This window comes from Paenibacillus sp. NPDC057886 (assembly GCF_042796655.1).
Classification (GTDB): Bacteria; Bacillota; Bacilli; order Paenibacillales; family Paenibacillaceae; genus Paenibacillus.
On the sequence record NZ_JBHVMZ010000003.1, the window covers coordinates 1 to 57,671 of the forward strand.

The 57,671-nt window shown below is 44.2% G+C and carries 50 protein-coding genes and 3 pseudogenes (1 of these 53 running past the window's edge); 44 read left to right on the forward strand and 9 right to left on the reverse strand.

Annotated elements, in window-relative coordinates:
* Positions 1–277 precede the first annotated feature (277 nt).
* Positions 278–3,757 carry a glycoside hydrolase family 2 TIM barrel-domain containing protein gene (locus ACFVQB_RS10730; RefSeq protein WP_379438144.1) on the forward strand — a complete coding sequence of 1,160 codons (3,480 nt, stop codon included), beginning with the start codon at positions 278–280 and terminating at the stop codon, positions 3,755–3,757.
* A 241-nt stretch (positions 3,758–3,998) separates the two neighbouring features.
* Complete coding sequence (locus tag ACFVQB_RS10735) at positions 3,999–4,814, forward strand: putative phage abortive infection protein (protein ID WP_379438147.1); 816 nt, start codon at positions 3,999–4,001, stop codon at positions 4,812–4,814.
* A 22-nt stretch (positions 4,815–4,836) separates the two neighbouring features.
* Here the strand turns inward: ACFVQB_RS10735 and ACFVQB_RS10740 are convergent, their stop codons facing one another.
* Positions 4,837–6,396 carry a stalk domain-containing protein gene (locus ACFVQB_RS10740; protein WP_379438150.1) on the reverse strand — a complete coding sequence of 520 codons (1,560 nt, stop codon included), beginning with the start codon at positions 6,394–6,396 and terminating at the stop codon, positions 4,837–4,839.
* A 198-nt stretch (positions 6,397–6,594) separates the two neighbouring features.
* On the opposite strand from ACFVQB_RS10740, the gene ACFVQB_RS10745 reads away from it, so the two are divergent.
* The 14 genes and pseudogenes from ACFVQB_RS10745 (at position 6,595) to ACFVQB_RS10810 (ending at position 20,698) form a co-directional block, all read left to right on the forward strand.
* Entirely contained in the window at positions 6,595–6,843 is a 249-nt protein-coding gene (locus ACFVQB_RS10745; protein ID WP_379438152.1) for a hypothetical protein, read from the forward strand.
* Between the two features lie 738 nt (positions 6,844–7,581).
* Positions 7,582–8,295 carry a DUF4183 domain-containing protein gene (locus tag ACFVQB_RS10750; protein ID WP_379439612.1) on the forward strand — a complete coding sequence of 238 codons (714 nt, stop codon included), beginning with the start codon at positions 7,582–7,584 and terminating at the stop codon, positions 8,293–8,295.
* A gap of 82 nt (positions 8,296–8,377) precedes the next feature.
* Positions 8,378–8,662 carry a DUF4183 domain-containing protein gene (locus ACFVQB_RS10755; protein WP_379438155.1) on the forward strand — a complete coding sequence of 95 codons (285 nt, stop codon included), beginning with the start codon at positions 8,378–8,380 and terminating at the stop codon, positions 8,660–8,662.
* Between the two features lie 253 nt (positions 8,663–8,915).
* The gene (locus tag ACFVQB_RS10760) at positions 8,916–10,115 is read left to right on the forward strand and encodes a WXG100 family type VII secretion target (RefSeq protein WP_379438158.1); all 1,200 of its coding nucleotides are present in this window, start codon (positions 8,916–8,918) and stop codon (positions 10,113–10,115) included.
* The gene (locus tag ACFVQB_RS10765; RefSeq protein ID WP_379438161.1) at positions 10,112–10,597 is read left to right on the forward strand and encodes a hypothetical protein; all 486 of its coding nucleotides are present in this window, start codon (positions 10,112–10,114) and stop codon (positions 10,595–10,597) included. Before ACFVQB_RS10760 ends, ACFVQB_RS10765 begins: the two co-directional genes overlap by 4 nt.
* A 231-nt stretch (positions 10,598–10,828) precedes the next feature.
* A pseudogene (locus ACFVQB_RS10770) lies at positions 10,829–11,304 on the forward strand (NgoFVII family restriction endonuclease); the annotation flags it as partial.
* Between the two features lie 317 nt (positions 11,305–11,621).
* Positions 11,622–11,966, forward strand: a complete 345-nt coding sequence (locus ACFVQB_RS10775; protein WP_379439643.1) for a helix-turn-helix domain-containing protein — start codon at positions 11,622–11,624, stop codon at positions 11,964–11,966.
* 160 nt (positions 11,967–12,126) lie between these two features.
* Positions 12,127–15,135: a type I restriction endonuclease gene (locus ACFVQB_RS10780; RefSeq protein WP_379438164.1), complete on the forward strand. Its 3,009-nt coding sequence runs from the start codon at positions 12,127–12,129 to the stop codon at positions 15,133–15,135.
* Between the two features lie 127 nt (positions 15,136–15,262).
* Positions 15,263–16,831: an HsdM family class I SAM-dependent methyltransferase gene (locus tag ACFVQB_RS10785; protein ID WP_379438166.1), complete on the forward strand. Its 1,569-nt coding sequence runs from the start codon at positions 15,263–15,265 to the stop codon at positions 16,829–16,831.
* Positions 16,821–18,032 (forward strand): restriction endonuclease subunit S, encoded by a 1,212-nt coding sequence (locus ACFVQB_RS10790; RefSeq protein ID WP_379438168.1) that lies wholly within the window; start codon positions 16,821–16,823, stop codon positions 18,030–18,032. The genes ACFVQB_RS10785 and ACFVQB_RS10790 overlap by 11 nt, the downstream gene beginning before the upstream one ends.
* Before the next feature lie 418 nt (positions 18,033–18,450).
* A pseudogene (locus ACFVQB_RS10795) lies at positions 18,451–18,840 on the forward strand (hypothetical protein); the annotation flags it as partial.
* Positions 18,841–19,024: 184 nt separating this feature from the next.
* Entirely contained in the window at positions 19,025–19,345 is a 321-nt protein-coding gene (locus tag ACFVQB_RS10800) for a hypothetical protein (protein WP_379438170.1), read from the forward strand.
* Between the two features lie 53 nt (positions 19,346–19,398).
* Positions 19,399–19,911: a hypothetical protein gene (locus tag ACFVQB_RS10805; protein WP_379438172.1), complete on the forward strand. Its 513-nt coding sequence runs from the start codon at positions 19,399–19,401 to the stop codon at positions 19,909–19,911.
* A 52-nt stretch (positions 19,912–19,963) separates the two neighbouring features.
* Complete coding sequence (locus ACFVQB_RS10810; protein ID WP_379438175.1) at positions 19,964–20,698, forward strand: restriction endonuclease; 735 nt, start codon at positions 19,964–19,966, stop codon at positions 20,696–20,698.
* A 76-nt stretch (positions 20,699–20,774) separates the two neighbouring features.
* Here the strand turns inward: ACFVQB_RS10810 and ACFVQB_RS10815 are convergent, their stop codons facing one another.
* Positions 20,775–21,128, reverse strand: a complete 354-nt coding sequence (locus ACFVQB_RS10815) for a helix-turn-helix domain-containing protein (RefSeq protein ID WP_379438178.1) — start codon at positions 21,126–21,128, stop codon at positions 20,775–20,777.
* Positions 21,129–21,271: 143 nt separating this feature from the next.
* Between ACFVQB_RS10815 and ACFVQB_RS10820 the strand changes: the two genes are divergently transcribed.
* The 5 genes from ACFVQB_RS10820 (at position 21,272) to ACFVQB_RS10840 (ending at position 24,926) form a co-directional block, all read left to right on the forward strand.
* The gene (locus tag ACFVQB_RS10820) at positions 21,272–21,787 is read left to right on the forward strand and encodes a hypothetical protein (protein ID WP_379438181.1); all 516 of its coding nucleotides are present in this window, start codon (positions 21,272–21,274) and stop codon (positions 21,785–21,787) included.
* A 181-nt stretch (positions 21,788–21,968) separates the two neighbouring features.
* Positions 21,969–23,093, forward strand: coding sequence for a WXG100 family type VII secretion target (locus ACFVQB_RS10825; RefSeq protein ID WP_379438184.1), 1,125 nt, complete (start codon positions 21,969–21,971; stop codon positions 23,091–23,093).
* Positions 23,090–23,728: a hypothetical protein gene (locus tag ACFVQB_RS10830; RefSeq protein ID WP_379438186.1), complete on the forward strand. Its 639-nt coding sequence runs from the start codon at positions 23,090–23,092 to the stop codon at positions 23,726–23,728. The genes ACFVQB_RS10825 and ACFVQB_RS10830 overlap by 4 nt, the downstream gene beginning before the upstream one ends.
* 147 nt (positions 23,729–23,875) lie before the next feature.
* The gene (locus ACFVQB_RS10835; protein WP_379438189.1) at positions 23,876–24,373 is read left to right on the forward strand and encodes a hypothetical protein; all 498 of its coding nucleotides are present in this window, start codon (positions 23,876–23,878) and stop codon (positions 24,371–24,373) included.
* 226 nt (positions 24,374–24,599) lie between these two features.
* On the forward strand, positions 24,600–24,926 hold the full coding sequence (locus ACFVQB_RS10840) for a phosphoribosyl-ATP pyrophosphohydrolase (RefSeq protein WP_379438192.1): 327 nt from the start codon (positions 24,600–24,602) through the stop codon (positions 24,924–24,926).
* 102 nt (positions 24,927–25,028) lie between these two features.
* On the opposite strand, the gene ACFVQB_RS10845 is transcribed toward ACFVQB_RS10840, so the two are convergent.
* A complete protein-coding gene (locus tag ACFVQB_RS10845) occupies positions 25,029–25,493 on the reverse strand; it encodes a hypothetical protein (RefSeq protein ID WP_379438195.1) in 465 nt (154 codons plus the stop codon).
* A 135-nt stretch (positions 25,494–25,628) separates the two neighbouring features.
* Between ACFVQB_RS10845 and ACFVQB_RS10850 the strand changes: the two genes are divergently transcribed.
* The 4 genes from ACFVQB_RS10850 (at position 25,629) to ACFVQB_RS10865 (ending at position 29,206) form a co-directional block, all read left to right on the forward strand.
* The gene (locus ACFVQB_RS10850; RefSeq protein ID WP_379438198.1) at positions 25,629–26,369 is read left to right on the forward strand and encodes a hypothetical protein; all 741 of its coding nucleotides are present in this window, start codon (positions 25,629–25,631) and stop codon (positions 26,367–26,369) included.
* Between the two features lie 26 nt (positions 26,370–26,395).
* Positions 26,396–27,169 (forward strand): hypothetical protein, encoded by a 774-nt coding sequence (locus ACFVQB_RS10855; protein ID WP_379438201.1) that lies wholly within the window; start codon positions 26,396–26,398, stop codon positions 27,167–27,169.
* A gap of 158 nt (positions 27,170–27,327) precedes the next feature.
* The gene (locus ACFVQB_RS10860; RefSeq protein ID WP_379438204.1) at positions 27,328–28,626 is read left to right on the forward strand and encodes a galactokinase; all 1,299 of its coding nucleotides are present in this window, start codon (positions 27,328–27,330) and stop codon (positions 28,624–28,626) included.
* A 298-nt stretch (positions 28,627–28,924) separates the two neighbouring features.
* Positions 28,925–29,206: a hypothetical protein gene (locus tag ACFVQB_RS10865; protein WP_379438207.1), complete on the forward strand. Its 282-nt coding sequence runs from the start codon at positions 28,925–28,927 to the stop codon at positions 29,204–29,206.
* Between the two features lie 381 nt (positions 29,207–29,587).
* Here the strand turns inward: ACFVQB_RS10865 and ACFVQB_RS10870 are convergent, their stop codons facing one another.
* Positions 29,588–29,836, reverse strand: a complete 249-nt coding sequence (locus ACFVQB_RS10870) for a DUF1433 domain-containing protein (RefSeq protein ID WP_379438209.1) — start codon at positions 29,834–29,836, stop codon at positions 29,588–29,590.
* 160 nt (positions 29,837–29,996) lie between these two features.
* Between ACFVQB_RS10870 and ACFVQB_RS10875 the strand changes: the two genes are divergently transcribed.
* Entirely contained in the window at positions 29,997–31,352 is a 1,356-nt protein-coding gene (locus ACFVQB_RS10875) for a Tle-like phospholipase domain-containing protein (RefSeq protein ID WP_379438212.1), read from the forward strand.
* Between the two features lie 40 nt (positions 31,353–31,392).
* Positions 31,393–31,689: a WXG100 family type VII secretion target gene (locus ACFVQB_RS10880; RefSeq protein WP_379438215.1), complete on the forward strand. Its 297-nt coding sequence runs from the start codon at positions 31,393–31,395 to the stop codon at positions 31,687–31,689.
* A 113-nt stretch (positions 31,690–31,802) separates the two neighbouring features.
* On the opposite strand, the gene ACFVQB_RS10885 is transcribed toward ACFVQB_RS10880, so the two are convergent.
* The 4 genes from ACFVQB_RS10885 to ACFVQB_RS10900 form a co-directional block, all read right to left on the reverse strand.
* Positions 31,803–32,336, reverse strand: coding sequence for a hypothetical protein (locus ACFVQB_RS10885; RefSeq protein ID WP_379438217.1), 534 nt, complete (start codon positions 32,334–32,336; stop codon positions 31,803–31,805).
* A gap of 1,252 nt (positions 32,337–33,588) precedes the next feature.
* Positions 33,589–34,752: a Ger(x)C family spore germination protein gene (locus ACFVQB_RS10890; RefSeq protein WP_379438220.1), complete on the reverse strand. Its 1,164-nt coding sequence runs from the start codon at positions 34,750–34,752 to the stop codon at positions 33,589–33,591.
* The gene (locus ACFVQB_RS10895) at positions 34,749–36,254 is read right to left on the reverse strand and encodes a spore germination protein (RefSeq protein ID WP_379438223.1); all 1,506 of its coding nucleotides are present in this window, start codon (positions 36,252–36,254) and stop codon (positions 34,749–34,751) included. Before ACFVQB_RS10895 ends, ACFVQB_RS10890 begins: the two co-directional genes overlap by 4 nt.
* Positions 36,211–37,347, reverse strand: coding sequence for a GerAB/ArcD/ProY family transporter (locus ACFVQB_RS10900; RefSeq protein ID WP_379438226.1), 1,137 nt, complete (start codon positions 37,345–37,347; stop codon positions 36,211–36,213). Before ACFVQB_RS10900 ends, ACFVQB_RS10895 begins: the two co-directional genes overlap by 44 nt.
* 137 nt (positions 37,348–37,484) lie before the next feature.
* Between ACFVQB_RS10900 and ACFVQB_RS10905 the strand changes: the two genes are divergently transcribed.
* The 7 genes from ACFVQB_RS10905 to ACFVQB_RS10935 all read left to right on the forward strand — a co-directional run bounded on the left by ACFVQB_RS10905 (position 37,485) and on the right by ACFVQB_RS10935 (position 46,366).
* Positions 37,485–38,435, forward strand: coding sequence for an NAD(P)-dependent oxidoreductase (locus ACFVQB_RS10905; protein WP_379438228.1), 951 nt, complete (start codon positions 37,485–37,487; stop codon positions 38,433–38,435).
* A 250-nt stretch (positions 38,436–38,685) separates the two neighbouring features.
* A complete protein-coding gene (locus tag ACFVQB_RS10910) occupies positions 38,686–39,414 on the forward strand; it encodes a nuclease-related domain-containing protein (protein WP_379438231.1) in 729 nt (242 codons plus the stop codon).
* A gap of 296 nt (positions 39,415–39,710) precedes the next feature.
* On the forward strand, positions 39,711–41,489 hold the full coding sequence (locus tag ACFVQB_RS10915) for a cache domain-containing sensor histidine kinase (RefSeq protein WP_379438234.1): 1,779 nt from the start codon (positions 39,711–39,713) through the stop codon (positions 41,487–41,489).
* A gap of 46 nt (positions 41,490–41,535) precedes the next feature.
* On the forward strand, positions 41,536–42,612 hold the full coding sequence (locus ACFVQB_RS10920; protein ID WP_379438236.1) for a response regulator transcription factor: 1,077 nt from the start codon (positions 41,536–41,538) through the stop codon (positions 42,610–42,612).
* A 185-nt stretch (positions 42,613–42,797) separates the two neighbouring features.
* Entirely contained in the window at positions 42,798–43,769 is a 972-nt protein-coding gene (locus ACFVQB_RS10925; protein WP_379438244.1) for an ABC transporter permease, read from the forward strand.
* 15 nt (positions 43,770–43,784) lie between these two features.
* Positions 43,785–44,654: a carbohydrate ABC transporter permease gene (locus tag ACFVQB_RS10930; protein WP_062321002.1), complete on the forward strand. Its 870-nt coding sequence runs from the start codon at positions 43,785–43,787 to the stop codon at positions 44,652–44,654.
* Positions 44,655–44,716: 62 nt separating this feature from the next.
* Positions 44,717–46,366 (forward strand): extracellular solute-binding protein, encoded by a 1,650-nt coding sequence (locus ACFVQB_RS10935; protein ID WP_379438248.1) that lies wholly within the window; start codon positions 44,717–44,719, stop codon positions 46,364–46,366.
* A gap of 72 nt (positions 46,367–46,438) precedes the next feature.
* Here the strand turns inward: ACFVQB_RS10935 and ACFVQB_RS10940 are convergent.
* Positions 46,439–46,681, reverse strand: a pseudogene (locus ACFVQB_RS10940) (transposase); the annotation flags it as partial.
* 173 nt (positions 46,682–46,854) lie between these two features.
* On the opposite strand from ACFVQB_RS10940, the gene ACFVQB_RS10945 reads away from it, so the two are divergent.
* From ACFVQB_RS10945 to ACFVQB_RS10990, 10 genes are all read left to right on the forward strand, one after another.
* The gene (locus ACFVQB_RS10945; RefSeq protein ID WP_379438251.1) at positions 46,855–47,400 is read left to right on the forward strand and encodes a helix-turn-helix domain-containing protein; all 546 of its coding nucleotides are present in this window, start codon (positions 46,855–46,857) and stop codon (positions 47,398–47,400) included.
* A 15-nt stretch (positions 47,401–47,415) separates the two neighbouring features.
* Positions 47,416–48,930, forward strand: a complete 1,515-nt coding sequence (locus ACFVQB_RS10950; RefSeq protein WP_379438254.1) for a response regulator — start codon at positions 47,416–47,418, stop codon at positions 48,928–48,930.
* Positions 48,931–48,964: 34 nt separating this feature from the next.
* A complete protein-coding gene (locus ACFVQB_RS10955; RefSeq protein WP_379438257.1) occupies positions 48,965–50,770 on the forward strand; it encodes a cache domain-containing sensor histidine kinase in 1,806 nt (601 codons plus the stop codon).
* Between the two features lie 99 nt (positions 50,771–50,869).
* Positions 50,870–52,240, forward strand: a complete 1,371-nt coding sequence (locus ACFVQB_RS10960) for an ABC transporter substrate-binding protein (RefSeq protein WP_379438259.1) — start codon at positions 50,870–50,872, stop codon at positions 52,238–52,240.
* Positions 52,241–52,404: 164 nt separating this feature from the next.
* A complete protein-coding gene (locus ACFVQB_RS10965; protein ID WP_379439646.1) occupies positions 52,405–53,208 on the forward strand; it encodes a carbohydrate ABC transporter permease in 804 nt (267 codons plus the stop codon).
* 6 nt (positions 53,209–53,214) lie between these two features.
* Positions 53,215–54,045, forward strand: coding sequence for a carbohydrate ABC transporter permease (locus ACFVQB_RS10970; RefSeq protein WP_379438262.1), 831 nt, complete (start codon positions 53,215–53,217; stop codon positions 54,043–54,045).
* Positions 54,046–54,162: 117 nt separating this feature from the next.
* Positions 54,163–55,233 carry a M24 family metallopeptidase gene (locus ACFVQB_RS10975; RefSeq protein ID WP_379439649.1) on the forward strand — a complete coding sequence of 357 codons (1,071 nt, stop codon included), beginning with the start codon at positions 54,163–54,165 and terminating at the stop codon, positions 55,231–55,233.
* A gap of 23 nt (positions 55,234–55,256) precedes the next feature.
* Entirely contained in the window at positions 55,257–56,453 is a 1,197-nt protein-coding gene (locus ACFVQB_RS10980) for an NAD(P)/FAD-dependent oxidoreductase (protein WP_379438265.1), read from the forward strand.
* Positions 56,450–57,451, forward strand: a complete 1,002-nt coding sequence (locus ACFVQB_RS10985) for a proline racemase family protein (protein ID WP_379438268.1) — start codon at positions 56,450–56,452, stop codon at positions 57,449–57,451. The genes ACFVQB_RS10980 and ACFVQB_RS10985 overlap by 4 nt, the downstream gene beginning before the upstream one ends.
* A gap of 24 nt (positions 57,452–57,475) precedes the next feature.
* On the forward strand, positions 57,476–57,671 hold the 5' portion of the coding sequence (locus tag ACFVQB_RS10990; protein WP_379438270.1) for a proline racemase family protein. It continues 827 nt past the right edge of the window; the window shows 196 of its 1,023 coding nt (coding positions 1–196); the start codon lies at positions 57,476–57,478; its stop codon lies off the right edge, out of view.

Sequence of the window (57,671 nt, forward strand, 5' to 3'; positions counted from 1 at the left end):
AATTTAAAAAAGCTACCGCCTGCAAAATACAGACAGCAGCTTAAAGAAGTTGCCTAACCTTTTTTTTAAATGTCCTTTACAGAGGGTACAATTTATATCTAAAGCGGGACCTTTTTTTTCTTCAATCTGCTCAAAAAGTGACGTATAGAGACGGTCAGATGGTATAATCGGGTGAAGTGTTATTGTCTCACCAAGTTATTTTCGAAAAGGTTTTCGGAAGATGGTCTATTTTTGTTTGTAACCGCAATCATAATACACACAGAAAGTGAGAGCTGAGATGAATCAGAAAAAGCTTTTTACGGATGGATGGCAATTTGCCAAAAGTAAGCTGGAGGTTACGGAGCCTGCGGGGTTAACGTTTGAACCGGTAGAGCTTCCTCATGATTGGCTGATCTATAATACGCTTGAACTGTATGAGGACAGCATCGGATGGTATCGCAAGACATTCCCATATACGAAGGATGAGCAGCAGCTTCTGCTTTGTTTTGACGGGGTGTACATGGATTCTTCCGTATATGTAAACGGTCAGCTTGTGGGGGAATGGAAGTACGGCTATTCGGCTTTTGAGCATGAGATCACGAGTGCTTTGGTTGAAGGTGACAATGAAATTGTAGTCAAAGTTGTGCATCAGAGTCCCAACAGCAGATGGTATTCCGGGGCCGGAATTTACCGCAATGTGTGGCTCAAAACGAGAGATCGGAATCATATCGTCACAGACGGTACCTATGTATCGATTCAGCAGCAACCAGAAGATTGGCAGGTTGAGGTGGATACGGAGCTAAGTCTCAATCAGAACGCACAACTTGTGCACACGATTTGGTATCAGGGTAAGCAGATCGTAACCAGCAAAGCGGACGTTACGGTTACAGCGGGTAAAGACACCGGACATGGAGAGATACAGTCCAACAGCCAACAGCTGACGGTCGATCTTCCGAAGTTATGGAGCCCGGATGAACCGAATCTGTATGATCTGGTAACAGAACTGCAAGTAGCTACAGGTGAGCAGGGCTATGAGACGATCGAGACCGTAACACAGCGGATTGGCTTCAGGGATATCAAGCTGGATGCGAGCGAAGGATTCCACCTGAATGGGGTCAAGATGAAGCTGAACGGCGTGTGTGAACACCATGATCTCGGTGCGCTTGGGGCTGCTTTTAACCTGACGGCGCTGCGCAGAAGATTTGTGCTTTTGAAAGAAATGGGCGTTAACGCCATTCGGACCGCTCATAACATGCCTGCCAAAGAGTTCATGGAACTTGCGGATGAGATGGGTATGCTGATCGTTTCGGAAGCGTTCGATATGTGGGAGAGAGCCAAGACTCCTTACGACTATGCGAGATTTTTCCCGGAATGGGCACATACCGATGTGAAGAGCTGGGTGAAGCGTGATCGTAACCATGCAAGTCTGATCATGTGGAGTATCGGTAACGAAATTTATGATACCCATGCAGATGAGCGGGGGCAGGAAGTGACTCGCATGCTGATGGAGTATGTACTGGAATTCGATCCAAAAGGGAATGCAGGCGTGACCATCGGTTCGAACTACATGCCGTGGGAAAACGCGCAAAAATGCGCCGATATCGTGAAGCTCGCAGGCTATAACTACGCGGAAAAATACTACGACAAACATCACGAAGAACATCCGGACTGGATTATCTATGGTAGTGAAACGTCGTCTGTGGTGCAGAGCCGTGGGATCTATCACTTCCCGTTCGAGCAATCCATACTGGCAGACGATGACGAGCAGTGTTCGGCTTTGGGTAACAGTACGACAAGCTGGGGCGCGAAGTCCGCAGAATATTGCATTTTGGCGGAACGGGATACTCCGTATTCCTTGGGGCAGTTCCTGTGGACCGGATTTGATTATATTGGAGAGCCGACACCGTATCATACGAAGAATTCGTATTTTGGACAGCTGGATACAGCAACGTTCCCGAAAGATTCCTACTACATCTACCAAGCAGCCTGGACCGATTACAAGAAAAGTCCGATGGTTCACCTGTTCCCATACTGGGATTTTAACCCTGGTCAGCTAATCGATGTACGCGTGTGCAGTAATGCGCCGAAGATTGAATTGCAACTGAATGGCAAGACGATCGGCACGTATGATATCGACCATGCGAAGGGAACTCAGCTGGCAGGCTGGTGGAAAGTGCCATATGAAGAAGGCGAGCTCAAAGCCATCGCTTATGATGAAAATGGCAACATTATCGCAATCGATGTGCAGAGATCCTATACAGATGCGAAGCAGCTTCGTCTGCAAGCCGATCGGGAGCAGTTGCAGGCGAATGGTACAGATCTTATTTTCGTGAAAATCCAAGTGGAAGACGAAGCAGGCAATCCAGTGCAAAATGCAAACAACCGCGTGCAGGTCCAGGTGACAGGTGCAGGCCGTCTGTTGGGTCTGGATAACGGAGACAGCACGGACTATGATCCATACAAAGGTCTTAGCAGAAGATTGTTCAGTGGCAAGCTGATGGCAATCATCGGGGCAACGAACGAATCGGGAACGGTGAAGATCGAGGTGACTTCGGAAGGATTGGAAAGTGCAGTTGCCGAGTTCGAATCGCGAGCTGTTGCAGGCGCAGGAGATCGTACCTTCGGTGATTCCGGGACCGCAGGAAGCCAGGAGCAAACCGTACTAATGAGTAATACGGAACGTCCGGTTCTGACGGGACGCGCGCAGGAGATTCCTTTGCGGAAAATCGAGATTATCAGCGAAGGTGGACAGCTATTCGATCCATCGAAACAGCAGATGACGGTGAGCGCCAAGCTGTATCCGGAGAACACATCCTATCGCGATATCGAGTGGGCGGTTGTGAACGATGCAGGGATCGAATCCAACATTGCCAAGGTCGAAGCCAACGGTCTGGAAGTCAACGTATTCGCTCTGGGCGATGGGGAGTTCCGACTTCGCGCGACGAGCAGTAACGGTACGGATAAAACGAAACTCATTTCCCAACTGGAGTTCAAGGCAACAGGTCTGGGCACGGCTTACAAAGATCCATACGGTTTCATTACGGGTGGACTGTACGATTACACTAAAGGAGATGTCGGTAACGGCAATGAACGTGGGGTAGCGACAAGCCGGGATGGAGAGACACATGTGGGCTTCCGCAATATCGACTTCGGGCCGTACGGCTCCGACACGATTACGATTCCGATCTTTGCGTTGTCCAGTGAAGAGTACTTTATTCAGATCTGGGAAGGCATGCCGGATGAAGAGGGAAGCACACTGCTGGCAGATGTGGTGTATGACAAAGAATCCAGATGGAATGTGTATCAGGAAGAGACGTATCATCTGTCCAAGCGGCTGAGCGGGATTACGTCGATCTGTTTTGTACTGAAGCAGAAGATTCATATCAAAGGCTTTTCATTCGAGCGCCAGAGCCGGGCATTCGAGCAGAATACGGCTGCATCATGTGAACATCTCTACGGGGATACATTCAAGATCAAGGGCGATCATGTTGAGGGGATCGGAAACAATGTGTCGCTGGAGTTTGAGAACATGGACTTCACGGCAGAAGGTACGTCGAAGCTTGTGATCTATGGCCGTTCGCCAATTGATAAAAATACGATTCATATCCGCTTTGCAGGTGAGGACGGACAGAGCAATCAGCTGGTTGAGTTCACACAGTCCGATGGATATGAGGAGCGGGTGTTTGAGCTTGAGCAGGTAAAAGGTGTGCAGAAGGTGACCTTTATCTTCCTGCCGGGTAGTCAGTTTGACTTTGGCTGGTTCCGGTTCGAGAAGTAGGGCGAGTAGGGCGCATGATATAGCAGTTCAGGGATAGTGATGAATTATTCAAGCCTCTTCAGGTCAACGTTGTTCGTAAAGAACAGGATGTTGATCTGGAGGGGATTTTTAATTTTAGATGTCTGCAGTCGGTATTCAAGGAATACAGATCAAAGTAAATCTCCTTGTTCAGGATGGTCACATTGCTTGTTGTTATGTATAATTTTCCTGAGAAACTTACCTAAAGGAGAAAAATATACATATGAATCGTCTTAAGTCGAGTGTTAGAAAGTTTATGTTAGAAGATTTGGATTCAATTAAAAAACAAGACAAGCCGAATGTTATTGTGAACTTTAAAGCAATTTTATTAGGATTTTTAATTATCTGGATTCTATCAGGAGTAATTATTTATTATTCAATTTCGGAATGGGAAGATAGGGGAACATTCGGCGATATGTTTGGGGCAATCAATGCACTTTTCTCTGCTTTTGCTTTTGGAGGATTAGTGTATACTCTCTTCATCCAAAGATATGAGTTGAGTTTACAAAGAAAAGAGTTGGAGATGCAACGTTTGGAAGTGGCTCGTAATGGGGATCAATTAGAACAACAAAAAAATGTAATGATCCAGCAAAGCTTTGAAAACACTTTTTTTAAAATGATCGAACTCCATCACAATTTAATCGAATCCATGAATGATAAACCTTATGCGGGAAGAAGAGCCATTGAGAAACTACGAGAGTTTCTCGATGCTGAATTGATACGTGCTAATCATAAGCGTGATTTGAATAAAACAATAGAAAATTTTCTTAGCCTTAAAGGTCGGCACATTAAACATTACCTTAATAACTATTATTGCATACTTGAATTGATTGAGCAGTATGGTCTAAACACAGAAGAAGATTTGAGAAATTCAAATTACACTCGTATTGCGCTTGCGCAATTATCAGAAGACGAGAGATTCTTGATTTTTTATACATTGGGGTACAAGAGTGAGACTAGATTGTTTTTGGAGAAATTTATTAATCTAAGGGAATTGAATCAATCTGCTCGGCACCATTATGAGTGGATGATTTCTTAGTTATTAGAGTGACGGATAACCGTCACTCTTTTTTATTAGCATCGTCAATGGTCAGCATAGCTTCCTCTGGATCCCAGGAAACGTTCAATCCCAAACCACGTAATACCTCAAAAGGCACTGTAGTTGCTCCAGAGTAATTATTTATGGGTTCAGGTAGCTGCATGACTTGCTCCCCAGACGTATCTGCGGAAGTTATAACATACTGTGTTTCGTGAGGGAGGATGGTGATTGTCCGATTGTCATATTTCAACGTATAGTGGTCCAGACTACCTTCCACCTTATGAATCTCAAATTCTGCTCCGAGTGCTGCGGCGATTGCTTTGATTGGCAGTTGCACGGTCTTAGGCGTTTCAACAGCGGCATACATTGACTGGAACAGCTCACCGTTCAGATATACATCTGTACCCATCTTGGCTTGAACGGGTTTGTAGACCATGCCTCCTGATGATGTTGCAGGTGCACCCGCTTCTTCGTATTTATCACTTCCCCAGCCCCAGACGGTTCCATCTGAAGATAAGGCAAGACTGTGGTGATAACCAGCTGAAATATCAGTAATGCCGGATAGATGGTTTACTTTGCCTTCTTTGCCGTTCACGCTCCTTCCGTAGCTGTACACCTCACCGGATGTCGTGAGTAATAACATATATTGTGTATTTCCATCCATCTTCTTCACCTTGAAGTCGTAATGAAAAGAGAATGCTTTCCCTTTCTCGTCCAAACCCCAGACTTTCCCGTTCTTATCCAGTGCAAGCAGGGATGTATCTGTACTTGTGATCGAAGATATGTTGGTCAAACCTTTTATCTTGGTAGGTTTGGACAGGACTTTACCGGGTTCGTCGGGCTCGTTCCACGTCCATACGGAGCCATCTTTCTTCAGAGCATATCCATGCAGACCTACAGATCCAACCTGGATGATATCTTTCAGTCCGCTGATTGCATACGGTTTACGTACGAAATCAGAATCGATTCCTTGAGCGCCAGGGCGCTGCCATGACCAGACCGTCCCGTTCTGGAGAAGGGCAACAGTGAAAGAACCAGTCACCACATCCTTCGCAGAGTTGATGCTTTCGACTTTGCTGGGCAGTTTACCAGCACCCCATTCCCAGACGGTTCCATCCGCCTGAACAGCTGCGTTGATTCCACCACCAGCAGCTGAAATGGCTATTACATTGGATAGTTCCGGTATGCGGATTGGACTAAATGTATGACGATATCGAACCTTTTCGCTCACACCCAGCTCTCCCCACAAATTACGGCCCCAGGTCCAGACCGACCCATCACTTCTCAAGGCGATTGTGTAATAATTAGCTCCCTCTACAGCGGTATAATGTAGTTTCTTCTCAATGCTTGATGCAGTCGATTGCGCGGATGTGTTACTGGAGGACTGCTGCACGTTAGTGGCTGCGTGAGTCGTTGGCTCAGCTGTCAGCTCCATCAGCAGGCTTGACGCAACTAATGCGGCAGCCATTGCAATGGCGAATCGACGGGATGATTTACCTTTCCCATTGGGTCTATGATTCAAGCGTGAAGTGGAGCGTCGTTTTTCTTTTGCTGTATCATCGGATGGGTTAACCGAACGCATGGGTATCGCCTCTTTTTCGAATGAGATGGACGTGAATAATGCATTGCTATATAAACACTTTATGTAGAGTTGAAGTTACATACAAATGATAAAAATTCCTTTATATTGAAGATCCGTGCTGAGTGTGTTTAAGTTTTTTCTAACAGCAAATACGTAACATGTACGGAGCCTTTAGCGTCGTAAACATGAGGTGATTGGATGAAAAGAGTACTGCTCACGCTTTCGTTAGTTTTAATGTTGTTAACAGCCTGTGAGGCAAATGATCAGACAGTGGATTCTCAAGTAATCATGAATTCATTTCCGGAAATTATTGAGCCACATAACCCTGAGCAAGCGGAGCAAAGCGGGGATGTCGTTGTGTTTCTCGAAGGCATGCGGAACAGGGATAAGTGGAATACATTTGTGAAGAATGTGAAGAACAAACAGCAGGACCAGGTTACGTGTTAACCGGTTGTGAGAAGGAAGGAAGTTCCTTTCCTATTCCCAAGCTATGAGAGCGATATCTAACCGTAAATATTTGAGATATGTAATTATTCATGCTGTAAACCAAAACGATCCTGCGAAGTCGAGGCTTTGCAGGATCGTTTTGCTGCCAGCTAAACATTACAAGCCGAGGGTTTATCCATATAAAGTGTTGTTGGACAGTTCAATCAGATTACCGTCAGGATCACGCTGACCACCATCCCGAACAAAGTCATTCCGGTGGAAGGTATGGCGCTCCTACTCGGCGTAGATCACTTCATGTCGGACTCCTATAAATTAGGAGCAACTCTGTCTTTTTTTATTGGGCCTCCTCTATAGTTATTCGCACACTCTCTGAATGTGCGAATGACATATACATAGGGCATACACACTGTGTGCCTTGGCCTAAGGAGAGTGACCGTTTTGAGGTATCTGAATAAGAGGATAGCTACGTCCAGCAAATTAAGGTCCAGACGTCCAACACCAAAATGCAGAAACAAATCCCCAGAAAAACGCAGGAAATGTCATATGATCCGTAAACCTTGCCGGAGAAAGCGCCGCTCCCTCCGACCGCAGCGTCCCATAAGACAACTGAAAATAATCTTGGACAAAAAAGTTATTGCTTTGCCGAGGGGGATTGGCGTCAACCCGGCATTTGCGGAGCCCGAGCCCCGGCTTGCTCCGGTGAGACAACATGAAACGGAGACGGTCGGACCGCCCGGAATGCAAGGTCTAGTGGGGGAGCAAGGCGTTAAAGGTCCCGCCGGCCCTCCCGGCGAGCACGGCCTACCGGGATTTTCCGGAGCCCAGGGGCTCGTCGGCCCTCCCGGCGAGCAGGGCCTGCCGGGTCTTCCCGGAGCGCAAGGCCCCGCCGGCCCTCCCGGAGCGCAAGGCCTCGCCGGCCCTCCCGGAGTGCCTGGCCTGCCGGGTCTTCCCGGAGCACAAGGCCCCGCCGGCCCTCCAGGTGAGCAAGGCCTGCCGGGGCTTTCCGGAGCGCAAGGCCCCGCCGGCCCTCCAGGTGAGCAAGGCCTGCCGGGGCTTTCCGGAGCGCAAGGCCCGGCAGGCCCCCCTGGTGAGCAGGGCCTGCCGGGCCCTCCAGGTGAGCAAGGCCCACCGGGTAGCGTTCCCGGAATTCAGATTATTTCTACGGTAAACCGTTACTTCTATTTTCCAGACACCGATCTGGATTTATCGGACTCGGTTACGGTCCCTGCCGGGGAATTCATAAATGACGAAGGCGGTAGCGTAACCGAATTTGCCGGAATAGGACTTACCAGTTTCAACAATCTTTATATAAACGGGATCGTCCAGCCCGGCAACTCATACGACGTAAGTGCTGACATGTTGTTTTTTCCTTCACAAAGCGGTGTGCTCTTTGCAGGGACGCCGATCATTTTTGAGACAATTCAACTAACAGCCAATATAACAAATGGCTGAATTTGGTCAAACCTCCTCGTGACTTCGCCTTCACTACTCTCGAATCTACCACATATACTATGTCAGGTAGGAGGTGAGAACCATGCCACTCGTGACACCATTTCAGAACAGTTTAAGATTCGCTGCAACCATTGGTGAAGGAACGGGTACCGGAGCAACGTTTGCGATTGCCGCGACTGCTTTTACAAACGACGCCGGTACAGCTGCAACAGCATTTCCAGCTACGTTCAATTATTACAATTTTTACGTTAACGGCATTATGCAAACGGCGGATACATCCTCCGTTACAACCACCACGATTACGATTCCCGGAGGCGACGCACTAAATGGAGGAACTCCAGTTGTCGTACAATTCGTAGTGTCTTAACGCTTACCTGAATCATGCTGAATCATTATCTTGTTCGGCTTCTATCTGTGATAGAAGCCGTTCTTTTTTTTGTATAAGACATCAGTCGACTCAAGGTATTCATGCACTAATGCGCAAAATAGCTGCCTAAGGGATGTTGCCCAATTACCGGATAATCGAGGAGAAAATGAATCCTCCGTTTGATTCCAATTCCCTTTCTGACTTGTTAAAATTTAGGTACATATACTACGGTCAGGTTGGCGGTGAATACGGAATGCAACGAATTGAGGTACATCCCGATGTATTAGAGGAAAAAGCCCGGTTGGTTCAGCAAAAGAAGCTGGAACTGGAACGAATGGTAAGGGAACTGGAAAAATCCATATACCTGTTGCAATCCGATTGGTCGGGCGTGACAGGGGAACGTTTCTTCTGGGATTTTATGCAGGTGAAAGAAGTGTTCCCGGCTACACTGGGTCTTTTGGATAAAATTCAGAATGAATTTATTTTTATAGCGAAGAATTTCAGAACAGCGGATGGTTCGGGTGAGGTTGCTCTATATATACCTGAAGAGCTGAAAAGAAATTTCGGTGTGGGGTTGCTAGATAAATCAGTGGGAGAAACAGTAACCGGAATGGGTCAGACGGCGGAGGCGCTCTTTTATGATCCATTCGGCACGGTCGCCAGTGTGGCCTATGGGCTGACTTTGGGGAAAGTGGTTGACGTTGGACGAGGTATTGGATTCGCATGGGATGCAGCCTGGGGCACGGGAACGGCGAGGTCTGATATAGAGCAATTTGTGGATGAGCAGAAGAAGCAGATTGATGAGAGCGGAGCAGGGTATTACGGTGGAACGATGACGGGCCAGGCCTTGGCCTATGTTTTATTTGGCAAAGCCTTTCGTTCGATGGATGATAAGCATAGCGATCTGGGTGGATCGGGTGGAGGTAAGCCGGAGCATGGGAAGGGAAATGGAGGGACTAATGATTTAAAGTTAAGAATGGAAGGGAATAAAACTATATATTCTAATCCATTCGGTAATGAAATATCATGGAATAATCAAGGAACTAAAGACATAGAAGCTATTATTGAAAAAAATTTAAAAAGCACAAGGGCAGGAGATGTGCTAGAAGGAAAGGTAGCGCAGCTAATAAAAGAAACGGGAAGACTAGAAGGCACTGGTATAGAACTGAAAATGCAAAATAAAAAAAGGGCAGGAGATATAGATGTTTTAACAGACTCTCACATTATCGAGGTTAAAAAGTCCTTGAGTGCTTTAGATGAAAAACAACTTGATAAGTTAACAAATCCATCTAATGATAAATATTTTAATTTTGATAACAAAGAAGTTATTTTCTATATTGAAGATGTAACTGTGAAAAACAAAACTCAGGCGGATTTAGTTAAAAAATTAAGCGATCTAGATATAAAATTAATAAGCTCGTTAGATGATTTGAAGGAGGTCATGAGTAAGTGAGTTCAATAATAATTCTAAAAAAAATTACAAATTACTCTCCAGAACAGACACTTAAGAACTTTAATAATGCAGCCGAAAAAGCCGATATGCATAGTTTTCATTTGAAAATTGATATTGATACGGATAACAACTTTCTTTCTGCAGAAGGTACATTGTCTGAGGTAGATGAAGTAACGTTAATGAATACTGAGAATGAAGAGGGTATTAGGTATTTTTCTTTTAATGTGAATAGAGTTGTAGAAAATTCATATGATAGTTTCACTTGGCTTACTCAAGACGAAAATTACTTCTGGGCTATGGATATTGAAAATATAAATCATGAATACGAATTTATTTATAGGTTCGTTGTAGAGTATTTTAAAGATAATGTTGAAGATTATTTATGGTTTGATGATGCTGATTGGTATTACACCGCTGACGATATTTTAAAATTAAGTCAAATGCCATATGACCCTGAGTGGTGCAGTAAAAAAATTGTGTGAGGGTATTTATTCTCTAATGGTAAATGAGTCTAAAGTTATTCACATCTATGAAAAAAAACAAATAAGTAAAGCACTTCTACCAGACCACAAGTAGAGGTGCTTTTTGCTATTTATCCAAACAACTAATGAATTCTTCCACATGTTGGACGATAATATAGAAGAAGAACTTTTAGTTATTCATGTACATAACGACCCATCCACAACCATCCTACACTCACACGAGGTATTTTCATGAAACAAGGCATATATGAACAGCTTATCAACACCATCACCAGGCAGGAGATTTCGGCGCTTGACCCGGATGTGTATAACGTTGGAACCGAGAAGCTGGATGCGAGGCGCGCAAGCTGCTGTCCACGTATTTGGCTGCGGTGACGCGTCGGGCACTGAAGATTGTGCGAGAGCAGACGGAAGATAGTACGGCAGTACTCGCACAGATCCGAACGTGTAATGAGATTATCGCTACATTGAAAGATACGCTGGGTGATGAAGAGTACAACGAATTGCAGCTGGATGAGCAGGGGGAAGTGCTGACCCATGTGTATTCCAAGCTGAACAGCATTCGTGCGGTCCGGGATACCAAAATCGTTCGTCCAGATACGCCGATCTCCCAAAGCTCATTGTTCACAGGTGCGAAGTCCGAGCCGAGTATGTTACTTGAGTTGCAAAAGGAGATCGTGACAGTGGATCGGATCGATTGGCTTGTTTAGTTTTACGTTTACTGGGCTTTGATACCCCTTACTTGAATTCATATCGTATGGTTTTACATATATGATTTGGGAACGTAATGTTGCAGAAAATGAACTTTGATAAAAAACACTTTTCCACGCAATTTCCCTATCACCACATTCTTGATTACACCTGAATTCCCATTCATTTGGTTGATACTCCTTTCATTAGTTAAGATTATCGTTATTTTAGATCTTATAAAATCTATTTATAATATTAAATATATTCTATGTGGGTATTTTAGCATTCACATTTATTGCCTACTCTTATATGAGGGGTGAAAATATTGGGGAATATGTTGACTATAGTCGGTGAACGTATCCGTTATCTAAGAAAAAACCGAGGGATGACTCAAGAACAGCTTGGTGAAAAAGTTGGACTTCCTCAATCTTATATTGGTGGAATTGAAAGAGGAGAAAAAAACATTTCACTTGATACTTTGGAACGAATTATAAGTGCACTAAATATTATTCCAGAGGAAGTTTTCCAAACGCGGAAGGACACAAATAATTTTGAAAAAGAAAAACGAATTGACATGATTTCGCTCAAGTTATCTGAACGTGACTTAGATGAAATTGAAATAATCCAAAATCTGGTATTCGATATTTTGAAAGCATTCGATAAACGATATAAGAAATAATTAATGACCAATGCCTCCCCTAATGGATAACCATTTGGGGTTATAGCATTGGATCATATTTAACTTATACTCGACTTGTATCGAATCCTGAATAGTAGGAAGTGAAACTTGTAATTTTTTAAAGTGGTTGTAATAATCAAATTTTCGGACAGGAGAAAAAATGAAGCATAATGAAGACTCAAGGGTAAAAATTCCAGCGTTACTACACTTTTTGAGACTCGGTTATACATACCAAAGTAAAAAAAATGTTCAAATCGACCCTAAGAACAATATATTTATTGAGATATTTAAACAATCCATAAATACTATTAACAATAAAGAACTTGACGACAACGCCATAAAAGAGTTGATAAAGGAAATTACTTATTTAACAGAAAATAATAAAGATAAGGGAAAATCATTCTTTGAAAGATTGCTTGCCTTCAACTCATTGAAAATAATTGATCTAAAAAACCCAATAAAAAATGATTTTCGCGTGGTTTCTGAATTAACATTTAGAGGTGAGCGGGATGAATTCAGACCTGATATCACTATTCTTATAAACGGAATTCCATTAGGTTTTGTTGAAGTTAAGAAGCCAAATAACCAGAAAGGTATTCAAGCTGAATTTGAGCGTATGAAATATAGATCTAACATTGAGGATTTCATACCTTTTTTTAATCAGTTTCAAGTTCTTGGTTTCTCTAATAATATGCCATATGATGATAATGCTCGAATAAAACTACAGGGAAGTTTCTATACTTCACCTAATGGAACAAAGTCTTCGTTTAACAATTTTAGAGAAGAAAATGAATTGCCGGTTATTGAGTACATCGATGAGAATTTAATCGATTTAGTTCTAAAAGATAATAACCTCATGTCAATTAAAGAAACTGCTGAGTTTGAAACAAATCTAAAACCAGATTCACATGTTAATAAATTTATTACATCTATTTTTTCAAGAAAGAGGTTAATTTTTTTTATTAGGTATGGGATTGTTTATGTTGATTCCCCAAGAGATGGGCTACATAAACATATTATTCGTTACCCTCAATTATTTGCTATTGATGAACTTATTAATAAAATCAGAAATGGCCTAAAGCGAGGAGTTGTATGGCATACTCAGGGTTCAGGAAAAACTGCACTCGCTTATTTTCTAAGTAATGCACTTAGGGATTACTATCAAAAGTATAATATAATCACTAAGTTTTACTTTGTTGTTGATAGATTGGATCTACTTCACCAAGCTTCTACTGAATTTGTAAGTCGTGGATTAACTATTGCTAATATAAACTCTCGTGAGGATTTTAGGGATAATATTAAGTCGCCTACCATTGTGTCCACGGGTTCTCAAGAAGGTAAATATATTGAAACTATGAATGTAGTAAATATTCAGAAGTTTTCAGAAGATTCCACGGCTCCAATCGAAATCAACAAGAACATTCAGCGTATTTATTTTCTGGACGAGGTACATCGAGGTTATAAACCCAAAGGGACTTTTTTAGCGAATCTATTAGGTTCTGATGCGAATGGTATTTTTATTGGGTTAACTGGAACTCCGATTTTAAAAGAAGAATTCAAGACAACGGATATTTTTAGCGACTATATCCATAAATACTATTATAACAAGTCGATCGCTGACGGGTATACCCTGAAAATTAAAAAAGAAAATATTGCAACGCATTTTAAACAGGACATTAAAAATTTATTGGGAGTTAAGAATGAAGATAAAATTCCCTCTAAAGATTGGGAGGCAGTAACAAGATCGCCTATGTTTATTAAGAAGCTGGGCGAGTATATGGTAGAGGATTTTAATCTCTTCAGAAATGTTCAAAAAGATAAAACCCTTGGTTTTATGATTGTTTCTACATCTTCAGAACAGGCAAGAGCTATTCAAGAATGGTTTAGTCAAAATAGTACCTTGAAAACTGCACTTATACTTTATGACGAGGAAGGAAAAAAGGAGAAGCAAGAGGATTTTAGAGGCAAACGTAATAAAAATGAAGAAAATATTATCGAAAGTAAATATGACGGCGTAATTGTATTTAATATGCTTCTTACAGGATTCGATGCACCGCGCTTAAAAAGATTGTACTTATTAAGGGAAATAAAAGAGCATTCGTTACTACAAACATTGGCAAGAGTAAACCGTCCATATAAAAAAATGAAATATGGCTACATTGTTGATTTTGTAGATATAACTGAAGAATATGAAGAGACCAATCGAAGATACATTCAAGAGCTAAAATCAGACATGATTGAAGATGATAGTGAAGATGTAGAAGACCTATTCATAAATGTTGAAAAAGTAAAGGAACAAATCCAATCAATTGAAAATAGGCTTTTTAATTATATGGGAAATATAGAAAATAATTTAGAAGCATTCCAAATTCAATTGCAACCTTTGAGTGAAAAAAAATTAAGAGAAATTAAAGCGGATTTATCAGAATATAGAGAGTGCTACAATGAGTTAAGGATGAGTCACGAAGACATTTCAAAAATCCCTATAGACAGAATTAGTAAGGCTTTTTATGAAGTCTCAAATCGTATTAATCTAAAAGTTTTAGAAAGATATCTTGATGATGATGAGCATGAAGATGACGATTTTAATGAAATTGATTTCACTAATCTCATTGTTGAGTTTCTGAAAACTGGAGAGATTGATTTGGAATTTACAACTGAGAATGACATTCTTGAAAGAGTAAATCGAATTCAAAATACCTTTTCAGCAAACACTGATCAAAATGATCCTCAGTTCTACGAACTGAAAAAGAGATATAAGGATATAATTCGCTCATTCCGTGACCAAAAAGATACGACAGAAAAAACAAAGAAGGTTATAGAAAAACTTGATTTATTGTTAAATGATATTCTTATTTTAAATGCCCAGAATAACGGTCTTACCTCAAGATATAATGGTAATGATTCTTGTATGAGAATTCACAAAAAAATCTTGCGGAACTATGGTGCGAATTTAAATGACAGTATAGTCTACCAAGTAATATCTGATGTAATCATAGATATGGAAACTCTTGTTGGACATATACACAGACCAACAAAAGTAGTTGTCTTGCACCAAATAAGAAAACCAATTCATCGTGCATTTAAAAAGCATGGAAAAATATTGTCCTTACGCCAAGTTGAATCAATCGCCGAATACTTTGTTGACGATCAATTTATTCACGGATAAAATAGATCCCCCTCGTATTATTTCGAGGGGGATTTTACCTATTAAATTCTTAATGTCATTCATAGCTAAGTTTATGTGTTGATGGTACACTAATAATCATATGGTTATTTAGGAGGTATTCTACAACATGAGCTTTGAAGTTTATTCGGACCAGATGAAGAAAATGATTGACGAGTTAAAAGCTATGAGCACATCACTTGGATTAAGTAATACTGGGGATGAATACAAAATTATTTCGGAGTTGTTTACATACAAATTTTTAAATGACAAACTACTTTTTGAATTCGAAAATCGCATCGAAAAAGATGAACCATTTGATGAATTTGTGGACTTTGCTGGTATCGAAATAGCAAAAATGAGAGAACAACATTTGATCGATCATCTATATCAGCAACAAAATGAAGAAAACTTTCATGAAATATTTGATCAAGCATTTATCGATGTCAATGATCTTAATAAGGATATTTATAATATTGAGACAGCCTCTGGTAAGAAAAAGCCATTATTCGAACCACTTTCCGCCTACATCCGTGATGAAAATAAAGAGCTTGAACTTGCCAAAAGAGCAATCAATATCTTAGCCCGCTATTCTTTTAAAGATATTCATAAAGGTGGATTTGATTATTTTTCCAGCGTGTTTGAGTATCTTATTAAGGATTATAATAAGGACTCTGGTAAATATGCTGAATATTTCACCCCGTTATTTGCTGGAAATATTATGGCGGAAATTCTTTATAATGATACACCTGTTACCAATGTATCCCTATATGATCCATCAGCAGGATCAGGTACGTTACTACTTGCATTAGCAAGTAGAATTGGCACAGATAAATGTTCAATATACTCACAGGACATTTCCCAAAAATCCACTCAATTTCTACGCATTAACTTAATATTAAATAAGTTGGCTCATTCCTTAAATAATGTTATAGAGGGAAACACATTAACCAATCCTGAACATAAAGATGGTGAGGATCTTATGAAGTTTGATTTCATTGTAAGCAATCCTCCTTTCAAGATGGACTTTAGTAATATGATTGAAACACTTAAAGCTGATAAGCACAATCGATTTTTTGCCGGACTACCAAATATACCAAAAAAAGATAAAAACAGCATGGCAATCTATGAATCATTTTTACAACACGTTTTATTTTCACTTTCTGATAAAGGTAAGGCATCAGTTGTTGTTCCGACAGGTTTCACTACTGCGGCTTCTGGAATTCCAAAGAAAATCAGAGAGAAGATAATTAAAGAGAATTGGCTACGTGGAGTGGTTCATATGCCTTCTAATATTTTTGCGACAACTGGAACATCTGTGAGTATTATTTTCATTGATAAAACGAAAACGGATGATAAAGTGTTTCTTCTTGATGCATCGAGATTAGGTACGAAGATTTCTCTTGAAGATGGTCAAAGAACGGTTTTATCTGAAAATGAAAAAAATAAGATTGTGAAATTTTTCAAAGAAAAAATAGAAGAACCAGAATTTTCCGTTCTTGTTTCTAATGAACAAATAAAGGGAAACGGATACTCAATACAAGCCGGACAGTATGTTGAGTTGAAAGAAGAACAATTAGATTTTGATATTGATGACAGATTAGCAGTGTTGAAGAATAAAATAGAAGATTCATTTAATAAGAACAAAATACTTTCAGATGAAATTAAAAAGTGTTGGAGTGACAAATGTGCTGATTAAAGATTGTACTATTATGCAAGAAGGTTATGTGAATCCTCCCCAATCGGAATTAAAATATTTTAATGGAGAAGTAAAGTGGCTTAGAGCGGTTGATTTAAATGATGAAGATCTTTACGAAACATCAAGAACACTTTCAAAAGCTGGTTTTGAGAGTGCAGGGAAAAGTGCGTTGCTCTTCAAACCTAATACTTTAGCAGTAAGTAAATCAGGGACAATTGGGAGAGTCGGTATTTTAAAGGATTTTATGTGCGGGAACAGAGCTGTGATTAACGTAGCTCCAATCGAGGAAAAGGTTAATTTAATGTATTTGTTTTATTGGCTTATATCGAATAAATCAAAACTTGAAAGTAGAGCGTTAGGTAGTATTCAAAAAAACCTGTATACATCGCTTCTTGGCTCATTTGATATTGGTGACTTATCATTAAAAGAACAAGAATCAGTTGTTAAGCAAATTAATCCAATATACTATAAAATCCAAAACAATAAATCACTAATAAAGTACCTTAAAGAATATTCCCAGCTTCATTTTTATAAATGGTTTGTGCAATTTAACTTCCCAAATAATGATGGTTTACCATATAAAGATAACGGTGGTGAAATGCAATTAGTCGAAGGTAAAATGATACCTATAGACTGGAGTATTACTAATATAACTACATTAGGTGAAATAGTTGCTGGAGGTACACCACCTACAGAAAATAAAAGTTACTTTTCCTCCAACGGAATACCATGGATAACTCCTAAAGATCTATCAATAAATAAAAATATGTATATTTCACGAGGATTATTAGATATATCGGATGAGGGATATAAGAATAGTTCAGCTAAAATTATGCCTGAAGGAACTGTCTTAATGAGCTCTCGCGCCCCTATTGGATATTTGTGTATTGCTAATAATTCAATAACAACGAATCAAGGATTTAAATCAATAGTCCCTAAAACTGGAATCAGTTCTGAATTTATTTACTATACCTTACAATCGATAATGTCAAAAATTGAACGGATTTCTTCTGGCTCCACATTTAAAGAGGTATCTAAAGAAATGATGTCTAAACTGAAAGTTGTGCTACCTGAAAAATCAATTTTATCAAAATACAATAATAATATTATTCCTATATCAAAAAAAATTAAAAATCTTGAAGAAGAAAATGTTTTGCTAATAGAAGCTCGAGATCTCCTTATCAAAAAACTAATTAAATAATAACTTCTAAAATATAGTGAATAATTAGTTCTTATTATTTTTCCGGAAAATTTTTTGATTAAAAGTGTGAGGGGCATATTATGGCGGTTAACTGTTTGGATAAATTAGGAAAAAAATTGCTGTTAATCTCATTACATTTATGCGTTTGAAGGGGGACTCAAGATTATCTCTTTAAAAGCTGTCAGAGATTGACCGTCGATCAATTATTCAAATATTGAGTGGTTTCAATCTCTTGCTTTAAACTGCTCTGATAACTGTTTTATCTTACTTTTCTCATTGGACTAACTATGTTTCTCTGTCTGTGCATCTTGACGTCGAGAAAGATCTCTACGGACAATACTACTATTGTATTCCTCAAATCGTTTAAAGCCTTCCTCCATATTTGAGAATGAGGTTTCGAAGAAAAGGTCTACGATAAAATTACGGGATGACACTATATGAGTTCTATGGCGGACGTACGGGAAAAAGATATTTTCGCGGCCTGTTGGCTGAAGCCGGCTGACGTTCCTAATCGACTATATTGAAAAGGGGAAAGAACCCACTACTGCCGATGAGCAGCGCATGTCCATCATGTTCTATTACACGTTCCACCGGGCTGTGACGGAGAAGTAGGGACTGAGCAGCATCGAACAGGTGTACAGAGGGTACTGTCTTGCGAGGCGTTCCGGGCAGAGCTTATCCTTTTGTATTCCTGGGCGAAGCGGATTATGTGAGTCATGAGGGAAATGATCCGATGAGTTTTGTGTGGCGGCTTAGGGAAGAGATGCCTGCGAAGATGGTGGCGGTATCGAATAAGTTTATTGTTTGACAATGAAATGAATGGACCTGCTATATAAAGCGGGTTTTTTTGTATGAATTTGTATTTTATAGTGGAAATAAGTGGTTTCTTGATAGATAATGATTCTATAAGACTAATTATCCTTTAGTTTACCAGTCTATTAGACATATAAAAAAGAGAAGTATAGAGTATAAATCAAGAAGCAGGTAATGAAGTGGAAAATGATGTAGTACATACATCCAATAGCAAAAGAAACAGTTATAAATTTTGGATTGTAATTGGATTTTTATTGATTTTGCTTGCCGTGACAAACCCAACTAAAGATGATTTTGTCCAGTGGGTCGTAAACACTTCAATAGAAGAGTCGGATAATGAATGGGTCAGTGCTGGGATCAATTTGTTTGGTAGTTCAGTTATTAAAGGTGTCACTACACAACAGGATTTAATATTTGTTTCTATTTTCAATATGGAGCTTGGGACAGAAAAGGCCTCCATTTTGGGGTTGGGGAAACGCTTTTTCATTAGATTTCAATAAATCAAATTTGATGGAATGTTACTGTACATATTATTTGATAGTGGATCTAGAGGATGAAGTATTTACTAACAATGATGATGTTAATTGTAATTATAGGCTGTGAAGCTAATACAGCTGTTAATAACAATGAAACCTCCATAACAACTGAGCCAGGTACTAATATAAATGCTGTGAGTGAGAAGAACGAGATGGAATGGGTCACATACCAAAACAGTAGATTTGGCTATAGTATTACTTATCCTGCTGATTGGACAGCAGGGGAGGAGTCAGATAATGGTGACGGTAAGGAGCTATACGTGGGAAATCCAGACGTAGATATTCGTGCGTATGCAAGCCAGCACTTTGAAGGTATAGAAATTTTGGTTTCAGAATCGATGAGATATCAAAGTTTAAAGCTGGATAGTGGAATAAGAGCAGATATGTTGGTTGGTTATGAGGATGGAATGTTGTACTTGAGGTATCCTGGATGTCTGATGACGATATTGAGTACCACTATTATGTTAAAGTTCCTGAAGACTTCTTTGAAGAAAATGAAAAGACATTACTTTGTATCGCCAAAAGCATGAAAGCATTCTGAATAAAAGATGTATCAGTATAAAATTTCAAGGAGAATAATCAATGAAAGAAATTATATGGTTTGTTATTGGTGTTGTTACATTATCCGTTATTGCTGGACTATTACAACCTTCTAAAAAAAAGAAAAAGCGAAGAAACTCTAACTCAAAGAAAAGAACCACAAAAAAGCCAGTAAATACTGAATTTAATCGTGCTTCCTCTTCATGCAGATCTGACGAAGTGATTCTAACATTACCATTAGATAAAATGACGGGAGTAGAGTTCGAGCGATTATTGACACTTTATTTTAGAGACAATGGTTATACTGTAAAAGAAGTAGGCGTTGGGGGTAAAGATGGAGGAGTAGATCTGGTTATTACGGATAAACGTGGTGAAAAAACAGCAGTCCAAGCAAAATGTTATGCCGATCATAATAAGGTGCAAGTAATGACTGTTCGTGAGCTGGTAGGTGCGAAAAGGAATCATGACTGTATTTTGTCTCTAATCGTGACCACATCTGATCTTACAGGTCCAGCAAGAAAAGAAGCCGATCAATTCAAAGTAGATTATTGGCACGGTGGTTTAGTAGACAATAAGCTTCGCAGTTGGGGAAAATGGACGCCTTCCAATAGAAAAGTAAAAACTACTACAACCAAGAAAGATCAATCTTCATCTAAAACAGTATCTAATATCAATTGCAGTTGTGGTGCATCAATGGTTAAACGCAAGAATAAAGCTGGAGCGGAATTTTGGGGATGTAGCAGCTACCCTACTTGTAGAAAAACGAAAGCTATCTGAGTATGTCAAAATGACGGAAAAACAAATTAAAAACAAAGGCAAAGCAACCAGTTAAACAGTTGCTTTGCCTTTGTTTTTAATTTGTTCTGTAACTCTTTAATATCTCTTTTAGAATGTTCCTAGATAATTGAATATTATCTGAAGATGCATCTCTCAGCATGTCTACTATTTCTTGAATCATAATATCCGTCTCGGTTAATTCAATTTCATCATTCACATAAGCAAAAAGTTGAGAAACATTTACATCCAACGCCTCTGCAATTTTACCAAGATTAATTAAAGAAACGTTTTTCTCTCCACGTTCAACTTGTCCAATATATGTAAAATGAAATCCACCTTTTTCTCCAAGTGCCTCCTGAGATAATCCTTTCTCTTTCCTTAAAACTTTAATTCGTGCACCGACTAATTTCAAAATTTTTCTATCATCCACACTATGCACCCCCTATATATAAAAGTGTAGACAAGATTTTGGGGGTTAAACACGAGTGTATAAATCGTATAATTTATTAAAATTATATCTTCGAGTATCATTTTATTGTATAATACTGGTATTAACTCTTTGGAGGGATGACAATGGCAAGGAATTGGTCCATTACCGAAGCACATTGTAATCACGAAGTAGATTTTACCCCACGTTCGCAAGACCATGATAGCTTCATATCAGCCAAGTCCAAACATGCTCCTGCTTACCACATGCTACATACTACAATAATGGACTATCACCAACATGCTCAGTATCACATCAAACTTGCTGCCATCATGTGTAAACACAATCAGTTCCAAGCTTGCATGATTCTTTGCGATTGGGCTCTAGCCTCTATGATCAAGGCGTTGTATATCTATAAGTATCATACGGCGCATCCACCTAAGGAACTCACGATGAACGAAATCTTGCCTTTAGTGAATACGGACACTGAACCCGGACTGGATATTGCCTTGTTCATCTGCACGATGCAACATATGTCATCTTTAGAGGAACGCCAAGAGGATGAATATTTAGACCTTGATAACATCGGAAAGCTTATTCAACGAACGGAAGACATATTGGAGGAGTTAGCCACTCGATTGAATGATAATCCATCAGAGTAATTTCTGATATGAGGCGTGCCATGATGATCTGGAGTTCTTTTCACGAGGAATGGGACTGGAGGATTATCAGTACTGAAAGGTATTCATTTGGAGAAAGGGAAAATCAGGATAATGGATGGATGTATTTACAAAGAACTTCTGCTAACATGGTGAAATCCTATTTTTAACGGCGGGGAATGATATGAGTACAATTAAAGTAACACCAGAGCAACTGCTGCATGTATCCAGGCAGATCGAGCAGGGTAGGCAACAGTTGGAAGGTATACGAAATGACCTGACTGCACGGATTGGGTTTATCCAGTCTCAGTGGGCTGGAGCAACACAGGAACGGTTTTTCTATGATTTTCAGCAATCACGTCCTGTACTGGATCGAGCACTGGAAGGTATGGTGAAGTCATCCCAAGATCTCATGGCGATTGCCGAGAGATTCGAACAAGCGGATCAGGAACAGGTGAGTCTAGGAGCAATTGTTGGGCAGATTGCTGCAAGTACAGCACTGAACAAAACCACAGAGAGCTCTGATGATCAACGTGGGATGGTATACAACCCTACATTTCGAGTTTACGTGCCTGCCAGTGAAGCAGGGAATGGAATGACAGGGCAGAAGGAGTTTTCTGAATACTGGAAAAATGGCGGTGCCTATGAGGAAATGAGAGGTGGCCCGAAGCAACCAGAGCCTAGTGGTGGGGATATTTACGATGAACAAATCAGCGCATTTAAGGAAGGGTATCATCCCGTAACTGGAGAAGCTATACCCGTATGGCAAGCGGGGATTTCTATCGCCAGTCTACAATTTGGTAAAATCGCGCTGGCTTTTACGGGGATGTATATTAGGGGCTATAAGGTTCCGAAAGAAGGATTGAAGTTTTCAAAGTCTAAGCATAAAGTATTAACTGAAGGTTATTCTTCAACGTCCACAGTGACAGGTCCAACTGGAGGAAAATGGGGAGCACAAGATGTACACCAATATACACAATACAAACAATCACTTCTTAAAAAAGATGTGATGTCCAATTCAGAGGTTATCATTAGAGGTGAGAATCTATGGGATGAAAAAGCTAGAAACGTTCTGACAAGGGACGGAAGCAAAATAGAGGATTGGGCAAAAATGACTTCAAAACAACAGTATGAGACTCCCTTTGGTAAAGGAGAAATTCACTTCTATCAAAATCAAAGGACTGGAGAATTAAGCAATTTTGACTTAAAGTTGAAAGTATCTAAGCCCAAGAAGCTTAGGGCAGACGAAGATGATTTGTTTTGGATCATCGATATAGATGGTGATTTTAACATAATTGGAGTGAGATGATGAGAGTCCAGCTTAAAGATACATTAGCATTACAAACCAATTTATCATTTGATCAAAAATATATCGTATTTGAAATAGAGTCTACTCCTTCAGGAGATATGTATTACAGGATTGAAAATGATGCTAAGCGGGTTGTTCCCTATGATTCGACACTATTTAATGTAGTTTCAGATAAGCTAAATGGTGACTGGACTATCTTAGATAAGCCTAATCAATCATCAGCCAGATTACCAAGAGAGATTGCTTACATGACATTTTGGGAAGAGTTTTACAATGATGATCCCAAGGCTCTACGGGCATTTAATCAAGCTAAGGCTAGATTATATCTTGAAGAATTAGAGGATATCGAGATCAAAGATATTCTGGAGAGTAACAACGAGGAAGAGATTTACTTTGTCTTGAATACGTTAATCAGGACGAAGTGTGACACGTTTACGAACGAAATGATCCAGTTTGCCAAAACGAGTCTAGAAGAAAATCGTTATCATGAGGATGATATGTTATTGGCTGTATTCCGATATTTGAGTTTGTTTCATGAAGAACATATCAATGAATTCTTTATATACTACTTGACCAACATCGAACTTGGAAATGATAAATTAACCGAGATCGTGAGTAATTACTTTGCATCATAACAGAAATGGTGAGTGTATATGGGAAAGTATGTATCTGTTAGAGGTGGTTTGAGTTGGAACATAAGCAAGTGTATCGACCTACAATACCGAATTAATGTCACAGTGGGATTACATGAAAAGATTATATGATGTAAGAGGGTCTTGACTGTGGAACACTTAGAAATTATTTTGATTGATTTTAACAAGAGTAATTTGGATCGATTCATTAAGAAAGATTTGGACATTCAGGTGGATCAGATCAAAAGTTCTCACTTTTATGATAACCGTAGTGAAAACGATATTGAATTTCAGCAAATAGAGAGCCTTGAAGAGATTCTTTCTCCTAAGGGGTCAGGGAATCTTTTGTTGTCTGAGCTTAGCTTGGGTCATACCCTTAACGACGTGATGATTGTATTTTCATTCGATGAGGAATCTGGAGATATCGTTATCAATTTTCCTGAAGAGGAGTTATTCACAGGAGAAACTTCAGAGGCACCGTTAAAAGCTCAGAAGTTAATTGAGTATATTCTTGATATTAAGAAGAAGTATGCAATTGAGAAAGTTAAAATCGGTTATGAACCAGCTATGGATGATGACACTTGCTTGGTCGAGATTGATAAAGAAATGATGGATACGAATGTTATTGTCTCAAAACTGTTGGCTTAGAATCCTTCTGAACCAGAGTTTGATGCCCAACAATTGGACAATACGTATAATCAAAAGCCCATTTCAACTCAATTGTGGGCAGAGATGGGCTTTTATTGTACCAACATCGTCTGCACTACTTTACAAAACCAACCTATCTCCTTCCATGGCAAATGGTATAATGGCAAAAAGGGAGATTCTGGCGCGAGGCTTGAAAGCTCTCATAGCAGAAAGGATGTTATACCACATGCCTACATACAACAAATTGGTGCGGGACAAAATTCCGCATATTATCACATCCAGCGGTAAGGAATGCCGCACACGCATTCTGGACCCTGAGGAATATAAGCAAGAACTAAGAACAAAGCTGCAAGAAGAATCGGAGGAATACATGAGTGCAGCAAGCGATCAGGAAGCATTGGAAGAACTGGCCGACATGTTGGAGGTGATCCGAGCGCTGGCAGAGGTGCATGGAGCGAATGCGGCGCAGCTGGATAAGCTACGGGCGGACAAAGCCGAGGCCCGGGGTGGATTCCAAGAGCGGGTGTATCTGATCGATGTCGACGAAGCTTAACGTTAAACTGATATATGTATTTTAGACAAAAAACCTTTGATTGCTCTCCAGACATCCTGGGAGATAATCAAAGGTTTTTGAATATTTTAATCTTTCCGCACGTTATCCACGTTTCATTAATCCCCACAACACATATATGAACAACGCAGCCAATAGAAACGCGGGTATGATGATTGGTTGTGCCAGATTGCCAATGGAAATTGACGTCACTTGTGAACCAACCAAACTGACCGCGCCAACCCCAACAAACAAAGCGACATTCCATAAGGCAAAAGGGAGTAATCTTCTTACATTTCTTCGGTACCGCGTAATCATCATGATCATCACGAGTATGAAAAGAACCAGAAACAGCGATTCAGTGATTGACGTCCATCTTCCCAGTTGACTCATTGACTCGATAGCTTGTTCGCTTATGGAACCACCGGAAGTCCACTGCCGTGATTGAGCTATACGATCGGATTCCAAGGAAACATAAATGCCATAAAATAAAAACATTAGTATGAGATACATAAGCATGGCTACGTTTATACGACGTTTATCTGGTTCTTTGTTTAAAATAACGTTCATAGATTCACCTCTTAACCTGAATAATGGGTTATCACATGAAAACAACATTGAAACCGATCCGACACCAAAAATGGAGATATTTGTAGTATAATCCATTTGGTTCTGGATCGAAACCATGCGCAAAAGAGGAGTGCTATGAAAAAGAAAATGTTTTTTTTGCTACTGTTTGTTGTACTCGTTACTTCAGCGGTAATTATAATATGGTTTGATAGGTTAGAAACTCCCGCATATCAGGTGAAAAATGATAACGATAACAATTCCACAGGCATGCATAATCAAGCATCTTCATTACCCAATATCATTGAAATCATGAATGAAGAAGCAACCCTACAATTATCTCTTAACGACGTCCCAGAGTATAAGCGCTACCTGATGAACGAATGGGACTTTCAAACTGAAATAGATCGTACACAATTGGAGGTATTGAAGGTGCCTTCTTCGGAAACATATTCGATGCTAAAGTATGGCTGTGGAATCAAAGCTTGTTCTACCCTTTTCTTGAAAACTGATGATAGAGGGACGCATAGCTTACCGATGCCTGAGGGCATTTTACAAGATTATAAACTTTCCTCTGATTATCAGCAGGTGTTGATTCGGTATGCTTATGATGAAGGCGGTCTGGTCAAGAGACAAATCCTTGTTGCCGTGGATCTCAAAAAATTAGAAATCATCCCATATACATCAACTGATTTTGAAGAAGCATTCATGTTGAAACCGACCTGGCCCATCATTTCTTATGATTGGATAGACAATAACCGTTTCACGATTGAAACAGCAGCATTAGAAACAAGCGAATATAACGTACTTAAAGATTGGTTTGATTCCAATGATCGTGAAACGAGGAAGGTAACAATTCGGTTAAATTCATTGGATTAATTTTAGCTAATTAGATGAGAGGGGACATGGATTTGATAAAAGAAATAGCTTCATTGACGTTGTTGAGTGCAGTTCTTTTTGGAGGATGCCAATCAGATTCGTTAGTTTCTGTACTGCAGGAACGGGTAGAGTCTCCCACCAAGCAGGTAATTACGAAGCCGGAACATGAAACAAATTCAAAATTGAAATTAATCGGATCTTCTGAGGATGAACAAGTAAAACTTTATGCAATTAAAGAAACGGAAGATGCAATTGAAAGAGTAACTCTAGATATGAATGGGCGCACAAAAGATTTTGATTGGAGCATCTCTCATCATTCGGGAACGGAGCCGCAGTTATTTTATACTGATCTTACGGGTGATGGTAAGGAAGAGGCTATAATAATCATTCAGACTGGCCGAGGGACAGGCTTGGATAACTATGAAATTCATGTCGTTAACTCTGATAACTTATCTGAAATTAAAGTACAGCGTTATGAGGATATTGTTGCTGATCATATTGAATCTCGTGTATCTAAAAATGATGATGGTACATTAGGGATTACAGTGAATTCAGAAGGGCAAGAATATAACTTCAATTATGATTTCGATCCAGCACCAGACTACCATCAAGATGAGCTTGCTTTCGGCGGTGTAGTTATTTATACATTGGTTAATAACAAAATTAAATTAAGTCTTCCAGGCTCTATTGGTATATCTCCTACATATGTGTGTGACTTCAATATCACGTATACCTTCGATAAAGCCGACAATGAATTTATTGTTGATCAGATTGAAGTTAAACCTGTTGAAATAAGATAAAATGTCTTCAAAAAACGCTTACAAACTTTCAATTCTACCCTACCTTTTCCGAAACGAAGCTGAGATAATAGGAGAGTAAACGGGCGTGAATCGTTCCCCGTATTGTTCATCATCTACGGCAGAAAAATAAATGCTACATATCCATAGGAGGATTCTTAATGACTACACAACCACTGGAACTGATCCAATCCACTTCAGGCCAAGCGTTGCTTGCCCAAATGTATGGTCAGCAACAACTAGAAGAACAGACAGCACGTTACACGAAGCTCAATGAATCATTCGAACAATATTTTGGCGTACAAGAGGGCAGCAAGTTGTTCAGTGCGGCTGGACGTAGCGAAATTGGGGGCAACCATACGGATCATAACCATGGCAAGGTGTTGGCGGGCAGTATTACGCTGGATACGATTGCGGTGGCTGCGTCAACGACGGATTCGGTGATTACCTTTTATTCAGAAGGTTATGATCAGAAATATGTAATCGATCTCACGGAGTTGGCACCGAAGGCGGAGGATGATGGCACTACGGCTTTGATTCGTGGTATGGCTGCGGGATTTGGTAAGTTTGGATACAAGGTGGGCGGCTTCCAGGCGTACATCTCCAGTAACGTGTTCTCGGCGTCCGGGCTGAGTTCGTCGGCATCGTTTGAGATGCTGATTTGTACGATTCTGAATCATTTCTACAATGAGGGCACGCTAGATGTGGTGACCATGTCTAAGATTGGTCAGTATGCGGAGAATCACTATTGGAACAAACCATCGGGTCTGTTGGATCAGATGGCTTGTGCCTATGGTGGTCTGATTGCGATTGATTTTGAGAACCCGGCGGAGCCTGTAATTGAGCCTGTACAATGGGATTTCCAACAAAACGGTTACTCATTGGTCATCGTGAACACAGGTGGGAATCACGCGGATCTGACGGAGGATTACGCTGCAGTACCTTATGAGATGAGAGCGGTTGCTAAAGCGCTGGGCAGTGAATATGTCCGCGAAATTACGGCTGAGGCGATCTACGCCAATCTCAAGCAGGTACGTGAAGCAGCAGGGGATCGTGCGGTGCTGCGCGCACTGCATTTCTTGGAGGAAAACAATCGGGTGGACGGCCAGGTGCAGGCCTTGCGCGAAGGACGTTTTGCTGATTTCTTGAATCTAATTACGGCATCCGGAAACTCCTCCTGGAAGTGGCTCCAGAATGTATATCAGAGCGGCTCGGTGAAGGAACAGGAGATCGGTATCGCACTGGCGTTAACTGAAAATTATCTGCAAAATCTGGGTGATGGCGCTTGTCGTATACACGGCGGTGGATTCGCAGGGGTCATTCTGACGATTCTTCCTAACGAAAAGGTTGAGGAGTATATGTCATGGATGCACGGCATGTTAGATACACCAATTATTGTGGTTAATGTGCGTGCGCAGGGTGCGGTATGTTTGAACACATTAATCGAAAACGTGGGTTAATCTTGTCGGTGTAACACACTGCGATGTTTAACTCGTCCGAATAGGATCAGTCGGTACATTATAGCGGTTCTCCAACTTGACGCTGGTCATGGAAGAGGATCGCTTTTTGCTGTGCAGCACACGAGGGAAGATAGCTCGATCCGGACTTGTTCTGAGGGAATGGCCTGTTCTTAGAAACTTCAGATCAGAAGTTGGTGAAGATGATTGTGGAACGTGAGCAGTCTTATGTTCATTTCTTTATAAAATTCCAAACTTTGGACGCGTTACCGTGTTAATTAGGTAAGGGAGGGAGTGCAGAATGACGACAACCACACTGGCTGAGCAGGAAGAGGCGCGTTTGTATGATGAGTTGCGACGTGCGCTGGAAGAAGTGGAAGAAGGGAAACAGCGGCATAAAATGTTGAAGCATATGATCAGGCAACTCAAGTTTTCCAAATGGCGGAAAGAACGATTTCACAGGTTTGATCAATACTTCCAGAATGTAAGGCCAGTAACGCTTTGGATCATGTTAGCCACTGGGGCGCTTATGCCAGTTGTGTTATTCAGCATTTTTATATGGGTATCCTTGTGGATGGAATGAACCATGGATGATTAGGGTAAATAACTTTGAATGAATAGCATGCTAAAGTGAGGGCAGTGGCATATCTATGAATCACATGTGTACAGTCACTGCCTAATAACTTCATTAGGATAAAGCTAGACTTTTTTACTCACGTATAAACGCAAAAGTGTGATCTTATTTCTGGTAACAACTGCCTATGCATTTGAATGAGTCTACTGTCTACTACCCAAACGGGATAAAGACTTTTTACTCATTTTTCAGTTGTTATGTACATTTCATAACTCAAAGAACTCAAAGTAACATATACGATTTTTTTATCTGAGAGCCTTGTAGATATACTTGGCTCTTTAATTATGTAATAAGGAACCAATACACTAGATTTCATCCTCTTGAGTTCGTTTATTTAAGAGGCTTGATTTCGTCAGGTACTGAACCCGTCTTTACTTCATAGGTATCATAATCGACCATAGTGAATATTTCCTGATCTTTGTTGCCTTTCACATATCCAGTTAAAGAAACGGTATGGGATAAATCAGCGGGAATAAACTTATGGTCTGTGAATTCAACATCAATTCCATACTTCTCTTTAAAATAGGTTTGGCTTGCTAACTGGGCTTTTTGGATAATCTCTTTTTTCTCGTTGGACATACATCCTCCTAAAGTGAATGATATGGCGCAGATCATTAATATAAAAAGTAATCCTGATTTTTTCAATTAATCACCTCATATTCCTAATGTTGTCGTTTGATAATGTGCATTATACAACTTCCGTTAACTAGAAGAAAGGGTGAATAGGATGGATAAATACATGACTGACGAATTATATTTAAAAATATCTGAGCTTGCATATACGGATGTTCCTGCAGGCCGTAGTGATATTTTGGACAAGGATGAGTACAAGGATTGGAGAACGGTTGAACCAAAGGGTGCAAGTCTGCATAGTGCGTATTCAGGATTTGATGCTGTAGTGCTTGAGAATCCCAAAACAAATCAAGTTATCATCGGCTATAGAGGTACTGAACCTGAAGGTATTATTGGAAAAGCAGCTGATATTGAGACGGACGCCTTCGATGTCGTAGGTGGCAGAACCAGAAGACTTGAGGATGCAATCACGGATCCAGAACGCCATAATATATTTAAAAATAGTCCCTTCAAGCTTATGAAGGATAACATGGATTGGGAGAATAATCAGTTTCACCAAGCTGAGGAATTGTATGAAGCGGTGAAGGTGGCGTACCCTGATTCAGACATTTCATTGACGGGTCATTCCCTGGGTGGCGGTTTGGCTCAATATGTAGCTGCACGTCAGGATGTGTCCGGGATGACGTATAGTGCTCCTAGTGTAACGAATCTCCTGGATGATGTCAGTTTGGCTAAGGTGAATGAGGGTCATTTTGATAACAAAATGGTTAACGTGGTTCATCCCAATGATTCTGTAGGGGCTGGGGGAATAAGTGAATATGACAGGCACGTAGGAAGTACCGTGTATAAAGGTCAGGACTTTGACACCGCTAATGCGATGTATCAGAACTGGAAATTTCAGTTTCAGTTAAAGGTCCCTTTTCAGCCTCTGGGAGCAGGCTCACCAATGTTAGTTCATGACGTTAGGGTAGGTGTGGATCTGGACAAGCTTCATGTGGGTGATATTATGAGATTTTTTGATTCATTCTCGAAGGACGAAGGCAAGGGGTATCATTCCATGGCTCAATATGAGTTTGATGAGAATGGAAATCTGAAAGGCCGGCTAATAGACCGGAGCACTGGAGAAACGATTGATATTTCTCCAAGATGGACAGCACATCAGGAAGCATTAGCCACGTTCTCCAATTTGATGTCAGGCATTGTTCCTCCGTTGATCGCAGCGGCTACAGGAAATGTTAGTGGAATGGGCGGGGGCAAGATTCAATTAACACCGGAAGAGTTAGCGCAGGCTGCTAGGGAGATGAGGCTAAGTTTGAGTGGCTTCTCGAATGATGCCCAGGCTTCGATTCAGATGTTTCAGACACATATATCTACCAGCGAAAGTCAGTCCTTTACTCCCATCGCCTATAACGCAACAGCAACACTGCAAGCGATCAATCGTTGGTATCAGGAATCCATCAGCGAAATTGCGGAATATATTGAACGTAAAAGAGAGGATTTTGTAATCGCAGACCAACACTAATTTATTTTTACATAGAAGGACTAACAGGAGGAAATGAGAAATGGGCAGAATATCCGTATCCTTGTCTGATTTAAGAAGGGCTGTTCAGCAATGTGAGCAGTTGCAGCAACGGCTCATGCAGCAGGAACAGAAAATGCGCTCCATTCATGGCCGATTGCAACAAGACTGGATCGGTACATCCGCAACAGAACTGACACATAAGATGCAGTCATTTATGGATGGGGCATCTGCAAAGCTGACTGAACTCGAGGCTCATAAAGAAGAACTGAAGCGATATATTCGTAAAATGGAGGAAGCGGACAGAGAAGATCGAAGGGATCGCAGCAGGGTACGATAATACCTCTTCACAAGAAAATAGTTAGATAGGAATGAACCTTCCCATCTAACTATTATGGTTTGTTTTGTTTATGCATTGATTTAGGGGAACGTCATCCGAGTAGCCGATACAGATTAATGTGTGGCTGACTTCGCCTTGTTCAAAGTTTGAATCTTCTCTTGCATGTACTGGTGGTAATCGCGAAAACTGCTAATGTGGTGCAAGGAATCGGAGTTTTCAGACTGAATCTTAATTTTACCGTCCTGAGGCAATTTTTTCATCTCAGCAACCACGGTTTTGGATCCTTGGATATCACCCGACATCTCTTGGATTCGCTGTAATAGGGCTGGATGCCCTTCGAGTTGCAGCATTTCAGCGAGTGGTCTCATCTCCTCCAGCTTCTGGCTCGATCGTTCAAGCGTGGTCATCACTTTGTCTTCATCCATGCTCGCATTCAGCGAAACCATGCGATGAATATGATCTTTTTCCATCCGTTCCAACGCTTCTAGGTGGGAGGCTTCCAGTCGTTTAGGATCGCTCCAACTCTCCGATCGGACCGAGTTATTCTGCTGCGGAGGCACATTATTCGCAGTGCCATTGCCACAGCCCCATAACAGAGTTGAGTAAGCTAACACGGCTCCAATGGCGAAGATACTTTTTAACCTCATGTTGTCACTCCTTCAATATTTTCCTGAAGGTAGTATGAGCTATATTATCCATAATCATGCTTAATTTCTTCATTTCTTTCCCAGAATTAGGCATATCTCAGATCGGACTGGTAAGAACGTCCTATAAGCATTCCATTATATTTAGCTTATTGAGATTGAAAGTATAGACTTTCAGCTTATTTTTGTAGGCATGTGATTTCGGGTATGTAGATATTGATTTATAATGAATGGATAAATTTAAAGTGAAATTATTACAAAAAAACTTCATCTAACAACTACGTTAATTTAACATCATTAATGACCTCCTAACCTGTACGGTTGGAGGTCATTTTATTAATCAATAAGGAACAAACTATTTATATTTCCATATCCATCCTGTAGAATCTTTTGGTAAAGATTATTCGCGTTGGGCGATTACGTTCAGGCAATCAGGAGGGCATATGAGCAAGAGGAAGAATGAGAAGTTATACAACTATTTATTATTATTTTTGGTTTTGTATGGAGTTACTTTGTTCATTTGGCCTATGGCTCTTTTTGGACTTGGTATGTCCTTGGCGGCACCGTATCCACACACATATGACACTTCCCGTGATCTATTGGTTAAAATTCTTTTCACCTATCCTTTAGGTGTATTATTCGCGATTTTTTATTGTGGGATCAGTTACGAGAACGGGCGATATAAAGCCCCTTACTGGGTTGTTCATGTTCCATTACTCTGGCCTGTTTCATGGATCATAGTCGATTACTTAGGATTGAAATTTAGCTTTTAAAGAAAAGAGGGGCTGAACAGGTGAGGGTGGTAGCACCCGTCGATTCAAGAACTCACTTGGTTTTATATCAGGACACTCAAACTGATGGTATTGCTTCTGCCTTGATCCAGGATAGGAAGTGGTCTTCAGAAGTATTAAAATCAGGAAGTGTCCTTGAGGACAATAAAGATGGGCCAATATCTTATCGTCTGACGGGATATCAGTATTCTAATGACAACATGAGCTATATTGTATACGGATATATCCACAATTCGGACATAACCAGATTACTTATCCGCTATGAGCCAAATTCTTCGTCTGCGGAAGTGGAGGCAGGTATCCTCGAACCCTCTGATCAAGGGAGGTTGTGGTATGCCGTAATTCAGCAGCCAATAACGGAAATGCAGATGGACATCCGAGGGCTCGATAACGCTGGTAATACGATCTACTCATCAATCAAACAATCCCCTTGTCCGTTTCATACGGCAGGGGATTTGTTATGGCTACACTTTTCTACGGAATTTACCCGTATATGGAATCGTAATATGAATGTTCAGCTTCTGAATGGAATCTTCCGTAAGGATCATCTTTGTGCCGTTGTTGGACAGCTTGCGCCACAGGCTTGGATTTTTGCGATAAACCTTCTCCTGAAGTCCATAGATATCGACTCCACGTTTTAGACCTTCGCGATACGTTTGCAAGATTTGATCCCGCAATGTCTTCTCGCTGAATTGGACCATCTCGTCATAGGAAACAGGGGTGAGATATTCATACAAGGCGGTCAGGTACTTGGCATTGATGTTGAAATAAACCTCATTTCCACGAATGACAGGCACAATCTTGATGTTGGGCAAGCCGACGCTGAGCACACCATAGATGGTTCCTTTGTTTTCAATAATCAATGGCGCACGCCGCATATCCTTGAGTAACCAGTGATATCCAGGAAGCTTGCTATGGGGCAAATATTCAAAATCATCCCCGGTTCTTTCAAAAAAAGCGCCGTCAATCATAAACAGCTCATGATTCTTTTTGTTCTGCGACCAGTGTTCCTTGTTCATAGTGATGCAAGGCAGATAAGTTGTCGTGGACGCATCGTTATGGGTGGCAATGAGTTTGAAACTGAGCACCGGAGGAAACAGCGATTCTTCGAGGAATGAGGGAAGAGGGTTATGCAGAATACTGTCCAGCGGCGACATATTGAATATGGACGTGGCACTCAGAATATTTTCCAATGGATCGCGAGTACCGTATACCCAGGTTGTATAACGTGATTCCGGGAAACGTCCAAGCATGTCGAACACTTCCTTAATATGCTTGCTCGTCAGGATATTTTCGGCCATGACAATGGCTGTGACATGGCCCCAGGCGATATGAAGCTGGGAACTTCGGAACAGTTCGTTTACTGCCAGATTCAATGTTTTCCCTGATGCATGTCCAACCCATACGGGCGGGTTTTCCGCCGTTTTGGTTGAACTGTCACTTTTGGCTACACTGGCAAAGTCCATGCTTTGAACATACATATGGTACAACCCGTCCTTGTAATCGATGCCGATCGCTTTGGCATAGTCCACCTGTTGAATCTCATAGGCACTCCAGCACCCGCTAGTCACGAAACAAAGAGAGAAACTTAGCAGCCCGAGCAACCATCGTTGTATAAGCCGCTTCATCGATCATTCCCTTCCTTGCGTGGCTCCTGCGTTTCCAGATATACGGGTCTGCGTTTCAACCAGCCCTTCGGCAACTTGAACATGGAGGCGAGTGCCTGTTTGAAATGAAGCGGACTGAGGGGTGTCAGATAAGGAATACCGAACGATTTCAGATCGGTCAGATAGATCAGGAACAAGATAATGGACAGTATGAACCCGTATATGCCGAGGGATGCCCCCAGTACAAAACAGAAAAAGCGCAGAATCAGAACAGAGCTGGTCATGACCTGATTCACAATCGTTGCACCGGCCACTACGGTTACGGCAATGACGACAATCATGAGCGGGGAAACCATGCCTGCACGAATGGCTGAATCCCCGATTATCAATCCGCCAACAACGGTGAGCGTCTGTCCGATGGCGCTGGGAAGTCTCACCCCTGCTTCCCGGAACAGCTCCATCAGAAGCATAATGAGAAACATTTCCACACCAGACTCCATAGGCAGGCCCATCCGCCCAACCGAGATCGTGGCTACAAGGGGGAAGGGAAGCTGGTCCATGTGAAATGAAGTCAGTGCAATATAGAAACCAGGTAAGAATACGGTCACCAATAGCCCGATAAAGCGCAGCATGCGACCCACATTCACTGGAAGAAAAGGAAAGCTGGCATCCTCAGGTGATTTGAGAAGCAGAAACAAATTAACGGGTCCAATGATCACACTGGGATTGCCATCCACGATAAGGATGAAACGTCCGTTCAGAAGACATTCCGCCGCAAAATCAGGCCTGCCCGTGTAATGGGTTACCGGAAACAATGTGATTTTGGAAGGGGACAATAATTCCTCCAGTTCATTGGCGGTCAGAATGCGCTCTATGTCGATTTTGCGCAGCCGATTCTTGACATCATCAATCAGTTCGGGATTGGCAATGTTCTTGATATACATCAGGGCGACTTTGGTCACGGAGCGAGAACCGATTAATTCAATATTACAGGCCAACTCTGCTGTACGCAGGCGTGTACGAATTAAGGCAATATTGACCGACAGTCGTTCGATAAAGCCGTCCCGTGAACCGCGGATGGATATTTCCGTGGTGGATTCATCGGGCGTACGGGTAGGAATGTTGGATATATCCATGCTCCACATCTTCTGGAGGGAAGGAATGCAGATGAGCATATGTCCCTCAAACACCCGCAGGGACATGAGTTCCTTTCCAAGTGGATTGTTCTGTAAGTCCATACTTGTCCATTGCAGGGTGATGGACTTCTCGATATCCGATGCACGAACAAAATGAGTACTCTCGTACGTTCGCGTCAATTCGGGAAGAATAATATCATATATGGATTTGCTGTCGACCATACCGCTGCAATACACGATGACAATCTGCTGCGGAGACTCCCCAATCATATGGCTGCTGATAATCACATCATCTGAACCTGCAAAAAACGTCGTCAGATTATGCTCATTGATTCGGAAAGCTTCAGCCAGATGGGGGTTCTTCTTTGGTGTGGTTGTGAGCGGCATGAGCGGGAGCCTCCTTGTCTTTTTTGTGTATGAATGCGGCGAGGGTCAATAGGACCGTCACCGTGGATACATAGGCCAGCATAATGGGAAACTGAATATGGTTTACATAATAATCAACGTAATCAATTCTCCACCACTGTACAGCTATGGAGCACATGATGAAGGTGACGATTAGAACGGCAATGTATCTTTTCTTTGGTCTGCGAAAATCGAGCAGATCGACGATAAGATAAATGGAGATAGCCACTCTGGCAAAAGAACCGCTCAGCCATTGATAGATGGACAGGAAATCCACGTGCTGAAGCAATTTCCCGATATTCACCAGCTTCCATTGCTCATAGGGGCTGTTTCGTTGTTTCGCGGCTTCCTCCGGACCGAACTCAACGATGGCTCCCAGCGTTGGACCAATCGCCATACTGAGCATGAATAACCCGAGCAGCAGAAGATGCCACCAGCGAATTTTGCTTTTGATATCGTGTTGGAACAGCATCAATATCCAGATTTCCATCAGTCCGGCAAGCGAATAGATCATACCGCTCAGTACAGGCCCTGAACCATATTCCATGATGGGAAACAACTGGCCATAGTCTTTGTATTTCATGTTGGCAGACATCACGAAATATCCAAGCAGGATTACGAAGGGAAGCAGAAGACTTGAAGTCATGGCGATGGAACGGATGCCTTTGGCAGCTGACCAGGCAGCAACCAGTGCACCCACGCCTGCGAGCACATAGGGTGGGGTAAATTGCAGATAGGTGGATACCGTCCAGTTGGTTGTTTCATATAAGGTATGTGAGCCAAGTGCAAGCAGCATAAGTGAGGCAGTAATACGGAAAATCCATGAAGGAATTGGACCAAATTCCCGCGTGATCCAGTCAGTCAAACGCTGCCCGCGTACCCGCCGGATAATAACGAACATCATGCATAGAAACAACATAAAGAAAGGAGCAGCAGCCACTACCGATAGCCAACCATCTCTGCCTGCATAATCCAGAATCGCCGGAATGGACAGAACATGGCACACGAGACCTGCACTTAACAAAATGATGGAAAAGGACAGCCATATCGTGATTTCTCCCTTTTCACGGCTCATGGGAATCCTCCTTTCCGTTCAAGGAAGTTTCCGTTAGGTTGTACAAGAAATGGATTTTCGATTCCTGTTTTATCTTTTTGCACAATAGAAGTCGAAACAAGATAGACGGAAGAGACAGAAAGCATTAACATACAGTTATGGCAAGTTTAGAAGACAAGCTCCATTCGAAGGATAGAGAAATAAGGAGGAAACCTACGATGACAAATACGAAGGCACCTGGAGAGATGAAAGTTGGCTTTATCGGTACAGGCGTGATGGGCAAAAGCATGGCAGGTCACATCCAGCAGGCAGGCTACCCGCTGCATGTCTATACGCGCACGGCCGCCAAAGCGGAAGCGCTCGTGAAGGAAGGTGCCGTATGGCATGACACACCAGGCAAACTGGCAGCCGAGTGTGATGTCATCATCACGATGGTGGGGTATCCGAAAGATGTCGAGGAGATTTATCTCGGTGAAGATGGTCTCGTGGCGAACGCCAAACCGGGCTCGTATCTGATTGATATGACCACATCCAGTCCGCTGCTGGCTGCACGGATCTATGAAGCCGCGGAAGCGAAAGGACTGCATGCATTGGATGCACCGGTTTCCGGTGGAGATATTGGAGCACGGGATGCCAAACTGTCCATTATGGTCGGCGGTAGTACGGAGGCCTTTGAAGCGGTTCGTCCACTGTTCGAGCAAATGGGCACCAATATTGTGCTGCAAGGCAAGGCGGGAGCAGGACAGCATACCAAAATGTGCAACCAGATCGCCATTGCTTCAGGCATGATGGGTGTATGCGAGGCACTCGCTTATGCCAAGACTTCCGGTCTGGACGCGGAGAATGTGCTGAAGAGCATCGCTACCGGTGCAGCTGGAAGCTGGTCGCTTAGCAATCTCGGTCCGCGCATGATCGCAGGCGATTATGAGCCTGGATTCTATGTGAAACATTTTATCAAAGACATGGGTATCGCTCTCGAATCAGCCAAAGCCATGGGCATGAAGACGCCAGGGCTAGCGCTGGCCGAATCCTTGTATCAGGAAATATCCAGCAACGGTCTGGATGAGAAGGGTACACAGGTGCTTTACACATATTATTTACAGGCTTAATTGTCACAACCAAGACAACAGCGTGTTCTTTTTCTTCATATAGAAAGGGATGCGCTGTTTTTTTTAAAAATTCCCCCTTCTCGTATGCGTCTAAAGTCACAGTATTGGTTAAAGAATCGTATATACTTTAGTTGAACAATGGATTTTTGCTCCTCTTCCCTTTATTTTTGCCCCTCTTTATCCGACATAAGTAATAGAAGTATACATAATGGATGTGCGAAACCCACACTACATAGAACGGAGCTTGCCCATGTTCAAAAAAATCCTGTCTCTGTTCAAGTCACAGCCAGAGCTCGCGAACCAGATCACAGCTTCCGCTTCATCTTTACCGTCAACGTCTCCTATTCCCACACGGGTCCGCAGTCGACGCAAAACGAAATCGGATGCAGATTGGACCCGTCAGCCAGAGGAACCAAATACTGCCCAGCAGCTGCATGGTCTTCCGGGTGAATACAAAGTTCTGAACGACTTGCTCGTTGCCAATACCAAGTCTCGCTCGGGTTACTCATCGATTGATCATGTTGTCATCGGTCCGCGGGGAATCTTCGTGATTGAGACAAGAAACCTGACCACAGGTGAGATCCGCGGCGGCCGAAGAGAAGCCAACTGGACAGTCAGCAGCAGCCGAATCAAGATGTATAACCCACTAATGCAACACCGGGGGCATGTAGAGGCTATTCAGGCACACCTCGGCGATTATAAACGAGTTCGTCTCGTCTCCATGGTGACCTTCACCAATCGCTGCCGGATCAGCGTTGATCCCGCTGTGCGGTATGTCAATTCGGATGAACTGATTATCTATGATCATGAATTGGTGGAGACCATTCTGCGCAAAACGGAAAGGCTTGAGACCGAAGTCCCCGAAACGTTGTATAAAGAACAGGATATACAGGCGATCTACAATTTGTTGTCCGCAGTCAATTCCACGGATCCCCAGATTCGGGCTGATCATATGGAGAAGGCCAAAGGCATCAAATAAGAGGAATCTGAACCTGCTGCATCATCCATGCGCGATGAATTGAAACGAATAATGCAGCACACTAAGCATACATATCAACACGGTTGTCCTTCATGGATGACCGTGTTTTTTTGTTCTCACCGTAAGTGAGAATAGAACAGGCAGAAGTGCAGCATGAGCATGCAGGCACATTGTCGTATGCACCCAGTATTTAACTTATGATATACGGGTCAGGGTTTTTCTGTTGTTTTACATAGGGGTATGATATCTTTTTTAAGAATAAAGTGGTGCGGGACAAGGGTGAGGTGCGAAGAGCGATGAGATGGATTCAATTATGTAAACGCTTTAAATTCAGAACAAAACTGATTTTGTTCCTGTCGGCGGCGACTGTATTGATATCAGGCATCACGGGGTTAATTACTTATCGCATACATATTTCGCTGTTTAATGAAGAAGTGAGTCGCCAGTATAGTCTTACCGCAGAACAGGTACTTGCAAGACTCGACTCCAGAGTACACGACATGTATAAAGTGACGGACTACATTACGTTGAACCCGTCCGTGAAAAATGCAATCAAGGCGCAGGCTGCGGGCATTTCCTCCTACGATCAGATGAAGCTGGAGGATGAACTGGATGACCAGTTGTATCAGGTACGTCTAGATGCACCGGAGATCATGGGAATTCGAATCTATGATCTGAAGGGGAACATATTTAATCTCGGCACGTTTGCCGGATCGTTTCAACAGATGGACCCTTCATATTTGGCTGAGATGGTCCATAAGCTGGAAGGGACGGGAGGAGAATATGTATGGAACCGTCTGGATGCAGATGCTTTTCTTCAGGAGGAAAAATCCAACTGGATTCTGGCAGGGCGTTTAATGCGTTCTGTTGATCTGGAGACGTATGGAGTCATGTTAATCCTCTTTAATACCTCTCTGTTTGAATCCTATCTCAAGGACCTACGTCTTAATGAAGATATTGCTGCGTATTTGTTGGATGCAGATGGGAAACTGGTATATGCGTTTCATAATCAAGATGCGGACCCACCACCGCTTACACAACTAAGCATGGGGGCAACCGAGATTAGGGACGAGCAGGGAACCGCTCATTTGTATACAAAACAAACGTCGGACAAAGCCAAGTTCACATTGATCAGCAAAGTATCCTTGGCACAGATTCAGCACAAGGGCAAGATTATCGTAAAGGTAGCTGTATTTTCTGCGGCAGCCACGGTTCTATGTTCGTGGATCATTATTACCATCATCAGCCGCAGGCTGTTGCGTCCACTGGCTAGTCTGGTTAACGCGATGAAAAGAGTGCGCGACGGACAATTTGATACACGCGTTCAGATTCAGACACAGGATGAGCTGGGCTTCATCGGAGAGCGATTCAATGCGATGGCATCACGGATCGATACGTTGATTCATGAAGTCTATGAGCGCGAGTTAAGTGAAAAGCAAGCTGAGCTCAAGGCTATACAGGCCCAGTTGAATCCACATTTTCTATATAACACATTAAGCATGTTTTTCTGGAAGTTCTATATGCTTGGAGATGAGAAGTCGGCGCGTCTGGTTACGGCCTTGTCCGAGATGCTGCAATATACACTGGAGCCGGTCCAGCGGTTGACTACCCTACAGGATGAGATGACCCAGATTGACCATTACCTGCAGATTCAGCAGGCCCGGTATCAGGAGGCCTTGTCGATTGAGATTTCCGTTCCTTCTGAACTGCTCCGTTGCCAGGTTATTCGGTTGCTGCTGCAACCCATCGTGGAGAATGTGTTTGTACATGCCTTTGCGGATAAAAGGGACAATCGTCGTCTGGAGATTCGCGGCTTCCGGTACGTGGGAAATGAAGCAGAATCGGACATGCTTATCCTGGAGATAGCCGATAACGGATGCGGGATGGACCCATCCATGATGGATCGTATTTTTGCACCCTTGGCGCACGCTGAGGAGGAGCGTCAACACATTGGTATGCGAAGTGTACTTAGACGGATCGAACTGATTCATGGCGAGCCTTATGGTGTGCAGATCGAATCCACTGCTGGAGTGGGAACGCTGGTGCGGCTTCGTTTGCCCTATCAGGTAGAATAGGTTGCTGGACGTGAACAGATAAAATGCTGAGAGGAGAATACATCCATTGAATGGACGAATGCTCGTAGTCGATGATGAAGCGATGTTTCGGCAAGGATTGATACATCTGGTTTCCAACAATCCGCTCGGGTGGGAAGTGGTTGGCGAAGCTGCTGACGGAGAAGAAGCGCTACAGGCCGTAAGTAGCTGTACACCGGATCTGATTATTACGGATATCAACATGCCGGTGATGGATGGCTTGGACTTGGCAGAACAGATCCATGATCGTGGTCAGGACATTATGATCATTATTTTGACTGGCTATCGGGAGTTTGAATATGCACAGCGCGCCATCCGTTATGGCGCCATGGAGTTTCTGCTCAAGCCCTTTTCACTAGATGAGGCCTGTCGTGTTCTGCGTAAAGCGCATGAGCGTTACCGCCAGCGACAATCCGATAACCGAATTAGGGAACAGTACAGTCTAGTGGAGAAATCGGATCGATTGCGAGATGAGTTGGCAGCACTCTTGTTGAACCAGCAGATGCCGCAAATGGCTGCACGGATCGAGGAACTGTTCAGCAAAGCTTCCCGGATGCCTCTGCCTGAATGTAAAGCCGAGATTCAGCTGCTCATGAAGGTGATGACCGATCTGTTGGTACAGCAGTTCCGTCTACAACAGTCTGCGGGTGTTGACAAGTTCGGTCCAGATCCATTGCTCTGGGTTCATACGGTATCGGAAGTGATGGCTTGGGCACGCTGCAAAAGTGAAGAATGGCTTGGTATGCTGGTACGGCTTACGCAGGAACAGCAGGATCATGTGGTCACACGGGTCCTTCAGTACATCGAGATGAACTATTCCAGCAATTGCAATCTTCAGGCGGCAGCCGCGCATGTTCACGTGACCCCCAACTATCTCAGTCACCTGTTCAAAAAAGAAACCGGACATGGCTTCAGTCAGTACGTCAGCAAGCGGAGAGTCGATAAGGCGAAGCTGCTGCTGCACAGCACCCGGCAGAGCATGGCGGACATCGCCGAACAGACCGGGTTCGATAACTCCAGTTATTTTACCACCGTGTTCAAACAGATAACCGGGCTGTCGCCCCGCGAATTTCGCAAGCAGCCGAGCCTTGAGAGCAACGGATAGAGGTGGATGGAATCTGCCATCGTTACGATTGTTCTCATACCATGCTCGTTACCAAACACAGCCCCACGATGTGGGGTTATTTTGCGTAGAAATTTAAAAAAGGATCGTTGAATATCGAATGTTTACGCTTACATTTTTATCTAAAATACAACTATAGACATCCACAGCAGAGAGGAGTGATGAACATGAAGAGAGAGCTGGCCGCAGGGCCGCCAGGACTGGAACCGCCTGACAGCGAAGTGAGGCAGAGAATTCGGCAGCAGCGGCTTCGCCGTTTCAAGACGAATATTCCGTTACTGTTGATGTTTCTTCCGGTGATCCTGTTTTATCTTATCTTTCGTTATGCGCCGATCGGGGGGCTGGTCATCGCCTTCAAGGATTATAACTTCTACGACGGGCTCTGGAACAGTCCATGGGTGGGCTTTCAACATTTTCAGACGCTGTTCAGTGATCCGCGTACAGTGGAGATCATCCGCAATACTTTATTTCTCAGTCTGCTTAGCATTATCGTGGGTTTTCCCATCCCGATTATTCTGGCGATCATGCTGAATGAAGTGAGAAACATGGCGTTTAAGCGGACCGTGCAGACCGTGGTGTACATGCCGCACTTCTTCTCGTGGGTCATCATCGCGATGATGATCATGACCGTATTTTCACTGGAGAACGGAATCGTGAATCGATGGGTGGAAGCTTGGACGGGAGAGCCGTATCCGTTTATGTACAACAAAGGCTCCTGGATCGCCGTGTTTGTTGGGTCAGGCATCTGGAAGGACATGGGCTTTAACGCGATTATTTTTCTGGCGGCACTGACGACCATTGACCCAAGCCAGTACGAAGCTGCACAGATGGATGGAGCGAGCAAGCTGCGGCAGATCTGGCATGTGACCCTTCCGGGCATTCGCTCCACCATTATTCTTCTGCTTATTCTGTCAATGGGGCGCGTAATGGAAGTTGGATTTGACCAGGTATATATGCTTCAGAACTCCAACGTGAACGAGGTAGCCGATGTCATCAGTACGTATATTTATCGCACAGGTCTTCAGGGAGCGCAGTTCAGCCTGACGACGGCCATGGGATTATTTGAATCGCTGGTCGCCTTTATTCTCATCTATTGTGCCAACTATATTGCACGTCGATTTAACGAAGGTTTGTGGTAAGGGAGGCGGAGCAGAGTGAGAAAAACACGAGGAGAACAAGTCTTTTATATGATCAATTATGTGTTGTTAACATTGGTCGCCATCAGCTGTATCCTGCCCCTCCTGAATATTGTGGCTTTGTCGTTGAGTGATGCGAGAGCCGTAGTATCCGGTAAAGTAGGGCTATGGCCGGTCGACTTCACCTGGTTTTCCTATCACAGTCTATTGACCGGGACGCCGATCCTGAATGCGTTCTGGAACAGTGTCGAGATTACGTTAATCGGTACGGGACTGAGTATGGCTGTTACGATTATGGCGGCGTACCCGCTGTCGCGCAGGCATTTTTACCACCGCAGGTTTTTTACGATGGCGATGGTATTCACGATGATTTTTAACGGCGGATTGATTCCGACTTATCTGGTGGTGCAGAACCTCGGGCTTGTGAACAGCTATGGTGCACTTTGGCTACCGGGTCTGGTGAGTACGTATAACATGCTGATTATGAGATCCTATTTTGAAAATTTGCCAGGGGAAGTAGACGAAGCTGCACGCATTGATGGATGCGGAGAGCTCGGTCTGTTATTTCGAATCGTGCTGCCTTTGTCCAAACCATTACTGGCGACCATTGCTCTGTTCTATGGTGTAGGATACTGGAATTCGTTCATGAGTGTGATGATCTATATCAACGATACCTCCAAATACAACATGACTGTACTGGTTCAGAATATGATCATGTCCAATCTGAACGTGCAGGATTTTACCGATCCGACGATGATTTCGAATCTGACGCCAGAGGGCATCCGGGCAGCGGCCGTAATCGTGATGGTCATTCCCATTCTGGCAGTGTATCCGTTCTTGCAAAAGTACTTTGTTAAAGGGGTTATGCTGGGATCCATCAAAGGGTAGTGCAGGCTGCAAGCCATTCGCTTATTTCATTTCACATTATATAAGAAAGAGGGTCTGATCGTATGACGATATCCATCAAGGCATGGATGAAGTCCGGTCTTGTTCTGGGCTTGATCGGCGGAATACTGGCTGGGTGTTCAGGAGGAAATGGAAGTGAGCAGGCTGAAGGGGAAGGTGGGCGTGGTAATATAACGTCTACGATCTATGATCGGGGCGCCGTACCAAGCGGTATGGGAACGATTGAGGATAACATGTGGTCCAAGTGGATCAATGAGAACGGCCCGGCCAATGTCAAATATACGGCGGTTCCCCGCTGGGAATCCCAGTCCAAATTAAATGTGCTGTTCGCTTCGGGCAGTGCGCCGGATGTTATTTTTGAATTCGGAACGCCTATTCGAAATACGTTATTTAATCAAAAACAACTGATGCCATTGGATGACCTCATCGAGAACTCCAGTGTGGAATATAAAGCGCTGATGGAGAAGTATCCACAGTTAAAGAAGGCTGGGATCAAGAGCGATGGCAAGCTATATGAAGTTGGCCGGATGAATGAGGTATTTCCGCTGACCAGTTTTTTCATCCGTGAAGATTGGCTGGAAAAGCTAAACCTGAAGGTGCCGACGAACGAAGCAGAGATGCTGGCGGTCGCCAAGGCATTCACAGAGAATGACCCGGATGGGAACGGTGCAGATGATACTTTTGGAATCGGAGGTTTGCAGTTTGGTGACACTGCGGGATTGTTCCGCTACATGTACAATGCCAATTGGGTTAACGTGGAGGACGGGGAGATCGTGGTCGGGCCCAATCACATGAAGGAAGCGACGGCGTTTAAGCGGGCATTGTTTGAGGCGGGGGTAGTAGACAAAGATTTTCTGACTGACAAGGATGGAGCTAAATCCAAGCAGGATTTCCTGAATGGGAAAATAGGCATGTATGCCGCCATGACGTCCGATTATACCGGATTTGCGGCCAAGGAACTGGATACGCTCATGCAAAATGTACCTGATGCCAAGCTGAAGGTCATTGCCCTGCCTTCCACATCGGTGGGTCAATATACGATGGTATGGAATAACCCGGTACAGATGACGGCGGTCGTGAATGCCCGTGCCAAAAATCCGGAAGCCGTCATTCAATATATCGATTTTCTGACCAAAACCGAGACAGGCCGAACGGTCAAAAACGGGTTCGAAGGCACTCATTATACGTTGAACGAACAGGGCTGCCCGCGCATATCTGATCAGGAAAAGTACAAACAGGAAATGAGCTGGGCGGGAGATTACGCGATGCTGTACAGTCGCCTGGAAGAGGGCAAATGTGGATACACCGAAATGCTGTTCAATGAGGAAATCCCGTCCCAGAAGGAAGGACTTCGTCTCTTCAAGGAAGCGCGGGAAGTATACATGAACGATCTGCCGGTGGGCGAAGGGGTTACCCATTCGGAACATATGCCCCAGCTGCCCAAAGAACTTCAGGTGAAGCTTACCAATGTGACGACAGCTATTAATGATATTTTCACTCGCTCCATTATTAGCGGCAGTAAGTACACGGTAGAGCAGGCTGCTGCAGAAGCGGAGCAAAAGTGGGAGCAGGGTGGTGGCCCGGAGATTGAAACGTGGTACAAAGAATGGTGGAGCAAGGAAAAGGACAATGTACTTGTCTGGGATGACTTCTATGAAATCTATGAACAGCAGCAGGCGGACTTTAAGAAATAGAGTACTTAAGTGACGTTCCAACACGGTGTGAAAATCATTGTCATACGGTTGGGAGCAATAACACTGATATGTTCAAACAGGACGAAGCAGAGGTCTATTCTGCTTCGTCCCGTTTGCGTTTTTCCGGATCGTGGCTTTCTTGAGCAGATTGTGGACAAGGCAAAGCCACCCGACCTTCAGGCTTACTTTTTGCAAGCCGCGAAGCAGGAACCTTCGAAAACCCCGATTGTTCTTCATTTGCCCAAACACACTCTCGGGCTCGATCATGCAACGTACCGAAAGGGCGTACCCTTCCTCGCTGCGCAGTCGTTCCCGCATTGTGCTGTGAAAGCAGCCTTTAGAGCCCACCCAAGATCCGGTATTATTTGTATCACAGCTATGTTAAATTATCTAGATGTATTTGTTAATATTTATTGACAATTTTGATTTGATGTTGTTTCATATGATTAAACTATGTTGAATGACGCTTGGTTAGGAGATCGATGGGAATGGAACTGGGAAGCAAAATCCGAAAGCTCCGAAAAGAACAAAACCGGAGTCAAGATGACATCGCAATGGCTTGCGGATTTACCAAAAGCTTGTTGTCCAAAATCGAAAACGGGAAGACGATTCCTCCGATCGGCACGCTAATCAAGATTGCCGACACACTTGGAACCAAAATTTCTATTTTGCTGGACGATAACGATTTTAACGGAACGGTGTATACGCCAAAAGCCAGGAGTATGGAAAACATGGTCCAGACGGATCGAGGGTATGTGTTTTCCGCTATTGCGGCCGAACGGCCGGAAAAACTAATGCAGCCATTTTACTTTGTTGCACAGAAAGGCAAAACGGGCAAAAAGACCTTTTCCCATGTCGGGCAGGAATTTATCTATGTGCTTGAAGGCACAATGATTTATTACGTAGGGAAGGAAGAGTACACTTTAAATGCCGGTGACAGCCTGTATTTCGATTCGGTGGAAAACCATAAATACATGCTGGTGACCGATGAAGTCAAGTATTTGTCGGTGTTTTGCTCCGACACGAATGGTTAGGAGAGGGGATGAAACATGTTAAACATTTTGGTTGTGGATGATGAACCGAAGCACAGAAGAGGACTGTCCCGAATGCTGAAGGCTCTGAAACCGGGGTATAACATTTTTCATGCCAGAGACGGGGAGGAGGCTTTGCAAAATTTAAATGTTCATCCGATGGATCTGGTGTTCACGGACATTCAGATGCCGGTTATGAACGGCCTGGAATTAATGGAACAGCTGACCCGTCGCGGAGGAAGTGAAAGCGTCATCATATTAAGCGCTTATTCCGATTTTGTTTATGCGCAGCGTGCGCTCCAGTTAGGTGCCAGTGATTATTTGTTAAAGCCGGTGGAAGAACAGAACATCCTGCCGCTGCTTGCAAAGGCGGAGCGTAAAGTCAGCAGTGCACGTCTGGCATGCGTAGAATCCGCACTTTCCGAACTGTTGGAAGGATGTCCATCTGATCAAGATTATCGATTATTAGAGAGCGCATTCCCGGAATTCAAGCGAGGGATCGTGCTGACCGCTGTTTTTGGCTTGGTGAAGGACCATCAATTTCTGCTCAGTAGCCTCAAAGGGAGTCTGCTGAAGATGATGGAGGAATCGGGATTCTCCTGCACTTTTTGCATGAAGGAACAAATGCTCACCGCCTTGATTATAAACTCCGATTCTTCCTCCATGGTGACTGCCGGCTTTGAAGTCAAGCTGCAGGAGGTCATTCAACACTTCCTGCAGGCATACGGAGCGGAATTAACGTTTGGCCTTGGACGTTATTTTGCCGAATGGCAAGAAGCCAAACAAGCTTACCAGCAGGCTTTCCATGCGCTCAAAGCCAGATTTTATAAAGGCGGAGGGGCGCTGTATGAAGCCGAGCAGATGAATAATGGAGACCCGCCTGCCGTCGTGAAGCTTGAAGTAAACGGGCTGACCCGAGCAGTTCTGTCCGGTAACAAGCCGGAAATTGAAGCCTGTCTGGATTCAGCTGTTTGCCAGGATGCCGGAAACGGCTTTCCCGAGCCGGAAAAATTGAAGTACTTTCTCGCCGCCTCGATCCATCAAATCATCTCCCTTTTAGTGGAGAAAGGGTTTGCGCCCTTACATAGCACTGCATATGAGGAAGCTTTGCTTCACTGTCATACCGTTGATGAACTAAAAGAGGCGGCCCGGGAGTGGATCTTCGAGCTGACGGATCGTATGGATCAACGGCGGCAGTGCAAAGCCGGGTCCATTATCGACAGCTGCAAAGCCTATATTGATACGCACTATGGCGAAGGCGATTTGTCACTGAGCACGCTGGCAACGAAATTTCATTTTAATTCCTCGTATTTTTGTATGCTATTCAAAACGCATTCCCACATGACCGTCCATCAGTACATCACCCATACCAGAATGAAGGCAGCCGCTGGCCTGCTGCTGCAGACCTCCCAGAAGGTTTACCAAATTGCCGAGAGCGTAGGATATAAGGACGCAAAGTACTTCATTCGTCTGTTTCGCAAGGAGTTTGGCACAAGCCCCGAAGAATATCGCCATTTATCCGCTACACGCTAAAAGGAAGGGATGTCATTTGAGAGGACGTTGTCTATTGCTACGTTTTAAGGATCTCAGCTACAGGTTCAAGCTTTTCCTGACCTATGCACTCATCGTTTCGCTCCCCCTCAGCATCCTGAGCTGGATGTATTTTCATTCAAGCCGGGAATTTGTTTCCGAATTTGCCAGGAAAAATCTGTATTCCATCGTAAAGCAAAATAATGAAATCATGGACGCTGAGCTCGCGCAGGTGGAAGAAAGCAGTCTGGCCATCATCGCGGATCAAACGTTGTATGAGCAGTATCTGCATGCAAACCCAGCAGACGAATATAGCATGATCTCGATGGAGAAAAAGGTTAGCCGGACGTTAAACACGTACTTTACGGACTTGGGGCAGCTGTATTCTATACATCTCATTACCAGTTATTCCAACATTGGCCCCACGGGTGCCTCCGCTTTTATTCCGTATAGTAATTTCAACCAAACGGCATTGTACCAGGCTGCTATACAGGGGGAAGGGGCCATGGAGTGGGTGCCGACCTTCTCGTTTGATCAGATGTTTAAGCAGGATATCCGCCGCTCCAAGCCTCCCGAATATGTTCGCCTGTTGGCGGGCGTCCGCTTGCTGAAGCTGTTCAATATCAATAACGGCGAAGTCGTCGAACTGCAGGGAAAGGCCGAGCTTCCCATGCTGGCCGTTGTGTACCGGCCGGAAATCTATCATTCCCGCTTCGCCGACACGCTCCCTTCTGCCGGAGCTTCTTTTTTTGTGGTCAGCCCGGACGGACAGCCTGTGGCGGGCACGTCCATGGAGCATGAAATGACAGGCATCGATCCTGCTTGGCTGGATGAAATGTCGGAGATGAAAAGCGGCACCTTGAAGGTGACGCAGGATGGAAAGCCGCTCATCGTTTGTTTTGATACGTCTGAGGTGACGGGATGGATCTCGGGTGTCACCATATCGCCAGAAGCGATGGTGTCGGCTTTTTTGCCGGAGATCAAATCGTATACCTTTTACTTGGCCATTATCCTCCTGCTTATTTCGCTCCTGCTTGCGTATATTTTTGCCAATTCCATTACCAGGCCCATTCATCAGCTGCTTCAAGCAATCAAAAAAACAGGCGAAGGTGAATTCGACACGCGAATACCCGTGGAGTCCTACAACGAAATGGGGCTGTTAATCCACAAATTTAATCAAATGAATGTCAAAATCAACAATTTGATTGAAGAGAATTACAAAGTCAAGCTGCGGGAAAAAGAAACAAAGATCATGTCGCTGAATATTCAGCTGAATCCCCACTTTATGTACAACACGCTGAATATCATGAATTGGACGGCGCTCGAAAACGACCAAAAAGAGTTGAGCCGCATGATTGTCAGCTTGTCCTCGATGTTGCAGTATACCTCCGAGAACAGCCAGGACATCGGCGATTTGGCCCAGGACCTGAACTGGCTGAAACATTATATTTACATTACCAATCAGCGTTTCGAAGATCGGTTTACCGTCAACTATTGCATTGCCCCTGAACTGTATGCATACCAAGTTCCCAAGCTGTTCCTGCAGCCGTTTGTCGAAAACGCGATCGTTCACGCATTTTCCCGTTTGCACAGCGGGGGAAGGATCACCATCCGGGGATGGATGGCCGATGGTGAGCGTTTTTTTACGGTGGAGGATAACGGCACGGGCATCGCTCCCGGCAAATTAGAAGAGCTGGAAAAACTTGAACGCGAGTCGATCGGTATCCGGAATGTGGACAAAAGAATCAAACTCATCTATGGAGACGGTTATGGCGTTACCCTGACTTCAGTGGAAGAGCAGGGCACAACGGTAAAAATCAACCTTCCTGTATCAAACATGTGAAAATACTCCACCTATACAAATATGTTGGAATTTTATTCGGAACGGTTTTTTTTTACAATAAATATACAAACCATCAACCAATGAATGGAGGTTTCGTATATGAACAGAGCCAAACGTCTCGCAGGAGTGGTTTTATCGTCTGCTTTGGCGATCAGCTTGTTACTGACGGGCTGCTCGGACAGCGGGAGCGCTCCCGAAGCCCAAGGTGGCAAGAACGGTCAGAAGGAGCCGATCACGCTCAAATTTTCCTTCTGGGGAGACACCATTGAAAAGAAGACGGTTACAGAAGCGCTTGAGCGCTTTGAGCAGGAAACCGGCATCCAGGTGGAACCGATGCATGTACCAGCGGATTATTTGACCAAAATGACCACGATGGTCGCAGGGAACGTTGCGCCGGATCTCGGTTATTTATCATCGGGAGCGGCTCTGAGCTGGGGACGTGACGGGAAATTGCTGAACCTCACACCGTTTATGGAGAACGACCCTGAATTTAAAAAGGAAGATTATCTGGACCAGATATGGTATGAAATCGATCCTGGCAACATCATCGGGATGAGTACCGCCGTCGAAGGTTATGGTCTTATGTACAACAAGGATTTGCTGCTGGAAGCTGGGGTCGAGCTGCCCCCAACGGATGCAGACAAAGCATGGGATTGGGACACGTTTGTGGAGTACGCCAAAAAATTAACGCTGGACGATCAAGGAAGAAATGCGTTGGATCCGAATTTTAACCCGGATAAAATCAGGCAATTCGGCCTTCAATACGATCCTTATAACATGATGGCGGCGGTAGTCTCCAACGGAGGCAACTTCCTGACCGAGGACGGAAAAGGCTTCGGGCTTGCCCGGCCGGAAGCGATTGAAGCGATTCAAAAGCTTGCGGATCTGATGTATGTACATCACGTTTCCCCTACTCCGCTGCAGACCAAAAACATGCCGGACACGGCGCTTCAGACAAAAAAGGTCGCCATGACGGTATCCGGCAACTGGGCGCTTCAAGCCTTTGCAGAACAGGATTTTAATCTCGGCGTCGGGGTACTGCCAAAGCTGAAGGAAAGCAACACGCTGCTGGACGGCGCGCCAACAGTCATTTTCAAATCTACCAAGCATCCGGAAGAAGCTTGGCTGCTGTATAAATATATGACGGACCCCGAATCGGTGCTGCCACTGATCGAGGGTGGATTATGGATGCCGCTGAAGAAAGAGTGGTACACGAATCCCGAGCTGATCAACAAATGGGCGGCAGGGAACAAAGCGCATCCGGAAGGCTACACGGAAGCCTTTATGAAACAAACTATTGAAAACGGATTTCGCACGCCCGGTTTTGAAGTGAAGAACCTGGACAAGATCAACGCACTCGTCACGCCCGCACTCGATTTGGTGTGGACGGGCAAACAAAAAGCGGAAGAGGCGCTAAAAGGTGTGGAGCCCAAAGTACTGCCGCTAATCGAGGGATATTACGGAAGGTGATCCTCTTCTGGCGGCAGCAGCAAACCGCGGTTTATTCATGACGTGAACGATATTCATTGAAGATAGGGGGGATTCATATTCAACACAAACGCCGGATCGCAATGGCGGGCATCCTGTTTGCCCTACCCAGCATTTTGGGACTGATGTTGTTTGTCATGCTGCCGATGCTCGCCAGTTTACTGCTCAGCTTTACGGATTACCGGATTGTTAATACACCTAAATTTATCGGACTCGCCAATTATATTCGGCTCTTTGATGGAACGGATCCCTATTTTTACAACTCGTTATGGGTCACCTTGAAATACGTGATTCTCCGTGTTCCACTGGGCCTTGTGTTCTCCTTTATGGCCGCGTTTTTGCTGAACATGCAATTCATCCGCGGCAAATCTGTCTTTCGCACGATCTTTTATTTGCCGTCCATTGTGCCTGCGGTCGCCTCTTCCATGATCTGGCTCTGGCTGTTTAGTCCCGATCTGGGATTGTTCAACAGCTTTCTTGAAGCGTTGAATCTGCCCACGCTCAACTGGCTGTATTCCGAACAAACGGTGGTGCCTTCGATTGTGATGATGAGCCTTTGGGGGATGGGAAGCACGATCATCATCTTCCTGGCGGGATTGCAAGGGGTGCCACGATCCTTGTATGAGGCGGCCACTGTGGACGGTGCCGGCGCCCTCCGGAAATTCCGGTATATTACGATTCCCATGATGACGCCAATTATCTTCTTTAATTTGATCATGGGGTCAATCGGAGCCTTTCAGGTGTTTACTGAGGCGCTGATTATGACGCAGGGAGGTCCCAATAACGCCAGCCTGTTTTATAACTACTATATTTACCGGCAGGCCTTTCAGTTTGGCGAAATGGGGCAAGCCTCCGCCATTGCGTGGATTCTTTTTATCATCATCCTTTTGGTTACGGTTATATTCTTCCGCACATCGAAGTCCTGGGTATTCTATGAAAGCGAGGTGTAGCTCCCTGTGAAGAAAAGCCGCCGTATTCAGCAAATTATCGTGTATTTGTTCCTCATTGGGGGAGCTGCATTCTGTTTACTCCCGCTGTTTTGGCTGGTACGCAGTTCGATGATGAATTCGCTGCAAATTTTTGAGATGCCGCCGAAGTGGATTCCTTCGCCGTTTCGGCTGCAAAACTATGTGGAGGCACTGACCACCATCGACTTTTTTCAGTTTTTCCGCAACACGTTGTTCATTACCATCAGCTGTCTGTTTGGAGCACTCTTTAGCAGCTCGATTGGAGCCTATAGCTACGCCAGGCTGGAATGGCCGGGAAGACGCCTCTTCTTCGGCTTACTGCTGGCCAGCATGATGCTTCCCAGCGCCGTCACCTTGATTCCTACTTTTATCGGGTGGAGGTTTGCCGATCTGATCAATACTTATTTTCCGCTGATTCTGCCGGTATGGTTAGGCTCTGCCTTCGATATCTTTTTGCTCCGGCAGTTTTATTCCACGATACCGAAAGACATGGACGAAGCCGCATATGTGGATGGGGCAGGCCCGTGGACGATTTTCACCCGGATCATCATTCCTTTGTCCAAACCGCCCCTCATCGTGATTGGATTGTTTTCCTTTATGAATTCCTGGAACGACTTCATGGGACCGCTGGTGTACTTGAATGAGGAGAGAAAGTTCACGCTGGCATTAGGCCTGCAAATGTTCCAGTCGCTTCACAGTGCGCAGTGGCACCTTCTGATGGCGGCCTCGACTGTGGTCATTTTACCGGTCATCGTGGTTTTTTTCATAGGCCAGCGTTATTTTATCGAAGGGATTACGTTGACTGGAATGAAAGGGTAATTCAGGGGTTGGCATACCATTGATTCAACATCATTGAATATAGTTCAATTCAGTTTCGTAACATGCTGTAGAGGCAGCAATTTCGCTTTGTCACAATACGGAGGGAGCGTGAAAAATATGGAAGCTCAGCGACTCAGAAAGGCAAGGGAAGCAATCGCGCGGCAGGGAATGGATGCACTGTTGATTTCCAGTCCGTTTAACCGGAGATATGTTACCGGCTTTACGGGCACCGCCGGTTGGGCTGTAATTACTCAGGGTCAGGCGTGGCTGGTGACCGATTTTCGTTATGTCCGCCAAGCGGGACAGCAAGCCAAGGAATTTGAAGTGGTGCAGCATGGGGGCCAGCCGCTTGAGCTGATCCGCGAAAAACTGAGCACCGCCGGCGTCAAGAAAATGGGATTTGAAAAACTTCATGTTCCCTTTGCCGACTATGAAACGTACGAGCGCACGTTTGCCGGCATCGAACTAGCGCCAACCGGGGACGTCATCGAAAAGCTGCGAGGCATTAAGGACGAGTGGGAGCAGCAGTGTATTCGGAAAGCAATCGAAATTACGGAAAAGGCCTTTGCGTTTATTCTGGGTGTAATGAAGCCTGGCGTTACCGAAAGGGAGGTGGCGGCGGAGCTGGAATATTTCATGCGCAAAAACGGCGCGGTGTCGTCGGCGTACCCGATCATCGTCGCTTCCGGAGCACGCTCGGCGCTTCCGCACGGATTAGCCAGCGACAAGCCGCTCGGAATGGATGAATTCGTGACCCTGGATTTTGGCGCGAATTACGAAGGATACTGTTCCGATTTGACACGCACAGTTTTTATCGGCAAACCGACCGAACGCCATCGAGAGATTTACCGGATCGTGCTGGAAGCGAACCAATCCGTCTTGGAGGGGCTGAAACCGGGAATGACCGGGAAGGAGGGTGACTCGTTGGCCAGAGAATTTATTTCCGGCCGCGGGTACGGGGATTATTTTGGGCATGGTCTCGGCCATGCCTTCGGTTTGGAGATTCACGAGCCCATGCGGTTTTCCCAACAAACGGAGGATAAACTGGAGCCCGGCATGATTATGACGGTTGAACCCGGCATCTACCTGCCTGATTTTGGGGGCGTCCGCATCGAAGACAACATTCTGGTTACCGATACGGGCATTGAGGTGCTGACAACATCGAATAAAGAACTGATTGTGCTGTAAGAGGGGAGGCAAGGGATCAATCCATGAATGCTGAATCTGCGGAGGTTGTCGTCATTGGCGGAGGGATTATCGGCATGTCCATCGCTTATTATGCGGCGAGGCAAGGTATGGACGTCGTTGTGGTGGAGCGGGGAGAACTCGCCGGAGGAACCTCTTCCAAATGCGACGGCAATATTCTTGCGATTGACAAGGATCCCGGCTTTGACAGCCAGATGTCCTTAAAATCGCAGGAACTTGTGGCGGAATGGGCCCGGGAGCTCGATGAGGAATTTGAGTACCGCGCTCCCGGAAGCATCCTTGTCTGCGAGACGGAAGAGGAGATGCTTGCCGCCGAAAACTGGGTTTTACGCCAGAGGGAGGCAGGCCTTCCATTCCGCATGCTCGACCAAAAAGATCTGCGCAGCGAATGGCCGGAGCTGGCCGAAGATCTGCCCGGCGGTTTAGAATGCGCAACGGATTCCACGGTAAATCCGGTGCTGCTAGCGTATTCGCTGGCATCCGCCGCTCGCCGGTATGGAGCCAGGCTGCGGGTTCATACACCCGTCACGGCCATTATGCTTGATGCCAAGCGAAGAATCCGCGGGGTAGAGACCACCGGCGGCACGATTCATGCGCAGACCGTCATCAATGCTGCAGGGGTATGGTCGAAGCATATTGGACAAATGGTCGGGCTGGATATTCCGATCGAGCCCCGCAAAGGGCATATTCTGGTCGCTTCCCGCTCGGAGAGCATCGGGAAGCGAAAGGTGATGGAATTTGGTTACCTGATCAGCAAGTTTGGCGGAAAGCGGAGTGTGGACCCGAAATTTGAACAATACGGGATTGCGCTTGTATTCGAACCGACCGCATCGCAAAATTTCCTGATTGGATCGAGCCGCCAATTTGTAGGGATGGACGCTCGCGTGGACCAGGAGGTCATCCAGCTTATCGCCGAAAGGGCCATTCGCTTTTTCCCTGTCCTGGAACAGATTCCGCTGCTTCGAACCTACGCGGGATTGCGCCCCTGGACACCGGATCATCTGCCGATTGTATCTGCCGTTGATGAAATTCCCGGGTTCTACATAGCGGCCGGACACGAAGGTGATGGCATCAGCCTGGCCGCCGTTACGGGAAAAGTCATTAGCGAAATGCTGAACGGAGCGGCGACCTGCATTCCGATTGAGCGGCTGCGTTATGACCGTTTCCGTCACGAGGCGGGCAGACAGGGGGGAATCTCATGAGAATATCCAAGCTGGTGAGCACAATCGACACGCACACGGGGGGAAATCCCACCCGGACCGTGACAAGCGGAGCGCCCGAGCTGATCGGCCGCACAATGACCGAGAAGATGGTGTACATGTCCGAACATTACGACCATTTTCGCCGGGCTCTGATGCTGGAGCCGAGGGGACACGAAGTGATGTCTGGCTGCATTTTGACCCCGCCGTGCAATAAAAGTGCAGACATCGGGGTTGTCTTTATTGAAAGCGGTGGATATTTGCCAATGTGCGGACACGACACGATCGGCCTATGCACCGCGCTGATCGAAGGAGGGATTTACACCGGGAACAAAGACGTCATCCATTTGGATACGCCAGCAGGTTTGGTTAAAGCAAAGCTTACGGTGGAGAGCGGGAAGGTGAAGAAGGTTTCGTTCACAAACATCGCTTCTTTTTTATACCAATCGGATGTACGGGTTCGCGTTGAGGGCATTGGCGTAATTTCCGTTGATATTGCGTATGGCGGCAATTTTTACGGGCTTGTGGACGCGCGCCCGCTTCATCTGCCGCTCGTCCCCGGACGGGGTTCGGAGATCGTGGAGCTGGCGATCAAGATCCGGGAGGCAATCAACCGCGAAATTGAGGTGGTACATCCCGAAATTTCCGTCATTCGCGGACTCACCCATATTGAGTTTTACAGTGACCCCGTCTCGCCGTCGGCCAACTGTCGGAATACGGTTGTCGTGCCCCCCGGCGGCATTGACCGCTCTCCATGCGGCACGGGAACTTCTGCGAAAGTTGCCGTGCTTTACGCCAAGGGGGAGCTGCAAAAGGGGGAGGAGTTCGTGCATGAAAGCATCGTGGGCTCCTTGTTCCAGGCAAAAGTTTTGGAAGAAACGACCGTGGGCGGTTTGACGGCAGTCATCCCCGAAATATCCGGTTCAGCGTGGATTACGGGCTTTCATCAGTTTGTTTATCAGGACCAGGATCCGTTGAGTCAGGGATTTTTCCTGCTCTAATGAATTTTACCGGAGGGCGGCATTATGGAAACAACGAAATGGTATGCGGCACTCGATACGCATTCCTGCGGTCAGCCGCTGCGGATCATCACCGGGGGGGTGCCTCAGATCAATGGCTCCTCTCAGCATGCGAAGTCTTTATTTTTCAGAAGGCATTTCGATTCCGTCAGAAAGCTGCTGCTGGCTGAACCGCGAGGGCATCGTGAGATGACGGGAGCGA

Bases quoted from the DNA above. Each gene is read 5' to 3' on its own strand.
- ACFVQB_RS10785 (WP_379438166.1), top strand. From the start codon at position 15,263: ATGAGCTTTGAAGTTTATTCGGACCAGATGAAGAAAATGATTGACGAG.
- ACFVQB_RS10925 (WP_379438244.1), top strand. From the start codon at position 42,798: ATGAAGAGAGAGCTGGCCGCAGGGCCGCCAGGACTGGAACCGCCTGAC.
- ACFVQB_RS10880 (WP_379438215.1), top strand. From the start codon at position 31,393: ATGGGCAGAATATCCGTATCCTTGTCTGATTTAAGAAGGGCTGTTCAG.
- ACFVQB_RS10730 (WP_379438144.1), top strand. From the start codon at position 278: ATGAATCAGAAAAAGCTTTTTACGGATGGATGGCAATTTGCCAAAAGT.
- ACFVQB_RS10870 (WP_379438209.1), bottom strand. From the start codon at position 29,836: ATGTCCAACGAGAAAAAAGAGATTATCCAAAAAGCCCAGTTAGCAAGC.
- ACFVQB_RS10865 (WP_379438207.1), top strand. From the start codon at position 28,925: ATGACGACAACCACACTGGCTGAGCAGGAAGAGGCGCGTTTGTATGAT.
- ACFVQB_RS10830 (WP_379438186.1), top strand. From the start codon at position 23,090: ATGATGAGAGTCCAGCTTAAAGATACATTAGCATTACAAACCAATTTA.
- ACFVQB_RS10890 (WP_379438220.1), bottom strand. From the start codon at position 34,752: ATGAAGCGGCTTATACAACGATGGTTGCTCGGGCTGCTAAGTTTCTCT.
- ACFVQB_RS10885 (WP_379438217.1), bottom strand. From the start codon at position 32,336: ATGAGGTTAAAAAGTATCTTCGCCATTGGAGCCGTGTTAGCTTACTCA.
- ACFVQB_RS10935 (WP_379438248.1), top strand. From the start codon at position 44,717: ATGACGATATCCATCAAGGCATGGATGAAGTCCGGTCTTGTTCTGGGC.
- ACFVQB_RS10755 (WP_379438155.1), top strand. From the start codon at position 8,378: ATGCCACTCGTGACACCATTTCAGAACAGTTTAAGATTCGCTGCAACC.
- ACFVQB_RS10950 (WP_379438254.1), top strand. From the start codon at position 47,416: ATGTTAAACATTTTGGTTGTGGATGATGAACCGAAGCACAGAAGAGGA.
- ACFVQB_RS10980 (WP_379438265.1), top strand. From the start codon at position 55,257: ATGAATGCTGAATCTGCGGAGGTTGTCGTCATTGGCGGAGGGATTATC.
- ACFVQB_RS10895 (WP_379438223.1), bottom strand. From the start codon at position 36,254: ATGCCGCTCACAACCACACCAAAGAAGAACCCCCATCTGGCTGAAGCT.
- ACFVQB_RS10860 (WP_379438204.1), top strand. From the start codon at position 27,328: ATGACTACACAACCACTGGAACTGATCCAATCCACTTCAGGCCAAGCG.
- ACFVQB_RS10845 (WP_379438195.1), bottom strand. From the start codon at position 25,493: ATGAACGTTATTTTAAACAAAGAACCAGATAAACGTCGTATAAACGTA.
- ACFVQB_RS10910 (WP_379438231.1), top strand. From the start codon at position 38,686: ATGTTCAAAAAAATCCTGTCTCTGTTCAAGTCACAGCCAGAGCTCGCG.
- ACFVQB_RS10735 (WP_379438147.1), top strand. From the start codon at position 3,999: ATGAATCGTCTTAAGTCGAGTGTTAGAAAGTTTATGTTAGAAGATTTG.
- ACFVQB_RS10740 (WP_379438150.1), bottom strand. From the start codon at position 6,396: ATGCGTTCGGTTAACCCATCCGATGATACAGCAAAAGAAAAACGACGC.
- ACFVQB_RS10775 (WP_379439643.1), top strand. From the start codon at position 11,622: ATGTTGACTATAGTCGGTGAACGTATCCGTTATCTAAGAAAAAACCGA.
- ACFVQB_RS10850 (WP_379438198.1), top strand. From the start codon at position 25,629: ATGAAAAAGAAAATGTTTTTTTTGCTACTGTTTGTTGTACTCGTTACT.
- ACFVQB_RS10915 (WP_379438234.1), top strand. From the start codon at position 39,711: ATGAGATGGATTCAATTATGTAAACGCTTTAAATTCAGAACAAAACTG.
- ACFVQB_RS10875 (WP_379438212.1), top strand. From the start codon at position 29,997: ATGACTGACGAATTATATTTAAAAATATCTGAGCTTGCATATACGGAT.
- ACFVQB_RS10805 (WP_379438172.1), top strand. From the start codon at position 19,399: ATGAAGTATTTACTAACAATGATGATGTTAATTGTAATTATAGGCTGT.
- ACFVQB_RS10900 (WP_379438226.1), bottom strand. From the start codon at position 37,347: ATGAGCCGTGAAAAGGGAGAAATCACGATATGGCTGTCCTTTTCCATC.
- ACFVQB_RS10745 (WP_379438152.1), top strand. From the start codon at position 6,595: ATGAAAAGAGTACTGCTCACGCTTTCGTTAGTTTTAATGTTGTTAACA.
- ACFVQB_RS10780 (WP_379438164.1), top strand. From the start codon at position 12,127: ATGAAGCATAATGAAGACTCAAGGGTAAAAATTCCAGCGTTACTACAC.
- ACFVQB_RS10855 (WP_379438201.1), top strand. From the start codon at position 26,396: ATGGATTTGATAAAAGAAATAGCTTCATTGACGTTGTTGAGTGCAGTT.
- ACFVQB_RS10905 (WP_379438228.1), top strand. From the start codon at position 37,485: ATGGCAAGTTTAGAAGACAAGCTCCATTCGAAGGATAGAGAAATAAGG.
- ACFVQB_RS10945 (WP_379438251.1), top strand. From the start codon at position 46,855: ATGGAACTGGGAAGCAAAATCCGAAAGCTCCGAAAAGAACAAAACCGG.
- ACFVQB_RS10810 (WP_379438175.1), top strand. From the start codon at position 19,964: ATGAAAGAAATTATATGGTTTGTTATTGGTGTTGTTACATTATCCGTT.
- ACFVQB_RS10840 (WP_379438192.1), top strand. From the start codon at position 24,600: ATGCCTACATACAACAAATTGGTGCGGGACAAAATTCCGCATATTATC.
- ACFVQB_RS10750 (WP_379439612.1), top strand. From the start codon at position 7,582: ATGCAAGGTCTAGTGGGGGAGCAAGGCGTTAAAGGTCCCGCCGGCCCT.
- ACFVQB_RS10985 (WP_379438268.1), top strand. From the start codon at position 56,450: ATGAGAATATCCAAGCTGGTGAGCACAATCGACACGCACACGGGGGGA.
- ACFVQB_RS10960 (WP_379438259.1), top strand. From the start codon at position 50,870: ATGAACAGAGCCAAACGTCTCGCAGGAGTGGTTTTATCGTCTGCTTTG.
- ACFVQB_RS10820 (WP_379438181.1), top strand. From the start codon at position 21,272: ATGGCAAGGAATTGGTCCATTACCGAAGCACATTGTAATCACGAAGTA.
- ACFVQB_RS10965 (WP_379439646.1), top strand. From the start codon at position 52,405: ATGCTCGCCAGTTTACTGCTCAGCTTTACGGATTACCGGATTGTTAAT.
- ACFVQB_RS10760 (WP_379438158.1), top strand. From the start codon at position 8,916: ATGCAACGAATTGAGGTACATCCCGATGTATTAGAGGAAAAAGCCCGG.
- ACFVQB_RS10825 (WP_379438184.1), top strand. From the start codon at position 21,969: ATGAGTACAATTAAAGTAACACCAGAGCAACTGCTGCATGTATCCAGG.
- ACFVQB_RS10975 (WP_379439649.1), top strand. From the start codon at position 54,163: ATGGAAGCTCAGCGACTCAGAAAGGCAAGGGAAGCAATCGCGCGGCAG.